General features: G+C 33.5%; 50 protein-coding genes, 1 tRNA gene and 1 pseudogene (1 of these 52 running past the window's edge). 30 read left to right on the plus strand and 22 right to left on the minus strand.

Annotation, left to right across the window (positions count from 1 at the left end):
* Positions 1–1,694: pseudogene (locus A9G36_RS03210) on the minus strand (hypothetical protein); the annotation flags it as partial.
* A gap of 752 nt (positions 1,695–2,446) precedes the next feature.
* Positions 2,447–3,223, minus strand: coding sequence for a M48 family metalloprotease (locus A9G36_RS03215; RefSeq protein ID WP_034946854.1), 777 nt, complete (start codon positions 3,221–3,223; stop codon positions 2,447–2,449).
* A gap of 155 nt (positions 3,224–3,378) precedes the next feature.
* On the opposite strand from A9G36_RS03215, the gene queA reads away from it, so the two are divergent.
* The 3 genes from queA to A9G36_RS03230 all read left to right on the plus strand — a co-directional run bounded on the left by queA (position 3,379) and on the right by A9G36_RS03230 (position 6,065).
* Positions 3,379–4,416 carry a tRNA preQ1(34) S-adenosylmethionine ribosyltransferase-isomerase QueA gene (gene queA, locus A9G36_RS03220; protein ID WP_065569626.1) on the plus strand — a complete coding sequence of 346 codons (1,038 nt, stop codon included), beginning with the start codon at positions 3,379–3,381 and terminating at the stop codon, positions 4,414–4,416.
* Between the two features lie 362 nt (positions 4,417–4,778).
* Positions 4,779–5,915: a tRNA guanosine(34) transglycosylase Tgt gene (gene tgt / locus A9G36_RS03225; protein ID WP_034946861.1), complete on the plus strand. Its 1,137-nt coding sequence runs from the start codon at positions 4,779–4,781 to the stop codon at positions 5,913–5,915.
* Between the two features lie 73 nt (positions 5,916–5,988).
* A tRNA-Pro gene (locus A9G36_RS03230) sits at positions 5,989–6,065 on the plus strand.
* 257 nt (positions 6,066–6,322) lie between these two features.
* On the opposite strand, the gene A9G36_RS10260 is transcribed toward A9G36_RS03230, so the two are convergent.
* Both A9G36_RS10260 and A9G36_RS10265 read right to left on the minus strand, forming a co-directional pair.
* Positions 6,323–6,784 carry a substrate-binding domain-containing protein gene (locus A9G36_RS10260; protein WP_218055756.1) on the minus strand — a complete coding sequence of 154 codons (462 nt, stop codon included), beginning with the start codon at positions 6,782–6,784 and terminating at the stop codon, positions 6,323–6,325.
* Positions 6,709–7,275 carry a LacI family DNA-binding transcriptional regulator gene (locus A9G36_RS10265; protein ID WP_218055754.1) on the minus strand — a complete coding sequence of 189 codons (567 nt, stop codon included), beginning with the start codon at positions 7,273–7,275 and terminating at the stop codon, positions 6,709–6,711. The genes A9G36_RS10260 and A9G36_RS10265 overlap by 76 nt, the downstream gene beginning before the upstream one ends.
* A gap of 390 nt (positions 7,276–7,665) precedes the next feature.
* Between A9G36_RS10265 and A9G36_RS03240 the strand changes: the two genes are divergently transcribed.
* The 3 genes from A9G36_RS03240 to A9G36_RS03250 are packed head-to-tail and all read left to right on the plus strand — an operon-like array spanning position 7,666 to position 9,803.
* Positions 7,666–8,109, plus strand: a complete 444-nt coding sequence (locus tag A9G36_RS03240; protein ID WP_065569628.1) for a PTS sugar transporter subunit IIA — start codon at positions 7,666–7,668, stop codon at positions 8,107–8,109.
* Between the two features lie 30 nt (positions 8,110–8,139).
* Positions 8,140–8,412 carry a PTS sugar transporter subunit IIB gene (locus tag A9G36_RS03245; RefSeq protein ID WP_065569629.1) on the plus strand — a complete coding sequence of 91 codons (273 nt, stop codon included), beginning with the start codon at positions 8,140–8,142 and terminating at the stop codon, positions 8,410–8,412.
* A 20-nt stretch (positions 8,413–8,432) separates the two neighbouring features.
* Positions 8,433–9,803, plus strand: coding sequence for a PTS ascorbate transporter subunit IIC (locus A9G36_RS03250; RefSeq protein ID WP_065569630.1), 1,371 nt, complete (start codon positions 8,433–8,435; stop codon positions 9,801–9,803).
* A gap of 73 nt (positions 9,804–9,876) precedes the next feature.
* Here the strand turns inward: A9G36_RS03250 and A9G36_RS03255 are convergent, their stop codons facing one another.
* From A9G36_RS03255 to A9G36_RS03265, 3 genes are all read right to left on the minus strand, one after another.
* Positions 9,877–11,325: an APC family permease gene (locus A9G36_RS03255; RefSeq protein ID WP_051825313.1), complete on the minus strand. Its 1,449-nt coding sequence runs from the start codon at positions 11,323–11,325 to the stop codon at positions 9,877–9,879.
* A 184-nt stretch (positions 11,326–11,509) separates the two neighbouring features.
* Positions 11,510–12,544 (minus strand): alcohol dehydrogenase AdhP, encoded by a 1,035-nt coding sequence (gene adhP / locus A9G36_RS03260; protein ID WP_065569631.1) that lies wholly within the window; start codon positions 12,542–12,544, stop codon positions 11,510–11,512.
* Positions 12,545–12,926: 382 nt separating this feature from the next.
* Positions 12,927–14,246 (minus strand): MFS transporter, encoded by a 1,320-nt coding sequence (locus A9G36_RS03265; RefSeq protein ID WP_065569632.1) that lies wholly within the window; start codon positions 14,244–14,246, stop codon positions 12,927–12,929.
* A gap of 254 nt (positions 14,247–14,500) precedes the next feature.
* On the opposite strand from A9G36_RS03265, the gene A9G36_RS03270 reads away from it, so the two are divergent.
* The 7 genes from A9G36_RS03270 to A9G36_RS03300 all read left to right on the plus strand — a co-directional run bounded on the left by A9G36_RS03270 (position 14,501) and on the right by A9G36_RS03300 (position 24,512).
* Positions 14,501–15,535 carry a tagatose 1,6-diphosphate aldolase gene (locus A9G36_RS03270; protein WP_176701009.1) on the plus strand — a complete coding sequence of 345 codons (1,035 nt, stop codon included), beginning with the start codon at positions 14,501–14,503 and terminating at the stop codon, positions 15,533–15,535.
* Positions 15,536–15,768: 233 nt separating this feature from the next.
* Complete coding sequence (gene xerD / locus A9G36_RS03275; RefSeq protein ID WP_065585401.1) at positions 15,769–16,683, plus strand: site-specific tyrosine recombinase XerD; 915 nt, start codon at positions 15,769–15,771, stop codon at positions 16,681–16,683.
* A gap of 24 nt (positions 16,684–16,707) precedes the next feature.
* Positions 16,708–17,412 (plus strand): bifunctional protein-disulfide isomerase/oxidoreductase DsbC, encoded by a 705-nt coding sequence (dsbC, locus tag A9G36_RS03280; protein ID WP_034946885.1) that lies wholly within the window; start codon positions 16,708–16,710, stop codon positions 17,410–17,412.
* 78 nt (positions 17,413–17,490) lie between these two features.
* Positions 17,491–19,221, plus strand: a complete 1,731-nt coding sequence (gene recJ / locus A9G36_RS03285; protein ID WP_065569634.1) for a single-stranded-DNA-specific exonuclease RecJ — start codon at positions 17,491–17,493, stop codon at positions 19,219–19,221.
* A gap of 124 nt (positions 19,222–19,345) precedes the next feature.
* Entirely contained in the window at positions 19,346–20,737 is a 1,392-nt protein-coding gene (mpl, locus tag A9G36_RS03290; RefSeq protein WP_034946889.1) for a UDP-N-acetylmuramate:L-alanyl-gamma-D-glutamyl-meso-diaminopimelate ligase, read from the plus strand.
* Between the two features lie 406 nt (positions 20,738–21,143).
* The gene (gene proS, locus A9G36_RS03295) at positions 21,144–22,865 is read left to right on the plus strand and encodes a proline--tRNA ligase (RefSeq protein WP_034946891.1); all 1,722 of its coding nucleotides are present in this window, start codon (positions 21,144–21,146) and stop codon (positions 22,863–22,865) included.
* A gap of 195 nt (positions 22,866–23,060) precedes the next feature.
* Entirely contained in the window at positions 23,061–24,512 is a 1,452-nt protein-coding gene (locus tag A9G36_RS03300) for a beta-barrel assembly-enhancing protease (RefSeq protein WP_034946894.1), read from the plus strand.
* A gap of 66 nt (positions 24,513–24,578) precedes the next feature.
* Here A9G36_RS03300 and A9G36_RS03305 read toward each other — a convergent pair whose 3' ends face one another.
* Positions 24,579–25,241 (minus strand): histidine phosphatase family protein, encoded by a 663-nt coding sequence (locus A9G36_RS03305; protein WP_034946897.1) that lies wholly within the window; start codon positions 25,239–25,241, stop codon positions 24,579–24,581.
* 23 nt (positions 25,242–25,264) lie between these two features.
* A complete protein-coding gene (rluC, locus tag A9G36_RS03310) occupies positions 25,265–26,248 on the minus strand; it encodes a 23S rRNA pseudouridine(955/2504/2580) synthase RluC (RefSeq protein WP_034946900.1) in 984 nt (327 codons plus the stop codon).
* Positions 26,249–26,396: 148 nt separating this feature from the next.
* Between rluC and dsbB the strand changes: the two genes are divergently transcribed.
* The 4 genes from dsbB to rapZ all read left to right on the plus strand — a co-directional run bounded on the left by dsbB (position 26,397) and on the right by rapZ (position 29,295).
* Entirely contained in the window at positions 26,397–26,927 is a 531-nt protein-coding gene (gene dsbB / locus A9G36_RS03315) for a disulfide bond formation protein DsbB (RefSeq protein ID WP_034946902.1), read from the plus strand.
* 78 nt (positions 26,928–27,005) lie between these two features.
* Positions 27,006–27,662, plus strand: a complete 657-nt coding sequence (rluA, locus tag A9G36_RS03320) for a bifunctional tRNA pseudouridine(32) synthase/23S rRNA pseudouridine(746) synthase RluA (protein WP_034946903.1) — start codon at positions 27,006–27,008, stop codon at positions 27,660–27,662.
* 86 nt (positions 27,663–27,748) lie between these two features.
* Entirely contained in the window at positions 27,749–28,348 is a 600-nt protein-coding gene (locus tag A9G36_RS03325) for an XTP/dITP diphosphatase (RefSeq protein WP_034946905.1), read from the plus strand.
* Positions 28,349–28,446: 98 nt separating this feature from the next.
* Positions 28,447–29,295, plus strand: a complete 849-nt coding sequence (gene rapZ, locus A9G36_RS03330; RefSeq protein WP_034946908.1) for an RNase adapter RapZ — start codon at positions 28,447–28,449, stop codon at positions 29,293–29,295.
* Here the strand turns inward: rapZ and A9G36_RS03335 are convergent.
* Both A9G36_RS03335 and envC read right to left on the minus strand, forming a co-directional pair.
* Entirely contained in the window at positions 29,271–30,086 is an 816-nt protein-coding gene (locus A9G36_RS03335; RefSeq protein WP_065569637.1) for a divergent polysaccharide deacetylase family protein, read from the minus strand. The two genes, rapZ and A9G36_RS03335, sit on opposite strands and share 25 nt — an antisense overlap.
* Positions 30,083–31,291: a murein hydrolase activator EnvC gene (envC, locus tag A9G36_RS03340; protein WP_065569638.1), complete on the minus strand. Its 1,209-nt coding sequence runs from the start codon at positions 31,289–31,291 to the stop codon at positions 30,083–30,085. Before envC ends, A9G36_RS03335 begins: the two co-directional genes overlap by 4 nt.
* A gap of 223 nt (positions 31,292–31,514) precedes the next feature.
* Between envC and glyQ the strand changes: the two genes are divergently transcribed.
* The 4 genes from glyQ (at position 31,515) to ybaK (ending at position 36,007) form a co-directional block, all read left to right on the plus strand.
* Positions 31,515–32,447 (plus strand): glycine--tRNA ligase subunit alpha, encoded by a 933-nt coding sequence (glyQ, locus tag A9G36_RS03345; RefSeq protein WP_034946911.1) that lies wholly within the window; start codon positions 31,515–31,517, stop codon positions 32,445–32,447.
* A gap of 11 nt (positions 32,448–32,458) precedes the next feature.
* Complete coding sequence (glyS, locus tag A9G36_RS03350; protein ID WP_065585402.1) at positions 32,459–34,531, plus strand: glycine--tRNA ligase subunit beta; 2,073 nt, start codon at positions 32,459–32,461, stop codon at positions 34,529–34,531.
* A 73-nt stretch (positions 34,532–34,604) separates the two neighbouring features.
* Positions 34,605–35,396: a hypothetical protein gene (locus A9G36_RS03355; protein ID WP_034946916.1), complete on the plus strand. Its 792-nt coding sequence runs from the start codon at positions 34,605–34,607 to the stop codon at positions 35,394–35,396.
* A gap of 125 nt (positions 35,397–35,521) precedes the next feature.
* Positions 35,522–36,007, plus strand: a complete 486-nt coding sequence (gene ybaK, locus A9G36_RS03360) for a Cys-tRNA(Pro) deacylase (RefSeq protein ID WP_065569640.1) — start codon at positions 35,522–35,524, stop codon at positions 36,005–36,007.
* Positions 36,008–36,182: 175 nt separating this feature from the next.
* Here ybaK and A9G36_RS03365 read toward each other — a convergent pair whose 3' ends face one another.
* The 4 genes from A9G36_RS03365 to A9G36_RS03380 all read right to left on the minus strand — a co-directional run bounded on the left by A9G36_RS03365 (position 36,183) and on the right by A9G36_RS03380 (position 39,287).
* Positions 36,183–36,455, minus strand: a complete 273-nt coding sequence (locus A9G36_RS03365) for an HU family DNA-binding protein (RefSeq protein WP_034946923.1) — start codon at positions 36,453–36,455, stop codon at positions 36,183–36,185.
* 175 nt (positions 36,456–36,630) lie between these two features.
* Entirely contained in the window at positions 36,631–37,224 is a 594-nt protein-coding gene (locus tag A9G36_RS03370; protein WP_065585403.1) for a YjaG family protein, read from the minus strand.
* A complete protein-coding gene (gene hemE, locus A9G36_RS03375) occupies positions 37,217–38,290 on the minus strand; it encodes a uroporphyrinogen decarboxylase (protein ID WP_034946928.1) in 1,074 nt (357 codons plus the stop codon). The genes A9G36_RS03370 and hemE overlap by 8 nt, the downstream gene beginning before the upstream one ends.
* Positions 38,291–38,381: 91 nt before the next feature.
* On the minus strand, positions 38,382–39,287 hold the full coding sequence (locus A9G36_RS03380) for a LysR family transcriptional regulator ArgP (RefSeq protein ID WP_034946931.1): 906 nt from the start codon (positions 39,285–39,287) through the stop codon (positions 38,382–38,384).
* Positions 39,288–39,496: 209 nt separating this feature from the next.
* Here A9G36_RS03380 and rpiA point away from each other — a divergent pair, with 209 nt between their 5' ends.
* The 5 genes from rpiA (at position 39,497) to mutH (ending at position 44,186) form a co-directional block, all read left to right on the plus strand.
* The gene (rpiA, locus tag A9G36_RS03385; protein ID WP_034946934.1) at positions 39,497–40,153 is read left to right on the plus strand and encodes a ribose-5-phosphate isomerase RpiA; all 657 of its coding nucleotides are present in this window, start codon (positions 39,497–39,499) and stop codon (positions 40,151–40,153) included.
* Positions 40,154–40,237: 84 nt separating this feature from the next.
* Positions 40,238–41,479 (plus strand): phosphoglycerate dehydrogenase, encoded by a 1,242-nt coding sequence (gene serA / locus A9G36_RS03390; RefSeq protein ID WP_034946937.1) that lies wholly within the window; start codon positions 40,238–40,240, stop codon positions 41,477–41,479.
* Positions 41,480–42,279: 800 nt separating this feature from the next.
* On the plus strand, positions 42,280–42,816 hold the full coding sequence (locus A9G36_RS03395; RefSeq protein ID WP_034946940.1) for a Dps family protein: 537 nt from the start codon (positions 42,280–42,282) through the stop codon (positions 42,814–42,816).
* Between the two features lie 80 nt (positions 42,817–42,896).
* A complete protein-coding gene (locus A9G36_RS03400; protein ID WP_065569641.1) occupies positions 42,897–43,445 on the plus strand; it encodes an NADPH-dependent FMN reductase in 549 nt (182 codons plus the stop codon).
* A gap of 72 nt (positions 43,446–43,517) precedes the next feature.
* Positions 43,518–44,186 (plus strand): DNA mismatch repair endonuclease MutH, encoded by a 669-nt coding sequence (mutH, locus tag A9G36_RS03405; RefSeq protein WP_034946946.1) that lies wholly within the window; start codon positions 43,518–43,520, stop codon positions 44,184–44,186.
* A 33-nt stretch (positions 44,187–44,219) separates the two neighbouring features.
* Here the strand turns inward: mutH and argA are convergent, their stop codons facing one another.
* From argA to aroE, 5 genes are all read right to left on the minus strand, one after another.
* A complete protein-coding gene (gene argA / locus A9G36_RS03410; protein WP_065569642.1) occupies positions 44,220–45,548 on the minus strand; it encodes an amino-acid N-acetyltransferase in 1,329 nt (442 codons plus the stop codon).
* Positions 45,549–46,752: 1,204 nt separating this feature from the next.
* Positions 46,753–47,952, minus strand: coding sequence for an MFS transporter (locus tag A9G36_RS03415; protein WP_065569643.1), 1,200 nt, complete (start codon positions 47,950–47,952; stop codon positions 46,753–46,755).
* A 243-nt stretch (positions 47,953–48,195) separates the two neighbouring features.
* Positions 48,196–48,708, minus strand: coding sequence for a shikimate kinase AroL (gene aroL / locus A9G36_RS03420; RefSeq protein WP_034946955.1), 513 nt, complete (start codon positions 48,706–48,708; stop codon positions 48,196–48,198).
* A gap of 411 nt (positions 48,709–49,119) precedes the next feature.
* Positions 49,120–49,215 carry a DUF1870 family protein gene (locus A9G36_RS09860; protein WP_080715907.1) on the minus strand — a complete coding sequence of 32 codons (96 nt, stop codon included), beginning with the start codon at positions 49,213–49,215 and terminating at the stop codon, positions 49,120–49,122.
* Between the two features lie 150 nt (positions 49,216–49,365).
* Positions 49,366–50,196, minus strand: coding sequence for a shikimate dehydrogenase (gene aroE, locus A9G36_RS03425; protein ID WP_034946957.1), 831 nt, complete (start codon positions 50,194–50,196; stop codon positions 49,366–49,368).
* Between the two features lie 1,339 nt (positions 50,197–51,535).
* Here aroE and rpmB point away from each other — a divergent pair.
* From rpmB to A9G36_RS03445, 4 genes are all read left to right on the plus strand, one after another.
* Positions 51,536–51,772, plus strand: a complete 237-nt coding sequence (gene rpmB, locus A9G36_RS03430) for a 50S ribosomal protein L28 (protein WP_034946960.1) — start codon at positions 51,536–51,538, stop codon at positions 51,770–51,772.
* Between the two features lie 15 nt (positions 51,773–51,787).
* Positions 51,788–51,955 (plus strand): 50S ribosomal protein L33, encoded by a 168-nt coding sequence (gene rpmG / locus A9G36_RS03435; protein WP_025314526.1) that lies wholly within the window; start codon positions 51,788–51,790, stop codon positions 51,953–51,955.
* Positions 51,956–52,383: 428 nt separating this feature from the next.
* Positions 52,384–52,641 (plus strand): transposase, encoded by a 258-nt coding sequence (locus A9G36_RS03440; protein WP_141670404.1) that lies wholly within the window; start codon positions 52,384–52,386, stop codon positions 52,639–52,641.
* Complete coding sequence (locus A9G36_RS03445) at positions 52,641–53,378, plus strand: IS3 family transposase (protein ID WP_081296664.1); 738 nt, start codon at positions 52,641–52,643, stop codon at positions 53,376–53,378. Before A9G36_RS03440 ends, A9G36_RS03445 begins: the two co-directional genes overlap by 1 nt.
* A 453-nt stretch (positions 53,379–53,831) precedes the next feature.
* Here A9G36_RS03445 and gltP read toward each other — a convergent pair whose 3' ends face one another.
* Both gltP and gyrA read right to left on the minus strand, forming a co-directional pair.
* Positions 53,832–55,142, minus strand: coding sequence for a glutamate/aspartate:proton symporter GltP (gene gltP / locus A9G36_RS03450; protein ID WP_065569153.1), 1,311 nt, complete (start codon positions 55,140–55,142; stop codon positions 53,832–53,834).
* Positions 55,143–55,229: 87 nt separating this feature from the next.
* Positions 55,230–57,671, minus strand: the 3' portion of a protein-coding gene (gene gyrA / locus A9G36_RS03455) for a DNA topoisomerase (ATP-hydrolyzing) subunit A (protein ID WP_081296665.1). It continues 258 nt past the right edge of the window; the window shows 2,442 of its 2,700 coding nt (coding positions 259–2,700); its start codon lies off the right edge, out of view — the gene reads right to left on this strand; its stop codon occupies positions 55,230–55,232.

A 57,671-nucleotide genomic window follows, 5' to 3' on the forward strand; every position in this document is an offset into this window, starting at 1 on the left:
AAATCAAAACCATCAGCATAATATTCATATTCCGCAATAATCCAAACAGGGTCACCCCCTACTAAGTTACCTCCACCTTCAATAATGGAACTACCTACTCCCCCATTACTGGTCATTGGCAACGCTTTGGTTAACATCACTCGTCCCTGAAATTGATTAACTTCATAATCCACGCCTTCCGTTAACGTGCTAGTACTAATGACTCGACCTGTGTTACGGTCACGCACTTCCATCGACAGCTTTAAACTGCCTTCTGTAATACGTTGATGTTTTAAAAAGTATAAACTACCACCCGTTGAGGCCAACTCATTATGGCTTCCTCGAGTCTCTCCATTGGATAAAAACACCGTTGCCAACGTGCGCGTATCCCCATATTGCGTGGTTTCCTCACTTTCATGGTATAACTTCGCTCCGTATAAACTTCGGTTAAAATTAGCAAACTCATTACCTGTAATTTGAGTATTGTAATTACCCCATAAACCGTAACTTTTGCCTTTTTCTAATTTGATATAAAACTTACCTTCCGTATCAATATCACTTTCAGTCGTCGAATCATCACCATAAATCGGATAGTAAGATTGTGGGTCAAGCTCACGCACAAAACGACTCGGGTCTTTTTCACCTAAATGACCAAACGCATTTTTTAATTTGGTCTCAGTTGTATCTAAATGAGCCGTTAAACGATAATCACCCTTGTTGGCTTTTAAATAAAATGCAACCCGACCATCCCAACTGCCCTTGCCGCTGTAATGATGACTGTCAGCTTCTTCTAATATGGCTTTACCTTCTCCTGTCACATTATTTTGTGCATAAGTAATATCCACAATACCTACGTAAAAAATATCGTCTTCTTGTTCAACAACCAACTTCTCATTTTGAGATTGGCGTTGACCTTCTTCATCTTGCCAACTTAAATTAAATTCATATTCACCAGGAGACAAAATCAGCTCACGCATGGCTCGACCATGATTATCCACCACCAATCGCTGACCATTTAGCATGACTTCTTTCTTATCGTTCAGACCGCTCATTTGTATTACTACCTTACGATCTTGAGCTGAGGCAACTATACCTTGATGATCAATACGACTTTGCCCAAATCCAGGAATCGTACTGTCGGATTTTAATTGACCGTAAAATAACGCTCCGTTATTAACCAAATCAGCTTCAACATTGGGTTTAGTATAAGCAATAAAATCACTTTCTTGAGTCACGCCATGACCCAAAGTACGAAACATTACCGCATAAACATTATCTTTTAATCCTGTATGACTAATCGTAGTTAAAACCGCTTTATACTCTGTATCAATCGATAACGGCTCACCATTATCGGTATCACCATTCCATAATACCGCTTCATAAGGACTAATATCACTAAAACGCAATATCTTTAATGGATATTGATTATCCACGTCCGATTGTCGGTAAATTGTAATTTGATATTCGGCTATTTTGGTGGGATAGTTGGTGTAGACATAAAGCCCCATTGGAGTGGTAAATAACCCATCGGATGTTAACTTAACTTTTGGGTTATAAATACTGAGATTAAGCTTCTCTTCTGTATTAAATTCATCCCGAATAACATTTAGTTTAGGTACATAGTGCGTGCCAGCATAAATAGTATTTGAACTAAGTAAAAAAGCAGCACTTACGCCTAGGCAAGGCAAATGCCGAGTCCAGTTATGTTTTTTCATTACTTTTACTTCCTTTACCTTAATGTCAATTGCTTTTTTAATTAACTCTAAACCATTGTAAGTAACGATAACAATCTATCTATCAGTTAATTGATGTAGCAACTTCCATTAATGCATCCACAATTTATATAATAATTACTTCATCGTCATAAACAATGAATTGATGATTTATAGCAACTATCAAAAACCATTTGGTAGGTATTGGTTTAAATACTAGTCAATGCCTATAAAGGTGATCGATGTCCGAACAATTAATTTTAAGATAATTTACGAAATAAAAATTATTTAAAACTAAATTATCAAAAAATTATCAGTAATAATACATTTATAATTACAAATATTCAATAATTATTATAATTAACACTTATATTTTAAAATATAAGGAATTAGCGTTTTAAATATACAATTTTGCAAAGGTATTTTATTTTTTTCTTTAAAAAGATTGAAAGTTTAAATTGATTTAAACTAGTTCATTATTAACTAGTAATATAGCAACATTATGTGTTTCGGATTATTTGAATATTAACTTTTGAGAAATAATTTAATAAATTATTAATGTTTTGATAACAATAAAGATAAGGATTAAACCATAACTATTAATTTAATAGTTAAGTCAAATTATTTAAAATGTTTAGTCAAAGCAGATTAATAAGTTAATTTAAGAAAGTGCAACTTACTAAAGTAAATTTATTTTAACCATTTGAAAATAAATAAAGCGCCGTAGTGGCGCCTTTCAACTTAGTCTACAGTATTTATTTCTTCAATTCTGTTAGTTTTTTCAAATCTGCAATTTTTTTACGAATATTTGCTGCTCGTGATGATGAGGATGGATGACTACTTAATAATGATGTATCACCACTACCTAACTTATCGAAAGCTGTTGCAAGCCCTGCAGGATTAATTTTTTTCTTAACTAAGAGATCAAAAGAATAGTTATCAGCTTCTTTTTCTTGGGTCTGAGAGAATTGAGCATTAACAACTGCTGTAGCCAAAGCTCCTAATTTAGATTTAGATAGTGTAGTTACTGCAGCATTTCCAGAACTAGCAGCTGCATCACGAGCAATCTCAGTTGCATAAGCAACTTGCATGGCTTTTTTACTATGACCTAAAGCAACATGACCTAATTCATGCCCTAAAACGCCTTGAATTTCATTATCAGTCATCATATCCATTAGACCACTATAAACACGAACACATCCATTAGCCATTGCCCATGCATTAACATCTTTTGTAAGATATACTTTATATGAAATTGGTATTCCATTTAAATTATTACCAAGTGTTTTACTAATCTTTCTTAATCGTTTAGTATAAGCATTGTTTGCTGGGGCAATTCTTGATTTAGCATCCATTTGAGCGCATGATTTGGCACTCAACGTTTTCACTTCATTATCACTAAGAGTTGCAGCTTTTATACCTCTCATCCCAAAATTAGCATAATCATCAAAGCCCATGCTGTTACAGCCAACTAATGACATTGAAGCAACTAAAGGAAGTACAGCAAAAAAGGCTTTTGAATGTTTTTTCATACTATTTTCCTTATATAAATAATAATTGATTTTTTTGATAACGTCAGTTAACCGAAACGAATTTTAAACTAACTTTGATAATAATCAATAAATAATTGCTTGCTTACTTATTTTATGGCATTTAGACTAGTTCTTCATTTTTAAGGTTTATAATTATGCAACTATCCGATTTTAATTTTACGCTTCCGAAAGAACTTATAGCAAAGCATCCTTCTAAAATAAGAAGTAGCTGCCGACTTTTATCTCTTGATGGTAATACCGGCAAAATTGAACATGGTGTATTTACTGATATTATTGAGAAAATCAATCCTGGTGATTTGCTGATTTTTAATAATACAAAAGTGATTCCTGCCCGCCTGTATGGTAAAAAGATGTCGGGAGGAAAAATTGAAATACTAATTGAGAGATTATTAGATAATAACCGAGCACTTGCCCATATTAAAGCATCAAAATCGCCTAAAGCAGGAACAGAATTGTTATTAGGAGAAAATGAACCAATCAGAGTAACCATGTTAGCTCGGCATGATACCTTATTTGAATTGCAATTTCCGAATGATGTACTCAGTATTTTGAATAAAATAGGGCATATTCCGCTCCCTCCTTACATCGATCGCCCAGATGATGAGCAAGATCATGAGGTTTATCAAACTGTTTATAGTAAAGTGCCAGGTGCTGTTGCTGCTCCTACAGCTGGTCTGCATTTTGATGATCCTTTAATAGCAAAACTGAAAGAAAAAGGCGCAGAAATCGCTTTTGTCACTTTACACGTTGGTGCTGGCACTTTTCAACCAGTTAGAGTTGAAAATATTGAATCACATGTTATGCACGCGGAATATGCTGAAGTTCCTGAATCAGTAGTAGATGCAGTTCTAACTTGTAAATTTCGTGGAAATAAAGTCATTGCTGTTGGCACAACATCTGTTAGAGCGCTAGAAAGCGCCGCTCAAAAAACTGGCTGCATCACACCATTTTTTGGTGACACACAAATTTTTATTTATCCTGGTTATCATTTTAATGTAGTCGATTCATTAATCACAAATTTTCATCTACCTGAATCAACATTAATTATGCTAGTTTCAGCCTTTGCTGGTTATGAAAATACTATGAACGCTTATCAACAAGCCGTAAAAGAGCTGTATCGATTCTTTAGCTATGGTGATGCTATGTTTATTGCTAAGCAGAACGATGTGTAATATTTCTATTTAATATTATTGGCTTTCTGAAAAATGCATCGAATTAACTCTGATTAAGCTTTAGTTAGCCAATTAGGAATGCTTGTTAACTAATTGCTAAAACAACTTGTTTTGATGATTTTTTGTACTGATATAATTAATAAAGTTTGATTATTTTGTTTTTGACAACTGATAGGTGAGCACGCTATTAAACATGATAATAATGAAATAACATGGGTTAAAATGTTTTAATCCTTTCTAAAAGTTGTCTATCTAAGCTAGGAACGATAAACTAGATGGTCAATTTGTTGATACAAAATGTATTATGGTAATAATTAATTTGCGCCAAACTGTTTATTTGGTCGCAAGAGGTTAACAAAAAAATGAAATTTGAACTAGGCAATACTGACGGGCTAGCTCGTCGAGGACGTATGAAATTCGAACGTCGTGGCGTCGAATATATTGTTGAAACCCCAGCATTTATGCCTGTTGGCACGTATGGCACAGTAAAAGGCATGACGCCAGAAGAAGTGGCTGCAACAGGCGCACAAATATTACTTGGCAACACCTTTCATTTATGGCTAAGACCTGGGCAAAAAATTATGCGTAAACATGGAGATTTACATGATTTTATGCAATGGCCTGGACCAATCTTAACTGATTCAGGTGGATTCCAAGTTTTTAGTCTTGGCGATATCCGAAAAATTAAAGAAGAAGGTGTTTATTTCCGTAATCCTATTAATGGTGATTCAATTTTCTTATCTCCTGAAATTTCAATGGAAATCCAATATGATCTTGGTTCAGATATTGTGATGATTTTTGATGAATGTGCCCCCTTTCCAGCCGAATGGGACTATGTTAAAAAATCAATGGAGATGTCATTACGTTGGGCAAAACGTAGCCGTCAGCGTTTTGACGAATTAGGCAATAAAAATGCGCTTTTTGGCATTGTGCAAGGAGGTATACACCAAGAATTACGTGATATTTCTATTAAAGGATTAACTGAAATCGGTTTTGACGGATACGCTGTTGGAGGACTTGCCGTTGGTGAACCTAAAGCCGATATGCATCGCATTTTAGAAGGCACATGCCCACAATTGCCTGCTGATAAGCCTCGTTATTTAATGGGTGTAGGTAAACCTGAAGATTTAGTAGAGGGCGTACGCCGTGGTATTGATATGTTTGACTGTGTAATGCCAACCCGTAATGCACGTAATGGTCATCTATTTGTGACAAATGGTGTAGTTAAAATTCGTAATGCTAAATATAAAGATGATACCTCGCCTCTTGATCCATATTGTGACTGTTATACGTGTAAAAATTATACTAAATCGTACCTCCATCACTTAGATAAATGTGGTGAGATCTTAGGCGCTAGGTTAAATACTATTCATAATTTACGCTATTATCAACGCTTAATGGCAGAAATTCGAGAGGCGGTTGCTAATAAACGTTATGAGGATTTTGTTGTTGAATTTTATCAACGTATTGGTAAAACACCCGCTCCTTTATCAAAATAAGGAAATAAAAAGCATAATTTTTCGTGGTAAGTCTTGACACTTTTTAGGAAGCGCAGTATCATGCGCTTCCTAACGGCGAGTAGCGCAGCTTGGTAGCGCAACTGGTTTGGGACCAGTGGGTCGGAGGTTCGAATCCTCTCTCGCCGACCACTACCTATTTTCTGACATTTTAAAAATCTTTCTTCCTTTTATTACTATAGCTTACGGAAAATTGGTGCCTTTGGGTTCAGTATTTACTCTCTGACAAGTTCCCTGTAAAAAATCAAGATAGAAGGCTTAGCATTGACATATATCTTATTTGGCAAATAAATTTAAATAAAATAGCCATAACCTGATGCAATTATTCATTATTTTTAGAGTTACTTACTAGTAAATTAGAGGCATACTCAAAATCCATCCAATAATAACTAACTGCTTGTTCTTAAACGAAGTGTAGGAACTAACACAGACAAATCTGGCTTATGGCAATGAGTTTCACCTCTTAACTTATTTAATAATTGACTCGCTAGATATTCTCCTATTTTTTCAGACGGTAAAGATACCGTTGTTAAAGGAGGAAAACTGAATTGACTAAACTCGTTATCACCAAATCCACTAACAGCTAATTGGTGAGGTACTCGGATATGTCGCCGTTGGCACTCATAAAGCACACCGCATGCTAATTCATCTGTAGTGCAAATTAATGCATTAATTTCAGGCCAATTTAACAGTATATCGGAAAGTAATAAACTTCCAGTACTAAAGTTGGAAGGTAGAGCAGCATTGATAACTCGGTGAGTAGGTAAATGATAATCTAACATTGCTTTATACCAGCCATGTAAACGTTGTTGAAAAAGAAAATTTTGATGGCTAGCACAGAGTAATCCAATATTTTGATAACCTTTTTTATTATATGTTCGGTTAACATATACATTGCCAAACTATTATCTAACCCTACGTAAGCATCTGCTGATATATCATCTTGCTTACCAATATTCATAATTGGAATCATTTTTTTTAAATTAATGTTTTCAATAATAGCGTCATTTTCGACATAAAATAACAATATTGCTTCAAGGTTATAATTGTATAGATTATCCAGCAACTGTGATTCTCGTTTATAATTATAGTCAGATTCAACAAACAATATTGTATATCCTTGTTTAGTTAAACTTGCTTGTAATGCATCAAGTAAGATTTGAGCAGAATGATCATGGATTTTTGTGGTTATAACCGCAATAACTGGGTTAGCCGATGCAGAGGCTAACAAACTCGCTGCCACATTTGGTTTATATCCTAACACATCAATAGCAATTTGAATCTTTTTGCGAAGTTTATCTGAAACTCTTCCAGGAGTGCGTAAAGCACGAGACACAGTCATAGTGCCCACACCTGCATATTTAGCCACATCGAATAAAGTAATCTGCCCTGTACTTCTTCACTTTTTTACACTTTGCATTTTTTATCCTAATTTAATCTGAGCTAAGCAGTATCTAAGGAATGTTGATTTTAACCATCATCAAGCTAGCGATAAATTAATGTGAACGCCAATAGCCTATTATTTTAAATGACAATTTTTTAGATAATATTATTTTATTAATAGGGTTATTTTTGATTAATTCATTAAAAATGTTATCTAAATCACAAAATAAATAAAATTTCATTCAAGTTTGATAGCGCTATCACATTTCTATTATCTTATAGGTGGCTATGTTTAAACCATATGATAGTTTATTTAATAAATTGTCATAAATATTTTAATGGAGAGAAAATGCTCGCAAGATATTTAACACAACAAACAGTAAATGTTGTTGATTCTGTTAGTGATTGGAAAGCAGCTATACAGCTTTGTGCATCGCCTTTATTAACTAATAATACTATTTCCCCTAACTATATTGAGGCAATTTTTAAATCGCATGAAACAATGGGGTCTTACTATGTGTTGGCTCCAGGTATTGCTATGCCTCATGCCAGACCTGAGCAAGGTGTGAATCAGTTAGGATTATCCATGTTAGTTGTGAAACACGGTGTCAACTTCAACTCAGCTGATAATGACCCCGTATATTTAATTACATTATTAGCTGCAATTGATAATACAAGTCACATAAAAATGTTAACTCAATTAGCAACATTGTTTACTGAAGTAAACGATATTCAGACAATTTTTAATGCCCAACATCGTGAACAAATTCTATCAGTAATTAATCGTTATTAAATTTAATAAGACTAACTAAAGGAAAAAGATATGAAAATTATGGCTGTTTGTGGTCAAGGTTTAGGTAGTAGTTTTATGGTAGAAATGAATATTAAAAAAGTACTAAAAAAATTAAATGTTGATGCTGAAGTTACGCATGCAGATCTTGCGTCTATAACACCAGATGAAGCCGATCTGTTTGTTATGACAAAAGATTTAGCCACTAGCTCGGGAATCCCTGCAGATAAATTAGTCGTACTAAGCAATATTATTGATATCAACGATCTAGAATCAAAACTCGTTGAGCATTTTGCTAAATGCTGATTAAATCATGAGGTATTGCTATGATTCAAGAAATAGTAAAATTTATTGTTGATATTTTAAAGGTTCCTGCTGTATTAGTTGGTCTTATTGCTATGATTGGATTATTGATTCAACGAAAGCCATTTGCTGATACGATTAAAGGAACTATTAAAACGATTCTCGGATTTTTGGTATTAGGTGGTGGAGCAACAGTTCTAATCAGTGCGATTACTCCATTGGGGAGCATGTTTGAACAGGCTTTTAAATTACAAGGAATTATTCCTAATAATGAAGCAATTGTTTCTATGGCGTTAGAACAATATGGTACAGCAACCGCATTAATTATGGCATTTGGCATGGTTGCCAATATTATCGTTGCGCGTTTTACTCGTTTAAAATTTATCTTTTTGACAGGACACCATACTTTTTATATGGCCTGTATGATTAGTATTATTTTAACTGTAGCAGGATTTGGTGGCTGGCAACTTGTATTCACAGGTTCGTTAGTTCTGGGACTCATCATGGCATTTTTCCCTGCTTTAGCACAACCTCACATGCATAAAATTACGGGTAATAGTGATGTCGCATTTGGTCATTTTGGTACTTTAGGATATGTATTAGCTGGCTGGATTGGGCAAGCTGTAGGTAAAAAATCTCGATCAACAGAAGATATGAATTTACCTAAAAATCTAAGTTTTTTACGAGATAGTTCAATCTCAATTTCATTAACAATGATGGTTATTTATCTCATTTTAGCCATATTTGCTGGTTCTTCTTATGTCGAAAAAGAACTAAGTAGCGGTGAAAATTATTTAGTTTATGCGATTATAGAAGCGATTACCTTTGCTGCCGGTGTATTTATTATTCTTCAAGGTGTACGATTAATTCTGGCCGAAATTGTACCTGCATTTACAGGCTTCTCAGAAAAATTAGTACCTAATGCAAAGCCAGCTCTTGATTGTCCCGTAGTATTTCCATATGCCCCTAATGCTGTGCTTGTTGGATTTTTATTTAGTTTCCTTGGTGGCTTAGTTGGACTATTTTTTTTAGGGCAATTAGATTTCGTTCTTATATTACCTGGTGTTGTTCCTCATTTCTTTTGTGGTGCCACAGCAGGTGTATTTGGTAACGCTATGGGCGGTCGCCGAGGTGCAATGCTTGGCGCATTCGCTAATGGTTTATTAGTAACATTTTTACCGGTTCTTTTATTGCCTGTTTTAGGATCACTTGGTTTTGCAAATACAACTTTCTCAGACGTGGATTTTTGTGGTATTGGGATCATTCTAGGTAATATGGCAAAATGGTTTAATAAAGATATTATTATGAGTATTTTTATTGCTATTTTTGCATTATTAGTAATATTCAACTATACCTTTAAACCTAAAAAAAGTATCAGAGAGAATATTGAGTAAATAATTACTATCTCATTTAAAAAATATTATGCCAGACAATTTGCCTGGCATTTTTTCATAAACTCTTTTAATTTTAGTTGCTAACAAAAAAACCATAAGCAACAAACAAATTTACAATAATAATTGTTGAAACTGCAATGATTACCATTCTTTTTATTGTATATTTTTTCATTTCACCAAGAGAAAGCTCTCTATTTTTATTTTTACCATAGTAATAATAATATATTGGCAAACCAATTAAAGTCAGTACGATAGAAACAATACCATTTATGGTTTGGTAAACTAACATACCATAAATAACATAAGCAGCCCCTAGCATTGCAATGATGGGAATTATTGGATAACCAATAACTTTATAAGGCCTATGTACTTCTGGGTATTTTTTACGAGCAACCATCACTCCAACGAACGTTAGTAAATAAAATACCCAAATTGAAAACATTGAGATTTCTGATAAACGGTCTGCATCAAGAAGCGTTGAATATAAGAAAGAAAAAATAACTAAAACAATAATCGCATTAACAGGTGAGCGGCTATCATCATCAATAGTACTTAAATAACGCGCGCCAATAATAGTTCCCCTCTCAGCCATACTAAATATAGTACGAGATAACGTCATAATATATCCATTAATTCCGCCAAGAATCGAAACCATAATACCAACAGCAACTAAATTTCCGCCAAAATGTCCAAACATCCGTTGTGAAGCAACAGATGATGCATCATGACCTAGTGAAATCATCTCTTGGACAGGAAAAATCTTAAATAATGCAATATTAATACAAGCGTAAACAACAACAAGAAAAATAATGCCAAAAATAATCGCCTTAGGTAATATTTTTGATGGATTATTAATCTCACCAGCTACTGATGCAACTTGTGCCCAACCATCATAAGCAAAGAGGGTGGCGAGAATAGCTACTGCAAAAGGAGCATAAGATTCAATACCTTGACCACTAGCAGTGAATAATGCGACTTGGCCATTTCCTTCACATAATCCAAATATAGCCAATAACAATATAGGAATAAGTTTACAAACAGTAGCAATTGTCTGTAAATAACCTGCCTCTCTAATACCAATAGCATTAATAAAAGCAATAAAACCCAAAACACCAGCACTTACCGCCATTGTATAAGAATCATCAATATTAAATAATAGACAAAATACTGAACTAAAATATCCAACCAACGCTCCAACTAATGAAGGAGCGAAAATAACTGTCATCATCCAACCATAGAGATGAGAAATTTTGGTGCCATATATTTTTTCTAAATAAACTAGCATTCCTCCTGTTTTTGGGAACATTACACCTAATTCACAAAGTGTTAACCCGCCACAAATAGAAATGGCGCCACCTATTATCCACGCTAATAGCGCATAATTATAATCACCAGTAACTTCTAATACTGATGGTGGTTTCATAAAAGCTCCTGCACCTAAAACCATTCCAACAACTAGTGATAATGCAGAAACTAAACCAAGATCCTTGCGCAAGTTATTCTCTAAATTGTGCTCTGCCATAAAGTTCCTCTTAAAACATATAAAATTAACGGCGAAATTTTGTTATGATAGGGAATTATTCATAAAACACAAGGAAGATTAGTATCGTTTATATAAAAAACTAAATAAATAAAATAAATAATATTTTTATTTATAAAAATAAGCCAGCATATAGCTAGCTTTTTGAATTACAATTAAGGTTAACTTATTTAGTCTTCTTCATTTTCATATCTACAACCATACGACCTCGAATTTTACCTGCTTTCATTTCGTCGATCATATCATTGATATCTTCCAATGGCCTTTTTTCAACTATCGGCACGACCTTACCTTCTGCACTAAACTGAAATGCTTCGGCTAAATCTTCACGAGTGCCAACCAATGAACCTAAAACTTGAATACCATCTAATACTGTTTTAGGAATACTTAAATCCATATTTTCTGAAGGCAGACCTAAGGCAACCACTCGCCCTAAAGGTCGCACTGAATTGATAGCTTGATTGAATGCTGTTTTAGTCACAGAAGTTACAACAGCACCGTGCACACCACCACCAGTATACTTTTTAATATAAGCGCCCACATCTTCAACTTTTCTAGGATTAACGACTAAATCAGCGCCTAATGTTTTACATAATTCTAATTGATTATCACTATTACTGATTGCAACGATTTTATTATTAAAAACTTTTTTACCATATTCGATAGCGAGCGTTCCTAATCCACCAATACCAAATACAGCAAGCCATTGCCCTGGTTTAGTACCAGCCACTTTAATACCCTTATAAGTAGTCACACCAGCGCAAGTTACACTTGTTGCTTGTGCTGGATCAAGCCCTTCTGGCACTTTAACCGCATAATCAGCCTTAACTATGCACTGTTCTGCCATACCTCCATCTACGCTATAACCTGAATTTAATGCGCTGCGGCAAAATGTTTCATTTCCAGAAATACAATATTCACAAGTACCACAACCTGCATGAAACCATGCAATACTTACTCGATCACCAATTTTTAGACTTTTTACATCTGGGGCAACTTTAGTCACAATCCCTACACCTTCATGTCCTATAACGCGTCCAGGTTGTTTACCAAAATCTCCTGCTGCAACATGGAGATCAGTATGGCAAAGACCACAATATTCAACGTCAACAAGTGCCTCTCCCTCTTCTAAAGGACGAACTGGGATATCTTTAATTTCGACTTGTCCATCGCATTCTTGTTTGATAACAGCAGCTTTCATATTTTTCTCCTAAATAATTTTAAAGTTAAAATATAATTGATTATCATTCTAAACGAATTATTTTGAAAAAATATGAGTAATTTCACAAATTTATAAAAGAATAATTATTTCTACAGCAGTGTAATTACTATGTGGTATTTGTATAACTATTCATTTGTTAGATTATATTTTTGTAAAAAACATCTCAGGATTCTATGCCGTTTGGTAATTAATAAAGCCGCAAAAAGTGATATGACTTTAATGGATATGTAAGAAAATCAACAAATATTTAGCTATTTAAAAAAGATAAAGTTTAAGTAATTTTGAAGACAACGCTAATATGTTTTTATTTTACAGGAACGAGTAACAAATATTCGTTCCTTATTATTGATAATAATTACGTTTATTTCATGTCTGTAGCAAGATATTTCTGGCAATTATTATTGATTAATAAAAATAATCCAATGAAGGCGCCTAAGCAAAATAATCCAACCACATAAATAGTGGGAGCCATTTTACTGACGAAATCACTAAAAAATGAAATCAGTAAAGGCGTTATGCCTCCTGCAATAGCATAGGCCATATTGAATGAAAACGAGACTCCACTATAACGAATTTGCGCAGGAAACACTTTAACCATAAAATAAGAAAAAGAACCAACTATACCTATACTAAATCCTGTCAGCGAGTAAGTAATAAATAAAATATGAGGATTATCTAACCAAAAATAAAAGATAATGATCATAATTGCTGCAATAAAACATCCAATAAACAAAACATTACCTATAGAAAATCTATCCATCATCATGCCATAGAAAGTGCAGCTTATAATTAATCCAATAATTGCTAATATATTACCCTGCAACGCATCAATCGGTGAATAACCAAACTGTTTTTGTAACAAAATTGGCGTCATGAGCATGATAACCATGATACCAGCAGAAAGTACCCATGTAAGTAGCATTGATAAAATGGTTTGAGGCAAGTATTGAGTTAATACCGTAATAACAGGTACTTTTTTAGATAATTCTTGTTGTTTACGTTTTTTAATTTCAAGAAAAATTGGTGTTTCTTTTAACCAACGACGTAAATACATCGCAATCAATCCAAAAACACCACCAATAATAAATGGAATACGCCAGCCCCAATCCATTATCTGTTCAGAAGATAAAAATTTATTCATCGCAGTTGAAACTAATGAACCAAGTAAAATGCCTAGGCTTAAACCACTTGTTAAAATTCCGCAAGCTAAGCCAATTTTATTTTTCGGTACATGTTCTGCAACAAAAGTCCAAGCTCCAGGGACTTCACCGCCTACAGCTAAGCCTTGACATAAGCGCATAAGTAAAAGTAATAAAGGAGCCCAAATACCAATATTTGTGTAAGTGGGTAAACAACCTATAAATAATGTGGGTAATGCCATAAGCAATATGCTTAGTGTAAACATTCTTTTTCGGCCTAAAAGATCACCAAAGTGCGCCATAATAATTCCACCCAATGGGCGTATTAAATATCCCGCAGCAAAAATACCAAATGTTTGAACTTGACTTAACCAAGCTGGCATATCATTTGGAAAAAAGAGATAACCAATAGTTATTGAAAAAAAGACAAAAATAATAAAATCATAAAATTCTAATGCTCCACCTAATGCAGAAAGCGCCAATGTTTTATAATCTTGATGGTTTAATGTGCGTATCTGCGTAGTGGTTACTATGTCCGGCATAATCATCCTTGTAAATTATTATTTACATTAAACTTTAATATTGTGTATTAATATAACGAATTCCCTAATTTTTGGAAAATAAAATATTAACTAAAAAAGATAATCATAAGTTTTTTTCAAAAAAAAGTAAAAATAAAAATGAAATATAACAAATGATGGAGATAGATAAAACCAGCACCAAATGATTAATAAACAAGCAAGCAAAAACCTACAATGAGAAGATTTTATTCTTAAAGGAGAGTTGCAAAATGGCTATAAAACGTATTACTCGTGGTAAATTCACGCGCATGAAACAATTATCAAATCAAGATGGTATTATTGCAGCATTAGCGATTGATCAACGTGGTTCAATGGTTAAAATGATGGAATCTGCTGTTGGGAAAGATCGTTATCATATCGATATGGTGTATGAATTTAAAGAACTTGTTTCTCAAGAATTAACTAAATATGTTAGTGCAATTTTGTTAGATGAAGAATATGGTTTTAAAGGCATGGCAGCTAAAAATAGCAATGCTGGATTAATCATGTCATACGAAAAAACAGGATATGATGCAAATACTCCAGGACGATTACCCGATATTTTGCCTGAGGATTCATTACAACGCCTAATAAAAAAAGGTGCCGATGCCGCAAAAGTATTGGTTTATTATAATCCGGATGATCCTCAAGATATTTTAGACAAAAAACATGCTTTTTTAGAACGTTTAGGCAATGAAGCTAGAGCTGCTGATATTCCTGTATTTGTTGAACCGATTGTATATGATAACGTGATAACCGATGATAAAAGTCCTGAATTTGCAAAAATCAAACCTCAAAAAGTCATCAATACGATAAAAGAGTTTACTAAAGAACAGTATTATATTGATATTTTAAAACTCGAAGTTCCCGTATTGTTTAAGAATGTAGAAGGCTTTAACGACAACAATGTGGTTGTTTACACACAAAAACAAGCTGCTGACTATTTTAAACAAGCAAGTGAAGTAGCAACCCGCCCTTTTATCTATTTAAGTGCTGGTGTACCAACAAAGACCTTCCACCAAGAACTTATTTTTGCCGGTGAAAATGGCGCCAAATATAGCGGCATCCTTGGAGGGAGAGCAACATGGTTTGAAGGTGTTGCAGCCTATGCTAATGGCGGTAAAGAAGGGTTAAAACTTTGGCTAGATCAAACTGGTCGTGAAAATGTTGAGCATCTCAATAAGATATTAAAACAATATGCAACACCTTGGTATGATGTTTATGGTGGTAAAGATAGCATTGAAATTATTGATCTTGAATTAGGAAATTGATTAACATTAACCAATTATTTATAGTTATAATATAGTTGGTTATAATTAGAGAAAAAAGCTTTTCCTATTATCTGTTTTATCGTTCCGTCAATCAACATTGGCGGAATTTTATTTTTAAACAAGATTTCCTATAGTTCCTATTGTTACTAATTAAATCATTTTATTAAAAATGCAACCTAAGCAGAGTTGATATATAATATGCAAAAATAAATATCAGCAGAGATAACTTTATAGTGCCTAAAAAAAATGCCTCACTACAAAATAAAAATCTCATTGAACAGTTTTTAAACTCAATATGGTTAGAACGTAATTTAGCTGAAAATACGATTGATTCTTACAAACTTGATTTATTATCACTTAGTCAATCACTACAACAGCAAGATGTCAGCTTCCTTACAGCAGAAACACATAATTTACAATATTTTTTAATGCAACGAGTTAATGATGGTTATAAAACCAGCAGCTCCGCTCGTTTGCTTAGTGCCACTAAACGTTTCTTTCAATATTTATATCAAAAAAATTACCGTAACGATGACCCAACCGCCGTTCTTTCATCACCAAAATTAGCAAAGAAGCTACCTAAAGATCTTACTGAATCACAAGTTGAAGCCTTGCTTAATTCACCCAATATTGAAGATTCAATCGAACTTCGTGATAAAGCAATGTTAGAGGTTCTTTATGCAACTGGTTTGCGTGTTTCCGAATTAGTTAATTTAGAAATCAGCGATATTAGTTTGCGTCAAGGCGTAGTAAGAGTAGTAGGTAAAGGCAATAAAGAACGTTTAGTGCCACTCGGCGAAGAGGCAATTTATTGGCTTGAGTATTATTTTAAATATGCTCGCGATGATCTATTAAAAAATGGGCCTGTAGATGTACTTTTTCCAAGTCGCTTAGGCAAAAAAATGACACGACAGACATTCTGGCATCGAATAAAATATTATGCGATACTAATTGATATAAATGTTGAATTACTTTCTCCTCATGTTCTTCGCCATGCTTTCGCAACGCATTTGCTTAATCACGGTGCAGATTTGCGCGTTGTTCAAATGCTATTGGGGCACAGTAGTTTGTCAACAACACAAATATATACACATGTCGCTACAGAAAGATTAAAACAGTTACATAGTAAACATCATCCTCGAGCTTAAAGCTTACAAAATAAGGATAATTAAATGAAAAAATTAATTTTAGGTTTAAGTATTGCATTAATTACAACGCCATTACTGGCTAGCAACAATGATATTTCCAATACAATGAAAAAATTAGGTTATGAAGACAAAGATTTTAAAATTTCAAATAGTCCAGTCAATGGATTAAAAAATGTGATGACCCCCGACGGTCTATTTTATGTTTCCGATGATGGTAAATACTTAACACAAGGTCCTATTTACAACTTTGAAGGTAACGAACCTGAAAATATTGCGAATAATAACAATTTAAACCTAATAAAATCAATTGAAAAAGATGCCATTGTTTACAAAGCGAAAAATGAAAAATATATCATTTTTGTATTTACTGATTATACCTGCCATTACTGCAAATTACTGCACGAAAATATTAACCAATATCTAGATGTGGGTATTTCAGTACACTATTTTGCTTTTCCTCGTGCTGGCGCTGATAGTGAGATAGGCAAAAATATGCAATCAATTTGGAGTATGGCTGATCGTAAATCGGCATTTGAAAAAGCCTATAAAGGCGAATCAATTTCTCCGGCAAATAGTATGATACCTTATGTAACCCAACAATTTAACATAGGTAGGCAGCTTGGTATTAATGGTACACCTGCGATTGTTTTACCAAATGGACAACTTGTTTCAGGTTATGTACCTGCAGACAAATTAATTGATATTTTAGCCAAAAAATCAACCAATTAATTTGTAGCAAGTTTATAATAAATTAAAATTTAAGCTTAATGTGAAGATACATGTTAGCATAATGCTAACATTAAGAATATGAATAAACTACTACATCGTAAATTACCAGAATCACTTCCAGAGTTGTCAAAAGATATCCCATTATTATTGCGGAGAATTTTTGCCCTGCGTGGTATCACATGCATGCAAGAGCTTGATTATACGACACGAAATTTATGTAATTATGATAAGTTATATGGTATCGATAATGCAGTTGAAATTCTTTATACAGCAATGGTGAGTAATAAACGTATTATGATCGTTGGTGATTTTGATACCGACGGTGCGACGAGTACCGCTCTTGCTGTTAAAGCGCTAAAAGCAATGGGATGCCAATTTGTTGATTATATTATTCCAGATCGTTTTGAAGATGGTTATGGTTTAAGTATAAGTGTCGTTGAAAAAGCTATTTTACAAAAAACAGATCTCATTATTACGGTAGACAATGGTATTTCAGCAGTTGATGCAGTTGAATTTGCTAAGCAAGCTAACTTGACAGTAATTATTACTGATCACCATTTATGTCCCGAACAATTGCCAAATGCCGATGCGATAATTAATCCTAATTTGCCGGATTGTTCTTTTCCATCTAAACACTTAGCTGGTGTTGGTGTAACATTTTATTTTATGTTAGCGTTGCGCGCTAAATTACGACAAGAAAATTGGTTTTCTAACAAAAATTTGATCGAATATAATATTGCTAATTTATTAGATTTAGTGGCATTAGGTACCATTGCTGACGTAGTTAAACTTGATCATAATAACCGTATATTAGTTCACCAAGGTGTGAAAAGAATACGCTCAAATTATTGCTGTGAAGGAATCAAAGCATTATTACATATAGCCAAAAAAGACCCTTCTTCCTTTACCTCTACAGATCTCGCCTTTTATATTGCACCAAGATTAAATGCTGCAGGAAGAATGGATAATATGTCACTTGGCGTTGAATTATTACTTTGTGATAACTATGATATAGCGCTTAATAAAGCAACTGATCTTGATAATCTCAATAGTGATCGAAAGTTAATTGAGCAGGCTATGCACAAAGAAGCCTTAGCATTTGTTGAGGAAATAGAAAAACAAAATATTTCTATTCCAAATTCTTTAGTTGTTTATCATCCTGATTGGCATCAAGGGATTATCGGTATATTATCAGCTCGTTTAAAAGATAAATATTACCGACCAGTTATTTCATTCGCTTCAGCACAAAATGGTTTTTTAAAAGGTTCTGGGCGTTCTATTCAAGGTGTTCATCTACGCGATCTACTTGACGAATTAGATCAAATGCACCCTGATCTTTTAGTCAGTTTTGGTGGTCATTCAATGGCTGTAGGTTTAACAATACGCGAAGAAAATTTAGCCTATTTTAGACAATGTTTTGATTCTCTTTTAGTTAACCGATTAAATTCAAATACATTAAATCAGGTTATTGAAACTGATGGTGAAGTAGATAAACAAGATTTTACCTATTCTGTAGCTAAGCTGCTAAAAGAATCAGGACCATGGGGAGAAGGTTTTTCTGAACCAATTTTTGATGGTGAATTTGTTATTCACCAACAAAGATTATTAGCAGACAAACATTTAAAACTACTATTAGAACCCGTAAATAGTAGCATACTTATTGAAGGTATTGCGTTTAATGTCAACCGACTTGAGTGGCCAGATCATTCCATAAAAAAAGTTAAAATTGTTTACCATTTAGATGTTGATGAATTTCGAGGTAATCAAGCTGTTAAATTATTAATTAGGCATTTGTGGCCTATCGCTTAAGCAAGAAAAATCGATTATAATTATTAAATTGTTTCAAATTTACATAAAATGATTATTTGAAATAATATTGATAAAAATGAGATATTTTTACCTACAAAATTTTATACAAAATTAAGGACTAAAAATGCGTATTCATATTCTTGGAATTTGCGGCACATTTATGGCAGGAATTGCATTAATAGCTCGTTCACTTGGTCATAAAGTAACAGGATCAGATAAAAATGTATATCCTCCAATGAGCACCCTTTTAAAAAAAGAAAATATTGATATCATTGAAGGCTATGATCCATCGCAACTCAATCCTATACCAGATTTAGTAATTATTGGTAACGCATTATCAAGGGGCAATCCTTGTATTGAGTATATATTAGATAATAATATCCCTTACATTTCAGCACCGCAATGGTTGCATGATAACGTTTTACGAGATCGCTGGGTCATTGCCGTGGCAGGCACACATGGTAAAACCACAACAGCAGGGATGGTCAACTGGATTTTAGAAAAACAAGGTTATCAACAAGGTTTTATTATTGGTGGAGTACCGGGTAATTTTGATGTTTCCGCAAGGTTAGGAGAAAGTAACTTTTTTGTGATTGAAGCGGATGAATATGATTGTTCATTTTTTGATAAGCGATCAAAATTCATGCACTATTGCCCTAAAACACTTATCATGAACAATTTAGAATTTGATCATGCTGATATTTTTGATGATCTAAATTCTATTCAAAAACAATTTCATCATTTAGTACGATTAGTGCCAAGTAATGGACTTATTATATCACCTCATGAAGATGTAAATCTCAAGCAAGTACTGACCAAAGGCTGTTGGAGTGAACAAGTATTTACCGAGTCTGAAACTGGTTGGTTAGCACAACGAATTAATAATGATGCAAGTCATTTCGCCGTCTATTTAAATAGCCAAAAGGTGGGGGAAGTTGAATATTCACTTGTAGGTGAACATAATATGCATAATGCGTTAATGGCAATAGCTGCAGCTTATAATGTTGGTATTAAACCTGATGATGCTTGTTTAGCTCTCAGTTCTTTTGTTAATGCTAAACGGCGTTTAGAACTTTATGGTGAAGTCAATCATATTGAAATTTATGACGATTTTGCTCATCATCCAACAGCTATCTTAGCTACACTTGAAGCACTACGCAGTAAAATTGGCGCAAACCGCCGTATTCTTGCTGTATTAGAGCCTCGTTCAAATACTATGAAATTAGGTATATCGAAAGATGAATTAGCGCCATCATTAGGTCGTGCTGATGAAGTTTTTATATTCCAACCTGAACAATTACCCTGGTTAGTGGCTGATGTTGTTGATGCCTGTATTCAGCCTGCATATTGGTCAGGTGATATCGATTTACTTGTTGAAATGATAACTAAATCAGCTAAATCAACTGATGCAATTTTAATTATGAGTAATGGTGGCTTTGGCGGTATTCATAAAAAGATTTTAAAAAAATTAGAAAAACAAGAAATTAAAGAACGCGAAGAGCAACAATCAATTTAGAAAATACTCAATATTTATAAGATATATCATGTCGTATGGCATATCTTATAAATATACATTTTAATAATTACATCTATTTAATCTTTACTCTTCCAACAATTTTTTACTCACAAAAGATATCAATTAAGCTAACAATTAAAAGAAATTTCCTATCAATTTATATTAACAAGCACTTTTAATCCCAAAACCACAAAATATTAATAGTTAACATAGTAATTAAATTTAAGTAATTTATACTTATACTTTTTTTCTTGCCTTAAATTAACGACTAAACTAATTTATTATTAATCTACTGTTATCTCGTCAATTAATAATAAAATTACTTTAGTGTTGCGCTAGGTGCTGCTAAACTAACTAGCATTTTTTAGTATATTTTTAAATATAATTATTTTTTCAGGATAAATTTATGCGAACCAGTAAATACCTTCTTTCTACGCTAAAAGAAACTCCTGCTGATGCTGAAGTCATTAGCCATCAATTAATGTTACGTGCAGGCATGATCCGAAAAGTGGCTGCTGGTTTATATACCTGGCTTCCCACTGGTTACCGTGTACTTAAAAAAGTAGAAAATATTGTTCGTGAAGAGATGAATAAAGCTGGTGCAATAGAAGTATTAATGCCTGTTGTACAGCCTGCTGATATTTGGCAGGAAAGCGGTCGTTGGGAACAATATGGTCCTGAATTATTACGTATTAAAGATCGTGGCAACCGTGACTTTGTATTAGGTCCAACTCATGAAGAAGTGATTACTGACTTACTGCGTAATGAAGTTAGCTCATATAAACAATTACCACTTAACGTGTATCAAATTCAAACCAAATTTCGAGATGAAGTACGCCCTCGCTTTGGTGTGATGCGTTCACGTGAATTTATTATGAAAGATGCATACTCTTTCCATACTACACAAGAATCATTACAAGAAACTTATGATGAGATGTATAAAGCCTATAGCGCAATTTTTACACGTGCTGGTTTAAACTTTAGAGCGGTACGTGCTGATACAGGATCAATTGGTGGCAACTGGTCACATGAGTTTCAAGTATTAGCCGACAGTGGCGAAGATGATATTGTTTTTTCAACTGAATCTGATTATGCTGCTAACATAGAAATGGCTCAAGCATTAGCGCCAACACAAAAACGTGCTGAACCTACAAAAGCAATGGAGTTAATTGATACACCCAATGCCAAAACTATTGACGAATTAGTCGAACAATTCAATTTACCGATTGAAAAAACCGTAAAAACCTTAATGGTTAAAGCCACTAAAGAAAGTGGTCATCAATTAGTAGCTTTACTGGTTCGAGGTGATCATACATTAAATGAAATCAAAGCAGAAAAAATTGATATTGTTGCCTCGCCACTTGAATTTGCAACCGAAGAAGAAATCCGTGCTACCGTTAACGCAGGTCCTGGCTCGCTAGGTCCAATAAATCTAAACATGCCAATTATTATCGATCGTGATGTGGCTGTTATGAGCGACTTTAGTGCTGGTGCAAACATTGACCATAAACACTATTTTAATATCAATTGGGAACGTGACACTGCTTTACCTCGTATTGAAGACATCCGTAATGTGGTTGAAGGAGATATTAGCCCTGATGGCAAAGGCACATTACAAATTAAACGTGGTATTGAAGTTGGGCATATCTTCCAACTTGGCACAAAATATTCACAAGCAATGAAAGCAACAGTCCAAGGTGAAAATGGACAAAACCACGTTATGATTATGGGTTGTTACGGTATTGGCGTTAGCCGAATTGTAGCGGCTGCAATTGAACAATGTCATGACGACCGTGGTATTGTATGGCCAGAAGCGATTGCTCCATTTAGCGTTGTCATTATTCCAATGAACATGCACAAATCCGAAAAAGTTCAAGCAACAGCCGAAAAACTTTATGCTGATTTACAAGCTGCTGGCATTGAAGTTTTATTTGACGATCGTAAAGAGCGCCCTGGCGTGATGTTTGCTGATGCGGAACTAATCGGGATCCCTCACACTATCGTAATTGGTGAACGCAACCTCGATAATGGAGAAGTGGAATACAAACACCGCTCAGGTGGTGATAAAGAAATGGTGAAAGTTAACAATATCATTCAATTTATCCAAAACCGCCGTCAAAAAGCATAATAAAGCCAATCATAAAAATAACAGCAACAAATTAATCCAGTTGTTGTTATTTTACCAATTCAAGAATAGGCATTATTATTCATAACACATGTTACATCAAATAAGTTAAACCTCTAATTATAAATTCAAAGTGATATCGTCGTTTTTTTCAGCTAGAATAAATTAACGCAACTCTTATTTTAATTGGTTAGAATAATGTTAAAAAAAACAATTGCATTGATATTATCCACCTCATTATTATTACAAAGTACATCTATTGTTTATGCTGATAATATCAATCTCCCCGATATAGGAACTGCTGCTGCATCAACACTAAATATTGGTCAAGAAATGGAAATGGGCGATTATTATATGCGAATGTTACGAGCACAAGCCCCTATCATCGAAGATCCAATCTTGAATCAATACATTAATGATTTAGGAAAAAAATTAGTTTCAAAATCAGAATCAGTACAAACACCTTTCCATTTTTATATTATGCAAAGTGATATGCTTAATGCCTTTGCCTTTTTTGGTGGTAATGTTGTTATTCATTCGAAACTTATTTTAGACACAGATAACGAAAGTCAATTAGCATCGGTTATGGCACATGAAATTGGTCATGTAACACAACGCCATTTAGCTCGATCAATGGAAGCTCAAAACCGCAATAGCCCTTATATTTGGGGAGCTACGCTGGGTTCAATCTTACTTACATTGGCTAATCCTGAAGCAGGTATTGCTGCCATGACAAGTACTATAGCAGGATCAACTCAAAGTAAAATTAGTTTTACACAAAGTAATGAACAAGAAGCTGATAGGGTTGGTCTTAGGACGCTTGCTAAAGCCGGATTTGATCCTTATGCTTCATCAGAATTTCTACAAAAACTTGCCGATCAAAGCCGATTTAGTAGTAAGGCTCCCGAAATTTTACTTACTCACCCATTACCTAACAGCCGATTAACCGATATTCGAAATCGTTCATTGCAATATAGCAAAAAAAATGTATCTCCGTCATTAAACTACTATTTAGCGAAAGCTCGATTGGCCATATTAATGGCTAAAAATAAAAATACCGCAAAGCTATTAGTTGAAGATTATAAAAAACTAAACAATGAACAAAGTAAAACAGCTATTATTTATGCTAATGCTTTAGCAGATAATCTAAGTGGAAATAATCAAAAAGCGAAACAACAACTACAGCCATTATTAGATAGTGATCCCAATAATATTTGGTATATTGATTTAATGACTGATATTGATTTAGCGCTCAACAATAGCAGTACTGCAATAACTCGCCTACAGGCAGCATTAAAAAAAGCACCAAATAGTTCTACATTGCAACTAAACTTAGCTAATGCGTATATAAAAAACAAAAACTATCAACAAGCCGTAAGCTTGTTACATCGCTATACTTTTGACCATAACGATGACTCAAATGGATGGGAATTACTCGTCACTGCTTACGGGGGATTACATGCAAGAGCAAAAGAAATGAGTGCTAGAGCGGAATTAATTGCATTAGAAGGTCAATTTCAACAATCCATTCAACTATTACAAAATGCTAAGAATCAAACAAAAGGCGATCAGACAATGATTTCCAAAATTGATGCAAGAATTAATCAATTAAAACAGCTACAAAAACGTTATGCAGCTTATAAACGATAATTTTATTAACAAAACCCTCTCGACTAATTATTTATACACCCATTAGTCGAGAAGATAACAAAATACTTATTTATCAGCTAAATGATCCACATTATTGAAGAATTTTACAGTAAATTTCCCTTCAGATTGTTCATTACCTTGCTTATAATTAACCACACTAATGCTAGTATTTAGCATTCGAGGGAAATAATCCTCATCACGATGTAAACGCCAATCACCACCATTTAAAACACAAAGTAATATGCGTAATACAGTACCGTGTGAGACAACCAAAATATCACCGGTATTTTGGGGTGCGTTTTTTACAATGATATTTAACGCTTGCTTCATACGCCCTAGTATATCAAGATAATTTTCGCCCTGATTGACTGAAGCATCAAAATTAGCCGGTTCAGTTAAATAAATGTTAAATTCGGGCACTTCTTGTTTTAAGGTCGGTACATGTTTACCTTCCCAAATACCAAAATCCATCTCACGCAAATCAGCAAGCTCAAAAGTAGGAATAGCAATATTATTTTCATTAACAATATAATCGCGGGTTTCCATAGCTCGTTGTTGTGTACTTGAGTATGCTTGAATAAAAGGAACATTTTTTAAATATTGTCCAGTCAATTTAGCACCTAAAATACCTTGTTCAGTTAACGGTGAGTTTTTAGAGCCTTGCATCTGATCTTTAATATTCCACTGCGTTTGCCCATGCCTAATTAAATATAAATTAATATCTTTCATTCGTAGTAACTACCTTTTTTATTTTAAGATTCTGTTTTTTGATATTTATCTTTTCTTAGATATGACAAGCAAGCCTGCAAAACATCATCCATTGGTGCATTTAATTGCATCTCTTGCAAATTTTTAGGATGAATAAACCTTACACTTGCTGCATGTAAAAATAAACGATTAAGCTTCGTATCAGCTAATAACCCATCAAATTGTCTATCGCCATAACGATCATCAAAAGCAATTGGATGATTAGCGTATTGAGTATGTATGCGAATTTGGTGTGTACGACCAGTAACAGGGCTAGCTTTAATCAAAGTAGCAAAATTGAAACGCTCCTCAACTTTAAAGCGCGTTTCAGAAGGCTTACCCTCTTTATCAACCTTCACCACACGCTCACCGCTTTTTAATACATTTTTAAGCAATGGAGCTTGTATCACTTTACATTCAGAAGGCCAATTTCCCTTAACAAGCGCCAAATAATTTTTTTGTATTTGTTTAAGGCGCAACTGCTCGTGTAACGCTTTTAGTGCTGAGCGTTTTTTAGCAATCAATAACACGCCCGATGTTTCGCGATCTATGCGATGCACCAACTCTAAAAATTTCGCTTCAGGTCTTAAGGCGCGTAATCCTTCAATCACGCCAAAACTTAGGCCACTACCGCCATGAACAGCAATACCTGATGGCTTATTAATTGCCAACATTACCTCATCTTCATAGATGATTGCCTTTTCTAAATCAGCGACTTTATTAAGCTTGGTCGAAATTTCTGGTGTAGATTTTTCAATCATACGAACAGGAGGGATACGAATCTCATCGCCAATGTTTAATTTATATTCAGGTTTAATCCGTTTTTTATTAACACGAACCTCACCCTTTCTTAAAATGCGATAAACCATACTTTTTGGTACACCTTTTAAATAGGTGATTAAAAAGTTATCAATACGCTGTGTCGCATTTTCCTCAGAAATAGTAACAAATGAGACTTGTAGTTTTGTATGTGGAGCATTTGAGTCCATAAGAAGTACTTAATCCGCTATAAGTAAATAAAAGTCGTTTACATTATTAGAAAATAAACTACACTACTTCCAATCAAGGAATAAATCAGTTATTTTCAGCATAATTAAAGTTAACTAATTATAACGGAATCTGGGAGAATTAAATAGTATGTTATTACAACTTAACCAATATTCACAAGGAAGATTTGCTTGGTTTTTACTTTTCTTTTCAACTTTTGCTTTTGAATTAATAGCGCTTTACTTTCAACATGGCTTAGGACTTGCTCCTTGTACACTCTGTATTTATCAACGTTGTGCTATTTATGGAATTATGCTTGCAAGCATTATTGGGCTCATCACACCTAATAAAATAACCTTTAGATTAGTTGGGATTTTTGTTTGGATTTATAGTGCTTACAAGGGCTTTGGATTAGCTACACTCCATGCACACTTACAATTTGAACCAAATCTCGCTGATACTTGTGCAATTAATGTGGAATTTCCCTCTTGGCTGTCATTAAATTCTTGGTTGCCTAGCATGTTTAACTCTTATGGCTCCTGCTCTGATAGAGTTTGGACATTTTTAACTATTGAAATGTCACAGTGGATGATCATCATCTTTGCTTCTTATCTTATTGTTGGCTTGATTGTGCTGTTCTCACAGATTTTTTCGCCAAAAAATACAATGAAAAATAAGTAAAATTTGCATTCAACTAGCACTTTTTTTTGAATTTGTTAAAATATGTGACAATTTCATTTTACAAATTGTCACATTTAAATGCTTTTGGAATATCACCCCCCCATTGATCCTTGGCTATCTGTTTTATATCAAGACGACCATATTGTGGTTGTAAATAAACAACCGGGTATTTTGTCGGTTTCAGGCAATAAACCTCAATTTATTGATAGTATTATTCACCGATTGCAACAAAAATATAGCTACGTTGAATCCGTGCATCGGTTAGATATGGCAACCAGTGGTATCATGGTTGCCGCACTTTCTAAACTCGCCGATCGAGAGATAAAAAAACAGTTTCGTGAACGTATTCCTAAAAAAAACTATATTGCTGTTGTGCATGGACATCTTGAACAAGATTCTGGTCGTGTTGAATTACCACTAATTTGTGATTGGCCCAATCGACCAAGGCAAATGGTCGATTTAGAAAATGGCAAACATGCGCTGACAGAATATCAAGTTATTTCACGCAATCCTGACAACACAACTCGAGTGAAATTATTTCCTTTTACTGGGCGATCACATCAATTACGGGTACATATGCAAGCCATTGGTCACCCTATTTTAGGCGATAAATTCTATGCCCACCCTGAAGCCTTTGCTATGTCAAAAAGGTTGCTATTACATGCTCAATTACTAACAATTAACCATCCTAAAACAGGCGAAAGTATGACGTTTAGCTGTGAGCCTGATTTTTAAAAAAGCAGGAATATAAAATTAGCAATCGTTATATATAATCTACTCAAATCAGTAACAGATAACCAACTGATATAAAGGAAATTAAAATGCAAAAAATTGTTTTAGCAACGAATAATCAAGGTAAAGTCAATGAATTGCAAGCATTACTCGCTAATGCCGGTTTTGATATTATTGCACAAAGCCAATTTAATGTACCGGATGCCGACGAAACAGGTTTAACATTTATTGAAAATGCACTTTTAAAGGCAAGACATGCCTCCAAATTCACTGGATTACCAGCTATTGCTGATGATTCTGGATTATCGGTAGATGCTCTAAAAGGTCAGCCAGGAATCTATTCTGCACGTTATGCTGGTGAACATGGGAATGATAAAAGCAATAATCAAAAGCTATTAGATGCACTACAAAATGTTCCGAAAGAAAAACGTACAGCTTACTTTTATTGTGCATTAGTTTTTATGCGAAACGAAAGCGATCCAACTCCAATTATCTGCTTGGGAAAATGGCAAGGTTTAATCTTAAATGAAGCTCAAGGTGAAGGCGGTTTTGGTTATGATCCAATTTTTTATATCCCAGAACTTAATTTCACAGCAGCACAGCTCTCGAAAGAACACAAAAACCAGATTTCTCACAGAGGGCAAGCTCTTAAGCAATTAATTAAGAAAATCAAAACTGAGCCTTTTTAAAAAAATTTTGTTTATACTATTATTGTTTTTAATCAGAATTACCCATTTGGAAATAAACAGTATATAATTAAAGCATCAATCATTTTGGAGTTGATATAGTGATTCTAATGATAGTAAGTGGTCGTTCTGGCTCAGGAAAATCTATTGCATTACGAGCCCTAGAAGATATGGGGTTTTATTGTGTTGATAATATTCCTATTGTTTTATTACCTCAGTTAGCCGATACTTTAAAGAATAACAATACACCTGTTGCTGTCAGTATTGATATTCGAAACTTACCTGCAAATTCTGATTTTAATCATGATATATTTCAACGTTTGCCCGAATCTGTCACGCCTGAAATTATTTTTTTTGATTGTAGTCGTAATACATTAATACGGCGCTATAGTGAAACAAGGCGAATACATCCTTTAACTAATCAACAATATTCACTTGAAGAAGCTATTGATCTTGAAAAAAAATATTTAGAACCCCTGAAATCAAATGCAAGTTTAGTCATTAATACTGATAATCTTTCTGTTCATGAATTATCAGATATCTTAAGATCACGGGTTCTAGGAAAAAAAGAAAGAGAACTCACTATTATTTTTGAATCATTTGGGTTTAAATATGGTTTGCCTATTGATGCCGATTTTGTATTTGATGTGCGTTTTTTACCTAATCCACATTGGAATGCCAGTTTACGTCCCTTAACAGGTCTAGATGAACCCGTAAAAAGCTATTTATTAAATCATGATGAAGTTACCAATTTTATTTATCAAACTGCTAATTATTTAAAACAATGGTTTCCAATGTTAGAAAAAAATAATCGCAGTTATTTAACTATTGCTATTGGTTGTACTGGTGGTCAACATCGCTCTGTTTTCATTGCTGAAAGATTAGCTGAAATTTTCAGAGCACAAAATAAGCAGGTACAAATTCGTCATCGCACATTAGAAAAAAGATAATATATTTTACTAAATTGTTTTTTATATTTTTCAAAAATATCTTTTAAAATTATTTTTGACCTTTTAGTTAATGGAGTAGCTAAGTGACTTATGCTAACTAACTCAATATCAGCAGGTAAATTGGCTAACTTGAATTTTAATGCATTAATCGTTTGTGGATAAGGATGACCTATTGCGATAGCATATCCATTTTTGCGCGCAAGTGAAATAGCCAAATCAACTTGATACCTAATTGCTTTTTCGCTTTGGTCATCATCTAAAAATACATCTCTGACAACAACAGGAATATTATAATTATGGGCTGCTACTTTTACCTGTGTTTTGCCAATGGTTTTACTATCCAAAAAAAACATTGAATACTGACTTAATGCTTTCATAACATATTCCATTCCTTTTTGGTTTGATGTCATCAAACTCCCCATATGGTTATTGACACCAATTGCATAAGGCACTCGCTCGACAGCATTATCAATAATTCGGCTTATTTCTGCTTCAGTCATATGAGGAAACAACGTATATTTCTCTAATGGCTGTTTACCTAAAGGAGCCATAGGTAGGTGGATAATCACATCATTCCCATGTTGATGAGCCATTGTAGCAATGCGCTTGGCATTAGGAGAATAAGGTAAAACTGCAATGGTAATATGAGAAGATAATGCAATAATTTGTTCTTCATAGCGTTGGCGATATCCAAAATCATCCATAACAATAGCGAGCTTTGCTGCCCATACATTTTGTATATTTAATATCCAAAAATTTAAAATTAATATACAGACCAAATGTTTCTTCATTTCAGCCACCCACTCGGATCAAGAGCCTTACCATCTCGACGAATCTCAAAATAAAGGGCCGGTATATTTTGCCCTCCACTCGATCCTACAAGAGCTATCGATTGCCCACTTTTAATTTTATCTCCTACATTCACTAATACTCGTTGATTATATCCATATAAACTCATGTCCCCTTTACCATGCTCAATAGCCACAATAAAACCATACCCTTGTAACCAGTTAGCTAAAATTACTCGCCCATCAGTAATTGCTTTAACTTGAGTACCATCTACGGCATTAATTACCAAACCTTTCCAATGCAGCTCGCCTTGTAAAGACTCACCATATTGATGAACAACAGTTCCACTTACAGGCCAATTGAATTGATGTTGCGGCTTACCAATTCCACTTACCCTTGCCATCAGGGCTTTTTCATCTGAGCTGAGAATATAATTAGTATTTTTTTGCTTTTCGGCAATATATTGAGCTTGCATTTCTTCTTCTTCAGCAATGCGTCTACTATCTTGTTCAGCTTGCGCAATTTTAGCTTGTAATTTTGCTTCGTTTTCACGTAAATTTGCTAATTTTTGTTTATTCGCCTGCATTGATGACTCAAGAAACATAATTGTTTTTTGCCGTTTTTTCCAATTTATTTCAAGCCGTTTTTGCTCCTTTTTTTGTTGATTTTGCATTGTTTTATGAGAAGCCTGCATTTTCTGCAATTCACTTTTCTTTTCATCTAATTGCATTTGTGTTATTTGAATATCACGAATTTGTTGTTGTCTTACTTCATTAATGTAACCATAATAAGAGATAATACGTTCATTAAGTTCACTTTTTTCACCGGAGAAAATCAGTTCTAATCCTGCTGCCTTTCCTATTTTGAATGCACTTTCAATTTGTTTTGCCAATACTTCTTGTTGCTGTTTTTGCTTAATCTTCAAGACATCAATCTGCTTTATCAATTCATTAATTTGTTCGTTAAATTTCTTTAGTAATAAACTATTTTTCTCAATTAATGTTAGCAAGTTGGCTATTTCGGTTTCTTGTTCTTTTAATGCTTTCACTAATTGTGAACGCTCTTTGCTCTGCTGAGCTAAACGATTTTCTTGCTCTTCAATCGAGCGACGTAAGGATTCTAACTTTTGATTATCATCAGCGTAAACAGAATTAATTTTGATGGCCAAAATTAAAGTGATAACAAAAAATTTTAGATAAATAGACATGGCGTTTTATTTATAATTTATTACCAAGTATTAATGATAATGTCACTATACCTACAAATTGGTAAAGATGCAAAATCAAAAGCCTATTAGATTATTAGATGATAATGATTGAATGATATAGTAAGATTGCACGATTAGAGATTTCACAAGCAACAAGAAAAAGTATAAAATACAGCACTATTTAAATTATCGAAAATATCAATTCAACCATTAAGATAACAGCATGCAAAAGTTTAATGTCAAAACCTTTCAGGGTTTAATACTTACGTTACAAGATTATTGGGCTAATCAAGGTTGCACCGTGATTCAGCCATTGGATATGGAAGTTGGTGCGGGGACATCTCATCCTATGACTTGTTTACGAGCACTGGGGCCAGAACCTATTAATGCGGCTTATGTTCAACCATCACGTCGCCCAACTGATGGCCGCTATGGTGATAATCCAAACAGGCTTCAGCATTATTATCAATTTCAAGTTATCTTAAAACCTTCTCCTGATAATATTCAAGAGCTTTATTTAGGTTCGTTAAAACAATTAGGTCTTGACCCAACTGTTAATGATATTCGTTTTGTTGAAGATAATTGGGAAAACCCAACCCTTGGTGCATGGGGGCTTGGTTGGGAGATTTGGTTAAATGGTATGGAAGTAACCCAATTTACTTACTTTCAACAAGTTGGCGGGCTTGAATGTAAGCCTGTTACTGGTGAAATCACTTATGGACTTGAGCGCTTAGCAATGTATATCCAAGGCGTGGACAGTGTTTATGATTTGGTTTGGAGTGATGGTGCATTTGGTAAAACAACTTATGGCGATGTGTTTCATCAAAACGAGGTAGAGCAGTCCACTTATAATTTTGAATATGCAAATGTTGAATTTTTATTTTATTGTTTCGAACAACACGAAAAAGAAGCTAAGTTTTTGCTGGAGTTAGAAAAACCACTGCCACTACCTGCTTATGAGCGCATCTTAAAAGCGGCTCATTGTTTTAATTTACTTGATGCTCGTAAAGCAATTTCAGTAACAGAGCGACAACGTTATATTTTGCGAATCAGAACATTAACAAAAATGGTGGCAGAAGCCTATTATGCATCTCGCGAAGCTCTTGGCTTCCCTATGTGCCAAAATTCACAATCTAACGAAAGCGCATCAAAGTAGGAATTTAGAAGATTATGCAAAAAACATTTTTAGTGGAAATTGGTACCGAAGAGTTACCACCAAAATCACTCCGCACGTTGGCAGAAAGCTTTGCGGCTAATTTTATACAGCAGCTTGACAATGCCAATTTAGAACATGGTGAGGTGCTTTGGTATGCATCGCCTCGTCGTTTAGCATTAAAAGTTTTGAATTTGAATGATACGCAACCCGATAGTCAAATAGTTAAACGAGGTCCAGCGGTTAGCGCAGCCTTTGATGCCAATGGCAATGCAACAAAAGCTGCTGAAGGTTGGGCTCGTGGTTGCGGTATTACTGTTGATCAGGCTGAACGTATACAAACTGATAAAGGTGAATGGCTTTCTTATACTCAAAATCAAAAAGGTCAACCTGTTGTTAATTTGTTATGTGATATGGTTAAAACCGCATTAAGTAAATTACCTATTCCTAAACCAATGCGTTGGGCAGCTCGTCAAGTTGAATTTATTCGTCCATGCCATACTGTCACTATGTTGTATGGTAATGAGCTTGTGCCCGGTACGATTTTAGAGATTAAATCAGATCGCATTATTCGTGGTCATCGTTTTATGGGTGAACAAGAGTTCACTATTGATAATGCAGACCAGTATCCTGAAATTTTGGAACAACGTGGTAAAGTAATTGCTGACTACGATAAACGTAAATCTATTATTAAACAACAAGCTGAAGAAGAAGCAGCAAAATTAAACGGTAAAGCAGATTTAACAGATAATTTGCTTGAGGAAGTTTCATCGCTGGTTGAATGGCCCGTTGTGTTAACTGCTAAATTTGAGGAACGATTTTTAGAAGTTCCTGCTGAATCCTTGGTTTATACCATGAAAGGCGATCAAAAATACTTTCCCGTTTATGATAAACAAGGCAAATTATTACCAAACTTTATCTTTGTGGCTAATATTGAGTCAAAAGATCCACAAGTTGTAATTTCGGGTAATGAAAAAGTAGTTCGCCCTCGCCTTGCCGATGCAGAGTTCTTTTATCAAACTGATTTAAAACAACGTTTAGAAGACCGTTTGCCCCGCCTTGAAACAGTTTTATTTCAACAACAACTTGGAACAGTTAAGGATAAAGCAATTCGCATTGAGTCGTTATCAGGCTTTATTGCCGATAAAATTGGTGCTGATGTTGAGCAAGCCAAACGAGCGGGCAAATTAACAAAATGCGATTTAGTGACTAATACCGTTTTTGAATTCCCTGAAACACAAGGCATTATGGGTCGTTATTTGGCACTTAAAGATGGCGAAAGCATTGAAGTTGCGACCGCCATTGAAGAACAATATAAACCGCGTTTTGCTGGTGATGAATTACCAAGCACTGCTATTTCTTGTGCAGTTTCTATCGCTGAGAAATTGGATACTTTAGCCGGTATTTTTGGTATTGGTCAACATCCTAAAGGTGATAAAGATCCTTTTGCATTGCGTCGCGCTGCTATTGGTGTGTTACGAATCATTGTTGAAGAAGCATTATCTTTAGATCTAGTTGAATTAGCCAATTATGCCGCATCATTATATGGCGGTAAACTGACCAATAAGAATGTGGGTGATGATATTGTTAATTTTATGCAAGGTCGTTTCCGCGCTTGGTACCAAGAGCAAGGTTTTGCCATTGATACAATTCAAGCTGTTTTAGCACTTAATCCAACTAAACCCGCTGATTTTGATGCACGCATTAAAGCAGTAACTCACTTTAGGACCTTGCCCGAAGCTTCGTCATTAGCCGAAGCTAATAAGCGAGTGTCAAATATTTTATCTAAAGTTGAGGTTACTATTCCTGAACAGATCAATGCAGCATTGTTAGAAGCAGGTGCTGAAGGCGAGTTAGCTAAAAAATTGGTGATTTTAACCGATAAACTTTCACCTTATTTTAGTGAAAGCCGTTATCAAGATGCATTAATTGAATTATCGTCATTAAAAGAGACAGTGAATGCATTTTTTGATTCAGTCATGGTTATGGTTGACAATGAAGATATTAGACTTAATCGATTAGCGCTTTTGAAAAAGCTACAAAACTTATTTTTGAAAGTAGCTGATATTTCATTATTGCAAGCTTAATTTACGAATTTAATCGTTTAAAAATAATAGTGGTAACTAAACCTGTTACCACATATAAGGAACTTATATAGAAATGCAAAAAAAAATTCCTTTTTCTTTAGTTTTTACACAAACATGCAATTTTTTTCGTAATCGTATTATACCAATTGCGCTTGTAAGCCTATTAGTAGCACTAATGAGCCCAGTTATAAGTTACTACTTTTACAAACTAGAAACGTATACACAATTATATTTATCAGGAAACATCGCTAGCTATGTATCAGTCATTATTATAGAAGTTGCAATCTATATTGCTATAAAATCAATTAGTATTGCAACAGTTTATAATCTTTATGTAAGTGATAAACTTAACCCCAAATTATTACTGTCTAAAGTATTAGAAAATCTATTAAAAATTATTGTTTTTTACTTTGCGATGATTTTTCACTTAGTTGTTATAGTATTATTTTTATTTTTAATCTTTATTACTTTAAATTCACTACTTCCCAAACCTTTGATTATTTCATTAATTTTTATAACGCTAATTATTTTCTCTGTACTTTTCTTTATTTTTACTAGCTTCTTTTTTGGATTATTAGCTGAATCTAAACAAAAAAGCTTCTCTGAGTTATTTTCGTTAAGTTGTCAACTGACAAAAACGCAATGGCTTCCTTCTTTTCTTATGCTATTAATTAATATCGCATATTTAATGATTATTACTAAATTGTTTATGATAATCGGTGAAAACAATATAGTAGTTAATATTATCTTTTCGTTCTGTTCTGCCTTTTTTGATATCTTCCTGACGAGCTTTTTCTATCGTCTTTATTGGTTAGCAACTAATGATGCTAACTCAAACTTTCCAACAAAAGATGATCAGCAATAAACTAATAGTTTGATCGTTTAATTATTCTCATCCCCACCAGTTTAGATTGGTGGGGAAACTCACTTGCTATATCAATTCGCTGTGTATTATATTTGTTATAATGAAAAACCATTTGGATAACAATTATGACACCAGCGATTAATTTACTTAAAAAGTTAAAAATCAAATTTAATATCCATCAATATAAGCACGATCCAAACCAAACCAATTATGGGCAAGAAGCTATTGATAAGCTTGATCCCAGTTTGAATATTACAGCGGCACAGGTATTTAAAACCTTGATTGTGAGTTTAAATGGTAATAATAAAACATTAGCGGTCTGTGTATTGCCTGTCGATAGTCATCTGGATCTTAAAAAAGCCGCAAAAGTATTAAACTGTAAAAAAATAGATTTAGCTGATCCTAATTTAGCCCAAAAGGTAACAGGTTATTTGGTGGGAGGAATTAGTCCACTCGGTCAAAAACAGCAACTACCCACACTTATTGATTTGAGTGCAAGTGAGCACTCTACCATGTTTATATCAGGCGGACGAAGAGGATTAGAAATTGAAATCGTGCCCCAAGATTTGGTTAATATATTACAAGCGAAATTGGTTGAAATAACCGCTTAAAATTGTTAACGGTATAATTTGTAATTAGGATTTAATATTACTTATAAATAGGATAATAAAGCCTAAAATCAACTTGTTTTAAAGAATTTTATTTTTTATTTAAAGACAAGGCCATAAGGATACACCCTATGACCTATTACTTCTATCAATCAATTTGACTATAAGAAAAAGTAATTTATTTGATTGCTTCTTTTAAGCTTTTACCTGATACAAATGCAGGTACTTTACTTGCTGCAATTTTAATTTCTTTACCCGTTTTTGGATTACGACCAGTGCGAGCTTTACGAGAATTAACTTTGAATGTGCCAAAACCAACTAATTGAACTGGCTCACCAGCTTTTAATGATTCAGTGATAGCCGCTAATGTAGCTTCTAATGCAGTTTTAGCTGCAACTTTAGTTATATCTGCTTTACTAGCAATTGCATCAACAAGTTCTGTTTTATTCATGGAAATATCCTTACATATTTATTTTATTGTTAAAGTTAACATAATCAGAAAAGTTAATTGATTAACTTTCTTCCTGTAAACAACATTTAGTTACATTGCTACTAAATGTAGTCTATATTGCTCTAATATAAAAGGAAAATTTATTAAAAAGTAAAAAAATCAGGGCTTGACTGTTTTAATCGCTCAAAAATAACCCAATATTACTTGTTTCAGCCAATCTAATTTCAGTCCTTAAACCTTTTATCAAATCGACTGCATCATTTTTTTCATCACGTAACAGTCGAAAAATATCCCATTGCAAGTCAAATTCATCAATAACACAAGGTAAAAGCAGCTGTTCATCTTCTGAAAGTTCAATATTAGATTTTGTCATTTCAAATTCTGCAATAGTAACAGCTGATATACTACTGACTTTGGCACTATGTTCAGCTATTTCACCACTGATATATGAGTGCAAAAGTTCACTCAATGCTTGGCACGCATCAATTGCAGGATACACAATATATGGACTATCATTCGTAATTACAGGAATCATTGCTTCTAATTTTTCTAACTGTAAATCAAAATTAATTTTCACATCCTTAACCAATAATGACTCCCAAACTAAATCAAGTATTTTTTTATAATTTTTTGCATTTTCTTCATTCTGTTGTTGACGACAATAAATAACAAAGTTTGGATACATACGCTCACATAGGCAAACCATAAATAAACGTTGCTGCCATACTGGTAATTTTTCTATTCTTAATTGAACAGGATTTTTAATCATGATGAAACCTTTTTGACTGTCGGTGCACCGCTTCAATCAAATGCTGTACATTCTCTACAGGGATATCTTGTTGAATACCATGACCTAAATTAAAAATATGCCCATTGTGATGACCAAACTCATTAAGAACGACCTCCACGTTGGATTCAATTACTTGTTTTCCTGCATATAAAACGCAAGGTTCTAAATTCCCTTGTACTGCTATTTTGCCTTTTTGAGTAATCTGACTTAAATTTACTGTCCAATCCACACCCACCGCATCGCAACCAGTATTAATAATACTATCAAGCCATAATCCTCCCCCTTTAGTAAATAAAGTAACAGGAATGTACGAGGTTATATCTTCACTTTTTTTACCTTGCTTTAATTGCGATAAAACCAATTGCATATAGTCAAGTGAGAATGTTTGATAGCTTTGATGACTTAACACTCCGCCCCAAGTATCAAAAATCATAATTGATTGCGCACCCGATTGAATTTGCGCATTTAGATATAACGCAACACTATGAGCAAGTTTTTCTAATAACAGATGCAATGCTTGTGGTTCGTCATAAAGCATTTTTTTTATTTTAGTAAACGTTTTACTACTACCACCTTCGATCATATAGGTAGCTAATGTCCATGGACTACCTGAAAAACCAATTAATGGTACTTTACCATTTAATTCTTTTTTCGTTAGACTAATTGCATCCATTACATATTTAAGAGATTGCATCGGATCGGGAATCGGCAATTGTTTTATATCTGATAAACAAGAGATAGACTTAGTAAATTTAGGTCCTTCACTTGCGCCAAAATATAAACCAAAGCCCATGGCATCAGGGATAGTTAAAATATCAGAAAATATAATAGCAGCATCTAAATCAAATCTTTTTAAAGGTTGCAACGTTGCCTCACATGCAAGCTCTGGAGTTTGGCACATTGTCATAAAATTACCTGATTTAGCTCTCAGTTGTCGATATTCAGGTAAATAACGACCAGCTTGGCGCATCATCCAAATTGGTGTGTAATCAGTTGGCTGACATTGCAAAGCACGTAAATAACGGTCATTTTTTAATTGGCTCATATCTTCAGCTCTTTAAGTTAATACAAATTTTTATTAGAAAGTTTTTGGGACACCCAACTCTTATCAGTAAATGATTTTCAAATTATGATCATTATTTACGATCTTGAGGTTGTAATAATGTATTTTTCGCATAACGAATCAATGTTTCAGAGATATTTTGCATTATACTACTTTCTGGTGCAAAACGATGCCAATACAGTATGCGCCTTTGATATAACCCTTCTGTCAAATTTATAAGCTCACCATTTTTCAATTCTTGTTCAACTTGTAATCTCGGCAACATACAACATGCAGAACCTTGCTTAGCTAATTGAACAAAAGCTTCTGACGAACTAGTGATATGGCATATGACACTGCCTGGAGTAAGATTAAAGTTTTCTTGCAAGAATGCTTGATGCATATCATCTAAATGATCAAAAGCAACAGCTGGCGCTTTCAAAAGGGATGCACGAGTTACACCATTAGGAAAATATTTTTTAGCAAAATTAGGAGAAGCAACAAAAATATAATCCAATACTCCTAATAAATCAGATAGGCAGCCAGGTAAAGGATTGGCTTGGATGCTAATAGCTGCCACCACTGTACCTAAACGCAAAAGTTCTAAAGTATGCTCCTCATCTTTTACTTGAATATCAAAACGTAATATATTCTTATCTAAAACAGGTTTTAACGCAGGTAAAAGCCAAGTTGCTAAAGAATCAGCGTTAATCGCAATGGATAATGATAGAGGTGTAATATTTTGTTCATTATCACCTAACCACTGTTGCTCAAGCAATTCAACTTGATGTAATAAGCCTAATAAATGCTCACCTTGTTTCGTTGCTTTAGGGGGAATGGTTCTAACAAGAAGTTGTTGACCAAAAAAGCTTTCTAATTGTTTAATACGTTGCGATACCGCAGGTTGCGTAATACACAATTTATCTGCTGCTCTTTCAAATCCTCGTTCTTTTATCACCGCATCTAATGCTTGTAATGCTCTATAATCTGGACGCTTCATAATCTCTTTACTAATGATTTGATCATTGCTTGGGTAATCAAGTTACTTTAATATCGCAAAAAGCTTTAAATATATCTCTAAAATTAATATATTTTTTAAATATCCTAATGATTTTTGCTTTCCAATTCGTTACTATGCCATATCTTCAAAAATTTTGCTTTCAAAAAAAATTTTTTTTGAGAAAATTATGCTCGAAATACGGTAATATTATGACACAAAATGAATTAAAAAAAGCAGTTGGATGGTCTGCATTAAAATTTATAAAGCCAGATTCATTAGTGGGAGTTGGCACAGGCTCGACAGCGTCACATTTTATAGATGCGTTAGCTACAATTAAAGCTAAAATAAAAGGAACAGTATCGAGTTCAGAAGCATCCACACAAAAATTAAAAAGTTATGGTATTCCTGTGCTTGACTGTAATGAAGTCAATAGCCTAGATATTTATGTCGATGGTGCAGATGAAATTAATCATCACATGCAAATGATTAAAGGTGGAGGGGCAGCTTTAACGCGTGAAAAAATAGTTGCGGCACTTGCTAAACAATTTATTTGCATTGTAGATGAGTCGAAAGTTGTTAATATTTTAGGAAAATTTCCTTTACCCGTCGAAGTAATTCCAATGGCCCGTTCCTATGTTGCTCGTGAACTATTTAAGCTTGGCGGTAAACCTGTATATCGTCAAGATGTCATAACCGATAATGGTAATGTTATTCTGGATGTTCATGATCTTGTTATTGCTAATCCCATAGAATTAGAAAATCGAATCAACAATATAGCAGGTGTTGTAACAGTTGGATTATTTGCGAACAAAGGTGCTGATATTGCACTTATAGGCACGCCTATGGGCGTAAAAGAGGTAAAATAAGTTTATTTAAAATGATAAGCTTCATCGAGTTGTGTAACAATAATCATCAATGTATATCCTAAAAGGGAAAAAAGAGAGGGAAAAATGGTTGTTCAAGCTTTAACCAAAGATGAAAATAAGTTTTTGTTACTTGAAGGGGTTCACCCTAGTGCAATAGAAACATTAAAAAAAGCAGGCTTTAACAATATTGAATATCTTAAAAGTGCATTATCACATTCTGAACTTAAAGAAGCCTTAAAAGATGTCCGTTTTGTTGGCATCCGGTCAAGGACACAATTAACCCAAGACATCATTAATTCAGCACCAAAACTTGCTGGTATTGGCTGCTTTTGTATTGGTACTAATCAAGTTGATCTTGAGACAGCTACCTTTAAAGGTATCCCTGTTTTTAATGCGCCATTTTCAAATACGCGCTCTGTTGCTGAACTAGTACTAGCAGAAGCGATTTTATTATTGCGCCGAGTACCAGAAGCTAACGCTAAAGCACATCAAGGTAAATGGAATAAAATTGCTACCGGCTCTCACGAAGCACGTGGTAAAAATTTGGGAATTGTTGGTTATGGACATATTGGTAGTCAATTAAGCGTACTAGCTGAGTCACTTGGTATGAATGTTTATTTTTACGATATTGAGACAAAATTGCCCTTAGGTAATGCTAAACAAATACCAACAATGAAAGATTTACTTGCTATAAGTGATATTATTAGTATGCATGTACCTGAAAACACAACAACAATCAAAATGATTAGTGAAAATGAAATCAACACCATGAAAAATGGTGCAATTTTAATCAACGCATCTCGAGGTAAAGTTATTGATCTAGATGCTTTAACTCTAGCGCTAAAAACAAACAAAATTAGTGGTGCAGCAATCGATGTATTTCCAACAGAGCCAGCTAGTAATAGCGACCCTTTTGAATCTCCATTATGTCAATTTGATAATGTGATTATTACTCCCCACATCGGCGGTTCAACTAGCGAAGCGCAAGAAAACATTGGTATTGAAGTTGCAACTAAACTCGCAAAATATTCAGATACTGGAGCTACACTTTCTGCCGTTAATTTCCCTGAAGCCTCGTTACCCATTCCCGAGAAAGGTTCAAGTCGCTTTATCAATATTCATCATAATCAACCTGGTGTATTAACCGCTATCAATACGCTCTTTGCCGAACAAGGTCTAAATATTTCAGCCCAATATTTACAAACTGACTCAAAAATTGGTTATGTTGTTATTGATATTGATAGAGTTAAGCAAGACAAAGCTGAAGAGTTATTAGTTAAGTTAAAAAATGTATCAGGGACTATCCGAGCAAGATTGCTTTTCTAAAAGATGAGATAAGCAAAAAAATAACCATCTTTTTCAATAAAAACTAAATTTATTTTTTCGGATGTTTTTTTGCTTTATGTTTTTTATAGCTCAGCTAACGTCCGAAATTGAAGTAGGAAAATAAAAATTTATTTTTAAGTTTATTTATGGACTACTCTAACTTTAATTACTTTAATGCATCGTTATACAACGTTTACCATAATATTTATTATCTAAATTATTATCCTTAATAACGATATCTATCGATACTTAAATTATAAAAAACATATTGGCTATGTCCCTACATTAATTATTCCACAAATAAGATTAATTAAGTATCTGTATTTAACATAAGAATGCTACCAATAACTTAATATAGTTTTATTGATATTTACGCCCCGACAAATTTGTGAAAACGGATGTCTTTTATCTAGAATGAGCGAAATAATTTTTAGTTTAAACTTTTTGGTGTAGATTTTTGCATGTACCCAATCATTGCTTTAAATGCCATTTTTACTTTATTCTCTTATTCAGTTTATCACTTATTATTGTGCTAATGTTAAATAAGATCACAACTGATTAAGTTTAACTTCGAAAAAAAGTTATAAATCTTAAAGATTTAAAATATTTAACCTCATAAAAATTTAAAATATTTTCTTTTACTTTAAATAATAATTTAATATGTTCAAATCAAAAAATAATAGATTGCTGAAATAACAGTGATAGTTAAAAATAGCCTAATATTATTGGACATTTATAAGTAGTTAGCGTACTTTGGTAAAGTACAGTAAATAAATTATTCTACAAAAGGAGAATATGTTATGGCTAAAAGTACTATTTCTGCAAAAAAAATTCAACAATCTGCAATTTTATTTCCAACTGACTTAGGGCAAAAAGCATCAAAAGATATTTCTGGTGCAATGAACTCTGTGTTAGCTGATGTTTTTGCCTTATATTTAAAAACAAAAAACTTTCATTGGCACGTAAGCGGTCCCCATTTTCGTGATTACCATTTAATGTTAGACGATCATGGTGAAGAGCTATTCGCAATGACCGATCCAATTGCTGAACGTGTACGTAAATTAGGTGGCACAACATTACGATCAATTGGTCATATTTCAAAATTACAAAGTATTAGTGATAATGATGCTGATTTTGTTGAGCCTTCTGATATGCTTGCTGAGCTATGCCAAGACAATGTTAAACTAACAGAACGTATGCGTGTGGCACACGATATTTGCGATAAATATAATGACACAGCAACAGCAAGTTTAATTGAAGAGTGGATTGATCAAACTGAAAGACGTGCATGGTTCTTGTTTGAAACTGGTCGTAAAATGGATTCATCTGGTCATTAATTACTAATTTTTAATAGTGAATAATGTTGATAAGAGGCAGTATATATGCCTCTTCTATTAAGCATATGTGAGGATTGAAAATGAGTAAAAAAATTGCCGTATTAGTCGGAAGTTTACGTAAAGATTCTTACAACTTGAAAGTAGCAAAAGTTTTACAAAAAATTGCTCCTTCTTCTATATCGTTATATATAATTGAAATAGGCGATTTACCACTTTATAACGAAGATATTGATACTGATATACCACCTACACCTTATACACTTTTCCGAAAAGAAATAATGGAATGTAGTGGTGTAATTTTTGTAACTCCAGAATATAACCGTGGCTTACCAGCAGTTATTAAAAATGCTATTGATGTAGGTTCTCGACCCTATGGCAAGAGTGTTTGGGCTAAAAAGCCTGCTGCGGTAATTTCAGTATCACCAGGTGCCATTGGTGGTTTTAGTGCAAATCATCAACTTCGCCAATCATTGGTTTTCCTGGATATGCCAACTATGCAACAACCAGAAGCTTATATTGGTAATATTAATTCAGCTTTTGATGAAAATGGAAATATTAACGAAAAAACAAAAGAATTTCTTTCTATTATCATTAATTGTTACGCTAATTGGGTTGAAAAATTAAGTTAATTAAGTTTAATTTGGTGCCCACAGTTTTTTGATTAACTGTGGGGTTATTTATTAAGTGATAACGTTTTTTACATGGCAACATTTTATCCAACCAGTGAACAAGAATTGTTAAACCGAGCGCAGTTAGTAGCTGGTTATACTTTCGGTGAAATAGCACAATATTTAAATATCCCTATACCAAGTAACCTTAATAAACAAAAAGGTTGGGTAGGCAACCTTATTGAAACATTTTTAGGGGCTAACGCCGGTAGTAAAGCGCTGCGTGATTTTGCTAATCTTGGTATTGAATTAAAAACAATCCCTGTTGATAAACAAGGGCGCCCTTTAGAAACCACTTTTGTCAGTGTAATACCACTTATGGCAAATTATGGTGTTATTTGGGAAACTAGTCACGTTAAATATAAGCTTTCTAAAGTACTTTGGATTCCCATAGAAGGTGAAAGATCGATTCCACTACATCAACGAAAAGTTGGTCACCCTATTTTGTGGACCCCCACTAAAGAACAAGAACAGCAACTAAAGCAAGATTGGCAAGAGCTCATGGACATGATTGCCCTTGGTCAAATTGAAAAAATCACAGCTCGTTATGGTACTTATCTGCAAATTAGACCAAAAGCCGCTAATGGAAAGGCTTTAACAGAAGCAATTGGCGAGAATGGGGATATTATATTAACGCGCCCTAGAGGATTCTATCTAAAAAAGTCATTTACGATGCAAATTTTACATTCTACTAAATGCTAATTTTTTTTAGGATAAAACTTAATAATACGTTAATCAAAGCATATCAAGTATTAAAATTTTTGAGTTGCGTTGATAATTATAAAGCTGTTTCTTTTTTATAGGCAAATCATCTACAACGGCTGGATTAAACCCTTTTTCTCTAAACCAATGAATACTATGTGTAGTTAAGACAAATATTTTTTCTAAACCTAAATTATTTGCTCTTTCTTCTATTTTTTGTATCAGTAAATCGCCTCTAGATGAATTGCGATAATCAGGATGAATTGCTACACACGCCATTTCACCCATTTTTTCTTCAGGATAAGGATAGAGAGCAGCACAACCAATAGTCATATTATCACGTTCAATAATAATAAATTTATTTATTTCAATTTCTAACTGCTCGCGCGAACGTCTAACCAAAATACCCTGTTCTTCAAGAGGACGAATAAGCTCTAAAATTCCACCAATATCATTAATAGTTGCAAGACGAATTTGTTCAGAATGTTCCATTGCGACCTGTGTTCCAATACCGTCCCGTGAAAATAGTTCTTGCAAAATAGAACCATCAATCAAATAGCTCACTAGATGACTTCGTCTCACCCCACTTCGACATGCTTTCGATGCCGCACGTAAAAAACGAGCCTCACTAGATAAATGCTTTCCTTGCTTTTCTTTTTGAAGAATGTAACTATCTACATCATTTGGGTAAAGATCGGTAATGACATGTCCTTTTTCATCAAGCACACCTTGTTCGTCACAAAAACTAATTAATTTATCTGCTTTTAAACGAATAGCAACTTCTGCAGCAATATCCTCAGAAGCTAAATTAAAGCTTTCTCCCGTAACTGAAACGCCAACAGGTCCTAATAGCACCATTGAGCCCCGCTCCAGTTGTTCAGATATAGCCTTTTTATTAATACGGCGAATTTTACCCGTATGGCAATAGTCAACACCATCTTCCACGCCCAAAGGCTGAGCAATTACAAAATTACCGCTAACAACACTAATATGTGCGCCTTGTAATGGTGTATTATTCAAGCTCATTGATAAGCTTGCAGTAATATTAAGTTGCAGCAATCCAGTTATTTGCTTAATTATATCTAGCGTTTCTGTATCAGTGATGCGCATATTTTTATGGTATTTAGGTTCAATATTGTGTTTTTTGAGTGATTCATCAATTTGATTTCGAGCGCCATTAACAATAATAAGTTTGATACCAAGGCTGTAGAGTAATCCAATATCATTGATAATACTTGAATAATTATTGCTTTTTAACACCGCTCCAGTGAGTAAGATAACAAATGTTTTACCATGGTGAGCATTAATATAAGGTACAGTGTGCCTTAATCCTTCGACCAATTCAGTTGTTCGTTCTTTCATTTTCGCAAGACCTTAATGAATATTTATTCATATTTTATATATTTTTATTTATTTTAAATTTAATAGCAAGAAGTTTTTAACAAATTCTAAAAAACAGAGACTTTAGTAATATAAAAATGCAGGATTAAAATAGATAATTTAAATTAACAAGGAAGTATTAAAAACAATATTTTTAATATAAATAAAAAAACATCGAGTTTTTATATCTCTTTTTATTAAAATATCTTTCTTTATTAGGTATTAAGGGGAGTTGATAGGAAAGCCAAACATTTTTATTAGTAATGTGTTAACTCAATAACAGCTAATAATGTATTTAAGACTGCAATAACTGATACTAAGACAAAATAACATAAACCCAAATTGGTTGATATCCAATATTAAATATAGAATTATGTCAGTTGCTGCGCTCGAAAAATGTGAAAAAATACCCAACAGTTTTCCACATGGAAAAATTCAGTCATTGCGGTTAAGGGTAATTTTAATAAGTACTTTTTGCAATAAAACACAATGCCATCACCCTGCACATAAAGCCTTTTAATAAAATTGAAGTTAGGAATATGCTAACTAATATACCAATGTTTTGTGATTAGAAAGCTTGTAAGAAATAAGGTTTATTCATACTTACAACCATTTATAAAAAGTTTTTTAAACAAGAAGAAATTAAATAGTCTCTGTAGAGGTAAAACTAATTACAATAAAACAGATACTTTCTATCTCAACCTTCTATTTTTTCTTTAAATTCTTCGTATTACTTTAAATAGTTTATAAATATTTTTTCTTACCGCTAGGAAAATTTTTATGATTTAGCAGTGATATTTTAAGCACAATTAGTACATTTATGCTTAAAATAATACAGTATAAAATACATATTCAACTATAATGATAAGACACTACAGATTGACTAGCGTCAAGTACAGCTTTAATTAATATTGATGCTCAATCCAGTGATTTTGCAAAAGATTACATTAGGACTTGATAGGTCCCGACATAAAACGTTGAGCTATCCCCTCTACCTAAAAGCAATAGATGATTTACTCTCAAATTTATCCGATAATGCCCCATAATAAACAATACTCCGAACAGCATCAAAAGCTATACACACTTTGTTGGACTTTGCTAATTAATCTTATTTATTCTGGCATAAGTAAACTCTTTTAATACTGAATAAATAGGATGATTCTTCAACACCTATTAATGTTACATTCTAAATTTTTTTGATATCAATAACTTTAATGAACCGAAAATATACGATTAAACCAAACACAATACTTGACAATGCAATGAAAAAATCAGTTAAAATTACATAGCTAACATCTATCATAGCCAATTTTGGCACTATTAGCGGAATCACTAGAAAAGATAAACCACTAAAAGTGTACACACATCCAACAGCAAGTCCTTTACAAGTTGGGAATAATTGTTGCATAACAACCAAGGTTAATTGAAGCACTCCCCCTGCAGCGGTAAATCCCATACCAATAGCAGCGATAACACACATTAATGATGAAATATTCAAGTAAAAAAGGATTAATACTAATGCTGATAATGTAGGCAAAATGATAATGCAAAATATAGGTTTTAATAAATGTTTCACAATAAAAGCCGTAAAAAATACCGACGCAATAGATGCAGTACTATAATAACTAATCAGCTGTTTAGCATCGAGATCGCTCATATTAATACCATTGATAGCGATAGTAGGAAGCCATTGTAAAATAATGACAAAGGTAGCTGTTGTTGTGAATCCCATAAGTATCAGAAAAATACCTTCAATTAAGAATTTTGGTTTAGCTTTGAAGTAGTTTTTTGAGCCTTCACTACCCATTATTGTAGTATCTTTATTTGGGAACTTTTGAGGAAATAATAATAAGCCATTAATCATTAAATAAATCGCGAAACCAAGAAATGCCCAACCATGCCATAATCGGTTAATATAGAAAAAAGTGACAATAAAAGGAAGAACTAATGTTCCAATAGAAATAAACGCCTTAATTAGTACACTAGCAGATCCTGCTGAATTTGGAAAACATTCGGTTAAAGCAGGCATTGAGCCTGTATCTAAAAAAGAGTTACCAGCCCCTACAGCAATCGCTAAACAAAAAGCGATATGAATATTGGAGCAAAAAGTCATTCCAATAAAAAAAAACGTGTAACAACTCATACCAAAGTATATGAATAACTTTCTGCCAAATTTATCAGAGAGCACGCCACCAACAAACATTAAAAGTATTTTTCCAATGCCAATTCCTGACGCAACATAACCAAGCCCAACTATATCGGTATTAAGTTGTTTTGAAAGAGCTACAGAAAATTGCATAATCACAATTAATGCAATACTTTGAATAATATAATTTGCATAAATAGATCCAACAATTCCATAAGGATTAACTTTTCGATTATCCATTTCGTGCCCTATATTTAAAATTAAAAACTTAAAACCTGAGTTATATCCAATATACAAGCATCAATATTAATCTGAAAGTGATAAGTATAAATTTATTGCTAAACGTTTAAATCCGTCACACTTATTTATGTATTCTAGAGCTATTTATAATAAAAAATACATTTTTAAATCAAATAAAAAATAATTTATTATAATTTCAAAATTAATTCTTTTTTATAGAAAGGCATTGAAAAAACAACTTGGTTAACTTTTTAGTATTTCAAGCATTTTAGCAAGAACTAAGCTTTCATCTTGATCAACATTAATCACATGGTGCGCGGCATCATGATATAAAGGTAATCTTTCAGCTAGAATTTTTTCCATTTCATCAATAATAGACAATCCTGTTAATGAAGGACGTTGTGCTACATTAGGATCTTTCATTAAACGAGCAGTTAACGTTGCAGCAGATGCCAATAAAAAGATAACGGTGCCATTTTGTTTCATAAAATCACGGTTATGGTCAGCTAGCACCATTCCCCCACCAGTTGCAATTACACAGTTAGGTTTGGCTGTGTCGATAAGCACTTGACTTTCTCTAGCTCTGAATCCTTCCCAGCCCTCTTTTTCGACAATTTCGGCTACAGTTTTTTTGGTGGTTTCAAGTAAATGGTAATCTGTATCTATGAAAGAAAATGATAGTGTGTTAGCAAGCATCTTACCCATTGTTGTTTTTCCTGCTGCTCTTGCACCAACTAAAAAAATTGTTTTATTCATATTTGGTCCTTTGAGATTTGCAGATTACAAAATATGTTGATTATGCTAGTGACTCACTCTAATTTTTGCAATCATTATTTTATATATCAATAAACATTATAAAATACTTTCATTTTTATGAAATGAATCTATAACTCTATTAAAAATGTAAAGATAAAATTACATAATCAATTTAAAAATTTTTGAATGTTCAAAAATTTACAATTATATTTTATATTAATTAACATGGATTTTCTAAATTACGAAAATAAAATTTGGTGGCAATTGATTTATATAATCGCCATTGAATAGCACCAAGGATAGGATTAGCCTTTTCAAATTCTTCATGCATTATAAAATAACTAATCGTATTCCAGCATTGCCGTTACAACAAAATCTGGGGCAAGAACTGCGGCCCTTTTCCCATACCTGTCAAGTTTTAGCATCTGTTTTACCAATATACTCACTTATTTCAGATATTTTTAACATAAGAATACGACGATATACTTGTAATTCTAAGTTAGTCATAAATGCTCTTTTTATATTTTGATTGATACAATCAAATAAATTATTAAGACCATTTTTTCAATAATAAATCCAAAGATAATAAAACATATTTGTTTCGTAGCTTAAAAATACATTTAATTAGGTATTATTAAGTGTGCATGTCATTATTATTTATTTTCCAGATAAAGCATTGATAACTTCCTGTTTTGCTCTTTTAGAAATATCTTTACCTGTCCAAATTTTAAATTGAGCATTAGCTTGACCAATAAACATTTCACGTCCAGAAATAGACTCCCATCCAGCTTCTTCTGCTTCTTGTCTAAAACGAGTATTATATGGGTTATAAACAATATCATAAGCCAAACCTTTACCTTTAAACCATGCTTTTTCATAAGGTGTTTGATCTTCAAACTTTCCTGCCATGCCAAGTGGAGTTGAATTAACAATAATTTGTGCTTCGACTTTATTACGTTCTTGCCATGCAACAGTTTTAAGATTGAATTCTTCAGCTAATGCTTGTGGCAAAGCATCCACTATATCCGTTACAGTAATATCGGTATAACCAAGATCTTGTAATCCAACAACAGCAGCACGCGCAGCTCCACCAGCACCAAGTAATAAAACTTTTTTATATTCAACTCCCAGATTCTTGTTTCGAAGAGGCTCCATAAAACCGACAATATCAGTATTATCACCACAAAGCTTATCACCATCCCAGTAGACTAAATTAGCCGCTCCAGCTTTTTTTACATGCTCACTCACTTCATCTAAATATGGAATGATAGTTTGTTTATGAGGAATAGTGACACATAACCCCTGAATATTTAATAATTTTGCTGCGTTAAAAAATGTAGCAATTTCTTCTGGAGGAATTGTGAATGGGACTAAAACTGCTGGAATACCATGATCTTGAAATGATATTGTGTGAATTAGTGGGCTCAAACTATGCCCTAGAGGATAACCGATAATACCGTATATACTATATGGCGTGAACTGATTCATATAATCTCCTTTAAAGTTAGAAAATAAAACATGAAAAACTGAATAGAAAAAATCTTGATCAAAGTATTAAAGCATATTTATTTTAAAATTAAATCATTTTTTGGAAAAAGTTTAATTTAAAAATTTATTTTATATTCAATTGTTTAATATATAGGAAATAACTTAGACTTTAACACAGAAATGACTTTTTATTAAAAATTACCTTATAAATAACAATATTTTCATATCGTAATTAAAAGTAGTCCATACATTATTGAATTAGTACAAATGGTAACTTTTAATTATCATTCAATAAAACCTTTTTTGACAATGTAACTATCATAGAATAATTTAGTGCCCCAATATAGCACCCAAATATACTTAATTAAGAAATGATAAAATTTTTAAAAAACAGATAATAACTGCTTATTTTTCATTGTTATAATAACAATATACTTTTAATAACTTTTTTTCATAGGAACAAAAGTAGCATTAAATTCTTTCGAATAAGTGTTTTAGGTATAATACCAACACCATAATTTATTGATACAGAAATCCATCAAGGAACTTTCCATTTCAACATGACAGACAATATTTGGTTACAACTAGGCTTACTTAACATGTTATCAATCGCACTGTTCATACTACTTCTTTACTGTGAAAGAAATAAGTTTTTCATGAATCAGTTCTTTTAAATCAAGCTTGTGCATTTAGATAAAGCATGATTTTTGTTATTTAATTTTTTATGGTAAACATCAGACTTATCTTATCAATTTAAATAAATATCTATTTCATATTTTTATCTTTAAGGTTTCAATAATATTTTGTGACATCTCCAGATAAAAAGAGAAGCAAAAATGCTTTCATTATTTTGCAAATATAATTAGAACTATAAATAGAAGAAGATTCAATGAATTTACCGAAAATACTGGTTAATTCTTTTTGAAATTCTCAAATTTAGTGACTGAACTTTGGTTTACTGATTGAAAAATATTATTAATTTAATATGTAATATTGACTTTTTTAAGTTCCTTGAAAATTTTAACTATTTTAAATTCATTTTATTAAACTCTTTTTATTAATTTATACAAATGGCAATGTAGGAGAATTTTCGACTAACACAATACTTATATCTTATTTAAATTTTATACTCTTAAACTTATTTTATGCTTACATAAGATAATACTTGAGAATTTGTGCATAACAGCGTATACTTCGCTACCTCATTATCGTGGGTGTAGTGTGAGAGGTTAGACTGCTTCTCAGATAGAACTGCAGCAAACTAAAAGCCTGACGAGGTTAATTCCATTAACATATTACGCCCAAGGCTTAAGCATAGAAATTTCGGAGAATTATTGACATGTCACGAGTATGCCAAGTAACAGGAAAAGGCCCTTTAGTAGGAAATAATCGTTCTCATGCGATGAATGCTACTAAACGTCGTTTTCTACCAAATCTTCAAACTCACCGTTTTTGGATTGAGAGCGAGAAACGTTTTGTAAAATTGCGTGTATCTGCTAAAGGTATGCGAATTATCGATAAAAAGGGTATTGATGCAGTTCTAGCTGAACTTCGTGCCCGTGGTGAAAAGTACTAATAAGGAAACCATATCATGGCTAAAGGTGTACGCGAAAAAATCAGATTAGTTTCTTCTGCTGGTACAGGTCATTTTTATACCACTAGCAAAAATAAAAGAACTATGCCTGAAAAAATGGAGATCAAAAAATACGATCCTGTAGTTCGTCAACATGTTATTTATAAAGAAGCTAAAATTAAATAGTTATCAAATAAATAAGAAAACCCAGCATTTGCTGGGTTTTTTATCAACTTCTGGAAAAATTTATCAAAATTTTCAATAAAATACACCTATTTTTCTTTATCTTACAAGCATCTAGCATTAGTCATAAATAGCAATATTAACTTATAGGGAAATAACGGATTTTTTATACCTCATCACTAAAATAACCTCTAAAAATTCATAAGTTGGTTCCCCTAAATTACTAAAACTTTTAGTTTCTATCTTTTGAATCGCTAAATACTATATCTCAATTAAAGGTTATCTCTCTCTCGGTAAGTTTTGTAAATTTTTGATTGATATAATGGTTATCACAGGTTTTAAAAAAATAGAGACAGCGTGTAACTATCCCCTAAAATAGTACAGCAAAAAAGTAGAAAATTCTCTATGATAAAAGAAAAGGGGATTTAATTATGAAAAAAATGACTGAACATCAAATCGTCGCTATTTTAAAAGAAGCTGAAGCGGGTATTCCGGTTAAAGAACTGTGCCGTAAATATGGCATGGGTAATTCAACTTTCTATAAATGGCGAGAAAAATACGGCGGAATGGAAACTTCGGATATCAAACGCTTAAAGGAGCTGGAGGCTGAAAATCTCAAGCTTAAGCAGATGTTTGCCGAACTGAGCTTAAAATCCCAGCTTCAGGAAGAAATCATAAAAAAGCTTTAGTGCCCACAAAGGCACGTAAAACGTGGGCACAGCAACTACAACAAAATCATTCAGTTACTATTACTATGAGTTGTGCCATTGTTGGCTTAAGCCGTTGTGCTTACTATTATAAACCTAAGTTACCGGATGATTCAGTGATTATTTCGGTGTTGAATGCTATCACTGACCGGCATTTGCGCTGGGGCTTTCCTAAATGCTTTAATCGTATCAGAAAGCTCGGCTATAAATGGAATCATAAACGGGTATATCGGGTGTATTGTGAATTAAAGCTTAATCTCAGGATAAAGCGTAAACAGCGCATTCCTCCACGAAGCCCAGAAAGGCTATCAGCACCCAATAAACAAGGTGAATGTTGGTCAATGGATTTTATGAGTGACAGTAGTCGTAATCAGCGTCGCTTTAGAACATTCAATGTCATCGATGACTTTAATCGTGAGGCGTTAGGGATTGATATTGCAGTAAGCTTACCAGCAGGAAGGATCACCCGTTACTTAGATAAACTGGCTGAATATCATGGGTATCCATTAAAAATACGAGTAGATAATGGACCAGAATTTACAGGAAAAACCTTTATAAACTGGGCTAAATCAAATGATATAGCCATTGATTATATAAAGCCCGGTAGCCCTTATCAAAATGGTTACATTGAACGATTTAACCGGACTTATCGAACTGAAGTGTTAGATTTATATCTTTTTAACAACCTAGCGCAAGCAAGGAGTGTAAATACCCCATAGTAAGTACAAGACTAACGTAGAAAATTATGTTACTTATTTTAGTGTTTTATATTCATTCAATGAGGAGATATAATTTAATCCTTATGAAGAATTTCATCAGAACAGGGGTTATTATAACGTTTAGCTTGTCATCTTAATTTAAAGCCATATCACACTTACCTGACATAATTCCCTCAACTATAAATAATTATGGTATCGAACTTTTTACTTTAGAGGTAAGTAATATAGAAAAAGCTTTTGCAAATATTAAACAACTAAGTTATGCAATTAAGTTCCTCTTTATGACAAAAGAAGACATTACAAAGTCCATTTTTTCTGATGAGTAACCATGATAGAGTGAAAGTTGAAATTGATATGACAAAATATTTCTAATATCTATAATATATGTTTTGCGTAAAACTACCTGATAAACAAGTAGTTTTTTTGAATAAATTAATCTACATAATTATTTTATTATTTCAAATACTGATGTTCATAAGCCCTTGCTTTTTTATCGTCAAAAACATGTTCCCAACGTGCAATAACAATTGCTGCAAGTGCATTACCAACCACATTAACTACTGTTCTCCCCATATCTAAAATACGTTCTACCCCCATAATATAGCCAATCCCTTCAAGAGGAATACCAACACTGCCTAGTGTTGCTGATAAAACAAGGATTGAAGCGCCAGGCACACCGGCAATCCCTTTAGATGCAATCATTAAGGTGATAACAATAATAACCTGATCCAAAATAGTTAAATCTATATGGAATAACTGTGCTAAAAAGATAACAGTAATACTTTGATAAAGTGTTGAACCATCGAGATTAAATGAATAGCCTGTAGGAATAACAAAACTAGTTATCGATTTTGGTGCTCCATAAGCTTCCATTTTTTCAATTATTTTAGGCAATGCAGTTTCAGAACTTGCCGTAGAAAATGCGATCACTAATTCTTCTTTCAATATTTTTAATAATGTAAAAATATTAAACTTGCAAAGTTTACAAACAAATCCTAATACCACTAGCGTAAAAATAACCATTGCCGAATAGATGGTTAAAATTAATTTAAGTAATGGAAGTAGAGATTCAAATCCATATTTAGCAATCGTTACCGTGATAAGTGCAAAAACACCAATAGGTGCATAACGCATTATCATATTAGTTACCTTAAACATGGTATCAGAAACTACTTTTAAAAAGAAAAGAAAAGGTTCACGTTGTTTATCTGGCAAAGACATTAAGCCAAGACCAAAAAAGACACAAAAGAAAATTACAGGTAAAACAGCACCGTCCGCCATAGCTTTAAAGATATTAGCAGGAATCATATCAAGAATCATAACAATTAAACCATGAGGTTTTCCACTTAATTCTCCTGCTGCTTTTTCATATTTGCTGACATCTGCTACAGCAAGTGTTGAAAGATCAATCCCCACTCCAGGCGCAAAAATATTTCCCCAGCAAAGACCTAATAAAATAGCAATAGTTGTAATAATCTCAAAATAAACTATTGTTTTTAAACCTAGTGCCCCTAATCGTTTCGAACCACCAATACCTGCAATACCCAAAGTTAATGTGCTAAGTATAATAGGCAATACAATCATTTTAATTAAATGGATAAAGATATCGCCCGCTGGTTGGAAAATATTAATTATCGAAAATTGATAATAAGAGTGTAAAGGATGGCTAGGAATAGAGAGTTCATATAAATAAGCACCCACCGCGATCCCTAAAATTAAAGCAATCAAAATCTGCCATGCAAGATTTGTTAAGATTTTTTTTATAAAAAATGACATCTAATACTATTCCTTCTCACGGTTCTTAAAATAAAAAAGGATTAGCAAGACTAATCCTTTTAAATTATTAAATAATTAATCTTCGTATTCCTGATGTGAATCAGCCCGTTCATTATTTTCCGATACCTCCGATTCACTTGCGTCATCTTCTGTTTCGGCTATTCGTTGTAACCCGACAACTTTTTCATTGTCAGCTGTTCGAATAAGCATGACACCTTGAGTGTTACGGCCAACAATACTTACCTCTGAAACACGAGTACGAACAAGTGTTCCTCCATCTGTGATTAGCATGATTTGATCGGTTTCATCAACTTGAACTGCGCCAACAACAGTACCATTTCGCTCACTAACTTTGATTGAAATAACACCTTTAGTTGCCCTTGATTTGGTTGGGTATAGTTCTTGCTGTGTGCGTTTACCATATCCATTTTGAGTTGCAGTTAGAATTGCACCGTTACCTCTAGGTACAATTAATGAAACCACTTTATCATCACTATCAAGTTTTATGCCACGTACACCTGCAGCCGTTCTGCCCATACAACGAACTTTATTGGCTGGGAAACGAACAACTTTACCATTAGCAGAGAATAACATAATATCTTCAGTCGTTGAGATTTCACCAATCAGGTTATCATCTTCTGAGTCAATCTCTTCAACAATGGCATCATCATAAAGTTCTTCATCATCAACAATAGCTGAAAGATCATTGCTAGTTAAATCAACGCCGATTAACTCATCATCATCGCGCAAATTAATCGCAATAATACCGCCACTTCGTGGACGACTAAACTCAATTAAAGATGTTTTCTTAACTGTACCTTGTGCTGTAGCCATAAATACGCAATGTTCATCATCAAATTCTCGAACAGGTAAGATTGCAGTGATTCGTTCTTTTTCTTCAAGAGGTAACAAATTAATAATTGGACGACCTCGAGAACCTCGGCTGGCTTCGGGCAATTGGTAAACTTTCATCCAATATAATCGACCTCGACTTGAGAAGCAAAGAATCGTATCATGAGTATTGGCAACTAATAGTTTTTCGACAAAGTCTTCTTCTTTAATTTTAGTGGCAGATTTACCTTTACCACCACGTCGTTGAGCTTCATAATCTGAAAGTGGTTGATATTTTACATAACCTTGATGGGAAAGAGTAACGACCACATCTTCTTGAGCAATAAGATCTTCAATATTAATATCTGCACTGCTCGCTGTAATTTCTGTTCGTCTAGCATCTTGGAATTGTTCTCGAACGCTTTCTAATTCTTCACGAATTACTTCCATTAAACGTTCTGAGCTGGCTAAAATATGCAGTAATTCACCAATTTGAAGCAATAATTCTTTGTATTCATCAAGAATTTTTTCATGTTCAAGGCCGGTTAAGCGGTGTAAGCGGAGATCTAAAATCGCTTGAGCTTGTGCTTCTGATAAATAATAACGTCCATCATAAATACCAAACTCTGGAGCTAAATCTTCTGGTCTAGCTGCATCATTACCTGCTTTTTCTAGCATGGCAGCAACATTTCCAAGTTGCCAAGCTTGGCTCAATAATTTAGTTTTTGCTTCACTAGGTGTTGCAGCAGCACGAATGAGCTCAATGATAGGATCAATATTGGCAAGTGCGATTGCCAAACCTTCTAATACATGAGCTCGTTCGCGTGCTTTGCGTAATTCATAAATGGTTCGACGAGTTACAACTTCACGGCGATGAAGAATAAAAGCTTCAATCATCTCACGTAAATTTAACAACTTAGGTTGCCCCTTATACAAGGCGACCATATTAATACCAAATGAAACTTGTAATTGAGTTAAAGAAAAAAGGTTATTTAAAACAACTTCACCAACCGCATCACGTTTTATTTCAATAACAATACGCATACCGTCTTTATCTGATTCATCACGTAATGCCGAAATACCTTCTATTTTTTTATCTTTAACTAATTCTGCAATTTTTTCGATCAGTTTTTTCTTATTAACCTGATACGGTATCTCATTAACAATAATGGTCTCACGTCCACTATGATCATCAACTTCTATGGTAGCTTTAGAGCGAATATAAATAATACCACGACCTGTGCGATATGCATTTTCAATACCTTTTCGACCATTAATTAATGCTGCTGTTGGAAAATCTGGCCCATGGATATACTTCATTAAACCATCGACTGAAATATTTTCGTCTTCAATAAAAGCCAAGCAACCATTGATAACTTCAGAGAGATTGTGAGGAGGAATATTAGTTGCCATACCAACTGCAATTCCTGAAGAACCATTAATTAATAAATTTGGAATACGAGTTGGTAGCACATCAGGAATCATTTCTGATCCATCATAGTTTGGCGAGAAATCAACAGTCTCTTTATCAAGATCAGTTAATAATGCTCCGGCAAATTTTTGCATTCGAATTTCGGTATAACGCATTGCTGCAGCTGAATCACCATCAACAGAACCAAAATTTCCTTGTCCGTCAACCAACATATAACGTAATGAGAATGGTTGAGCCATACGTACAATTGTGTC

The organism is Gilliamella sp. Choc6-1 (assembly GCF_001690385.1).
Classification (GTDB): Bacteria; Pseudomonadota; Gammaproteobacteria; order Enterobacterales; family Orbaceae; genus Gilliamella; species Gilliamella apicola_A.

Bases quoted from the DNA above. Each gene is read 5' to 3' on its own strand.
- dsbB (WP_034946902.1), top strand. From the start codon at position 26,397: ATGTTATTACAACTTAACCAATATTCACAAGGAAGATTTGCTTGGTTT.
- A9G36_RS03440 (WP_141670404.1), top strand. From the start codon at position 52,384: ATGAAAAAAATGACTGAACATCAAATCGTCGCTATTTTAAAAGAAGCT.
- A9G36_RS09860 (WP_080715907.1), bottom strand. From the start codon at position 49,215: ATGACTAACTTAGAATTACAAGTATATCGTCGTATTCTTATGTTAAAA.
- aroE (WP_034946957.1), bottom strand. From the start codon at position 50,196: ATGAATCAGTTCACGCCATATAGTATATACGGTATTATCGGTTATCCT.
- proS (WP_034946891.1), top strand. From the start codon at position 21,144: ATGCGAACCAGTAAATACCTTCTTTCTACGCTAAAAGAAACTCCTGCT.
- A9G36_RS03370 (WP_065585403.1), bottom strand. From the start codon at position 37,224: ATGATTAAAAATCCTGTTCAATTAAGAATAGAAAAATTACCAGTATGG.
- A9G36_RS03365 (WP_034946923.1), bottom strand. From the start codon at position 36,455: ATGAATAAAACAGAACTTGTTGATGCAATTGCTAGTAAAGCAGATATA.
- hemE (WP_034946928.1), bottom strand. From the start codon at position 38,290: ATGAGCCAATTAAAAAATGACCGTTATTTACGTGCTTTGCAATGTCAG.
- envC (WP_065569638.1), bottom strand. From the start codon at position 31,291: ATGTCTATTTATCTAAAATTTTTTGTTATCACTTTAATTTTGGCCATC.
- A9G36_RS03250 (WP_065569630.1), top strand. From the start codon at position 8,433: ATGATTCAAGAAATAGTAAAATTTATTGTTGATATTTTAAAGGTTCCT.
- A9G36_RS03325 (WP_034946905.1), top strand. From the start codon at position 27,749: ATGCAAAAAATTGTTTTAGCAACGAATAATCAAGGTAAAGTCAATGAA.
- A9G36_RS03300 (WP_034946894.1), top strand. From the start codon at position 23,061: ATGTTAAAAAAAACAATTGCATTGATATTATCCACCTCATTATTATTA.
- A9G36_RS03305 (WP_034946897.1), bottom strand. From the start codon at position 25,241: ATGAAAGATATTAATTTATATTTAATTAGGCATGGGCAAACGCAGTGG.
- glyQ (WP_034946911.1), top strand. From the start codon at position 31,515: ATGCAAAAGTTTAATGTCAAAACCTTTCAGGGTTTAATACTTACGTTA.
- A9G36_RS03400 (WP_065569641.1), top strand. From the start codon at position 42,897: ATGAGTAAAAAAATTGCCGTATTAGTCGGAAGTTTACGTAAAGATTCT.
- mpl (WP_034946889.1), top strand. From the start codon at position 19,346: ATGCGTATTCATATTCTTGGAATTTGCGGCACATTTATGGCAGGAATT.
- A9G36_RS03215 (WP_034946854.1), bottom strand. From the start codon at position 3,223: ATGAAAAAACATTCAAAAGCCTTTTTTGCTGTACTTCCTTTAGTTGCT.
- mutH (WP_034946946.1), top strand. From the start codon at position 43,518: ATGGCAACATTTTATCCAACCAGTGAACAAGAATTGTTAAACCGAGCG.
- rluC (WP_034946900.1), bottom strand. From the start codon at position 26,248: ATGGACTCAAATGCTCCACATACAAAACTACAAGTCTCATTTGTTACT.
- A9G36_RS03335 (WP_065569637.1), bottom strand. From the start codon at position 30,086: ATGAAGAAACATTTGGTCTGTATATTAATTTTAAATTTTTGGATATTA.
- rpiA (WP_034946934.1), top strand. From the start codon at position 39,497: ATGACACAAAATGAATTAAAAAAAGCAGTTGGATGGTCTGCATTAAAA.
- ybaK (WP_065569640.1), top strand. From the start codon at position 35,522: ATGACACCAGCGATTAATTTACTTAAAAAGTTAAAAATCAAATTTAAT.
- A9G36_RS03415 (WP_065569643.1), bottom strand. From the start codon at position 47,952: ATGGATAATCGAAAAGTTAATCCTTATGGAATTGTTGGATCTATTTAT.
- A9G36_RS10265 (WP_218055754.1), bottom strand. From the start codon at position 7,275: ATGACTGTGTCTCGTGCTTTACGCACTCCTGGAAGAGTTTCAGATAAA.
- serA (WP_034946937.1), top strand. From the start codon at position 40,238: ATGGTTGTTCAAGCTTTAACCAAAGATGAAAATAAGTTTTTGTTACTT.
- rpmB (WP_034946960.1), top strand. From the start codon at position 51,536: ATGTCACGAGTATGCCAAGTAACAGGAAAAGGCCCTTTAGTAGGAAAT.
- aroL (WP_034946955.1), bottom strand. From the start codon at position 48,708: ATGAATAAAACAATTTTTTTAGTTGGTGCAAGAGCAGCAGGAAAAACA.
- A9G36_RS03255 (WP_051825313.1), bottom strand. From the start codon at position 11,325: ATGGCAGAGCACAATTTAGAGAATAACTTGCGCAAGGATCTTGGTTTA.
- rluA (WP_034946903.1), top strand. From the start codon at position 27,006: ATGCTTTTGGAATATCACCCCCCCATTGATCCTTGGCTATCTGTTTTA.
- A9G36_RS03240 (WP_065569628.1), top strand. From the start codon at position 7,666: ATGCTCGCAAGATATTTAACACAACAAACAGTAAATGTTGTTGATTCT.
- A9G36_RS03245 (WP_065569629.1), top strand. From the start codon at position 8,140: ATGAAAATTATGGCTGTTTGTGGTCAAGGTTTAGGTAGTAGTTTTATG.
- argA (WP_065569642.1), bottom strand. From the start codon at position 45,548: ATGAAAGAACGAACAACTGAATTGGTCGAAGGATTAAGGCACACTGTA.
- A9G36_RS03395 (WP_034946940.1), top strand. From the start codon at position 42,280: ATGGCTAAAAGTACTATTTCTGCAAAAAAAATTCAACAATCTGCAATT.
- rpmG (WP_025314526.1), top strand. From the start codon at position 51,788: ATGGCTAAAGGTGTACGCGAAAAAATCAGATTAGTTTCTTCTGCTGGT.
- A9G36_RS03355 (WP_034946916.1), top strand. From the start codon at position 34,605: ATGCAAAAAAAAATTCCTTTTTCTTTAGTTTTTACACAAACATGCAAT.
- A9G36_RS03265 (WP_065569632.1), bottom strand. From the start codon at position 14,246: ATGCCGGACATAGTAACCACTACGCAGATACGCACATTAAACCATCAA.
- queA (WP_065569626.1), top strand. From the start codon at position 3,379: ATGCAACTATCCGATTTTAATTTTACGCTTCCGAAAGAACTTATAGCA.
- dsbC (WP_034946885.1), top strand. From the start codon at position 16,708: ATGAAAAAATTAATTTTAGGTTTAAGTATTGCATTAATTACAACGCCA.
- A9G36_RS03380 (WP_034946931.1), bottom strand. From the start codon at position 39,287: ATGAAGCGTCCAGATTATAGAGCATTACAAGCATTAGATGCGGTGATA.
- tgt (WP_034946861.1), top strand. From the start codon at position 4,779: ATGAAATTTGAACTAGGCAATACTGACGGGCTAGCTCGTCGAGGACGT.
- adhP (WP_065569631.1), bottom strand. From the start codon at position 12,544: ATGAAAGCTGCTGTTATCAAACAAGAATGCGATGGACAAGTCGAAATT.
- recJ (WP_065569634.1), top strand. From the start codon at position 17,491: ATGAATAAACTACTACATCGTAAATTACCAGAATCACTTCCAGAGTTG.